This is a genomic window from Rhodococcus sp. MPR-R1B (assembly GCF_058793255.1).
In genome coordinates, this window is record NZ_JBXAFO010000015.1 from 112,294 (window position 1) to 165,148 (window position 52,855).

Sequence of the window (52,855 nt, forward strand, 5' to 3'; positions counted from 1 at the left end):
ACCCAGCGAGGCTGACACAATGGGCCTCGTGATCGAAGCCGAAACCTGTTCCGCACTGTCTGCTGTCGATGAGCCGCTGGCAGGCAGCGCTGCCGTCGTGCAGGGCTGGGTATGCCTCGAATTCAATGCCGCGTGGGGTCGTGACGTGTTGGACGGTACGGCCTTGGGGGAGGAGCTTGCCGCCGAGCTGAGCCGCCGAGCCGATGCAGCGAACGTACGAATCATGTTCGTTCGGCGACCCGGGCGCACCGATCCGATGACTGATGGACACACCGTCCTGCTTGCGCGCTCCGATCCGAGCGACTCATGGTGTGAAAGGTTGCACATCGATTCGCCGATGGAATTACTCGACGTCGATTTCTTCTTGTTGGATGGGCCGCCACCAGGACTGGGCGAGCAAGTGACCGAGCCAGTCGTATTGGTTTGCGCACACGGCAAGCGCGACCAGTGCTGCGCTGTATTCGGCAGGCCGATCGCCGCAGCGCTGATGTCGTCCTTCGGACCCCAGGTGTGGGAGTGTTCGCATACCGGCGGGCACCGATTCGCGCCGTCGATGATCCTGTTGCCTAGCGGCAATACGTACGGCCGTCTGTCGGCAAGTGAGAGTGTCACGGCCGTGGAGGTGGCTTCCCGAGATCAGGTCCATTTGCCAGGCCTGCGTGGACGGAGTTGTTGGTCTCCTGCGGGGCAGGCTTCGGAAATTGCTGTGCGACAGCAAATAACCTGCGGAATCGACGACTTGGCTGTCATCGAGCAGGCGAGTGACGGGACATGCGTCGTCGCACATGTGGACGGCCGGCAATGGGCCGTGGAGACTGCAGTCTCCGAACTCGCGCCGCGTCCACCGAGTTGCGGCGCGGCGCCCAAGCCGGTCAGGCCGGTTGTCGTCACGTCGATTCGAGACCTGTGATTTCATCGTCGGTTTTCTACGATCAGTCTCGATGAACTCGGGTGTGGGTCATCGCTACTGCAACAGGAGCGCAATGACTGCGGGCGGTAATTGACGTTGTCCGAGGAGGTTTACGCGTTGGCATCCGTCGAGTTCGACTGCCATCCGCGTGCCGCCCGATCCGTCGGGACGAAGTACGTCGATCGAAGCGATGTGATGGGCGACGAGATCGCATGGGCCTGCAGGTGGCGCGGTGGATGCAACCTCCATCAGATCAGTACTCTGCTGGCGTGACAAGCGGATTCGGGACTCGGGCAGCGGCGGTTCGGTGGAATAGCGGCACACCAGTAGTCTGCCGACGTCGGAAATCGGTGTAGCCAAAGCTGTTTCCGTCAGTGGGCGCGCGTGAGTGTCTTCGTGTTCTGCCATGCGACTCATGTCAGCTTCAGTGGTCGTCGCGAACGGTTGTCCGGTCGACTCCGCGCAGGTTCCGGCGTCATCGGAGGAGATGCCGTCGACCGGATGCTGCGCGCGGCTGATCTCATGTAGTTGGCTCAGGGCTGCGTGTGGTTTCTCTTGCAGTCCACAGGGCGCGGTCGGCCAGGTAGGGCGTATGGCTGCTCCTGCTTCGTCTACCAGCCACAAACCGGCTGGCGGGACGAGACGGTACGCGCAGTCGGCCCGGACGTTGGCAGGAAATCGACGAGACTGTTCGCGGAATGCATCGTCCACCGCGTGGATGTCCCCCTCGAGGCGTACGGAGTCGATGGTCAACCCACCGTCGGACGTTTCTCCGCGTTCGCATCGAACAACGGCAACGGGGCTGAAATCAGGAGGCGGGTAACCACTTCCCTCGGGGCGAAGTGCGATGCTGCTGTCGCGTGCCTCGGGGGCTACGAGCGCGGCGGTGATATCAGGGGCGAGGCAGTCTGCCCGATCGACCGCCGTCGCGACCGGTGGAGTGAAAGATTCATAGTCTCGAACGCCGGTCCAAACCAACGCAACGGCGACGACACTGACGACGACGATAAAGACCCCAGCTGTGAATCGTCCACTCATACATCGACACTATGTGCTTTTGCGATGGATTGAGGCGAAGTCTCGACCATTGCGGGTGCGACGTAGCATCGCTGCTATGACAGTCGATTTGGTTGCGCCTGACGAGGCCTTGTGGGTGTCCTGGTTGGAGTCGCGTGACGAGTGGGGTGGACCGCAGGCGGATCAGCCCGGTTCGGCGTTGGGAGTTGCGCAACGTCTGGATCTGGACCTTGCATCACGCGATGGATTCGGGCAGTGGGTTCAGGAGTTGTTGGCGCAGCCCGAGGCGTTGCCGGGGCCCGACATTGTCCCGGCAACCAACTGGTGGATCGTGCGAGACGGCAGGTATCTCGGTGCTATCCAGTTGCGACACAGCTTGAATGAGTTCTTGGCTGATCTTGGTGGTCATATCGGCTACGGGATTCGGCCGTCGGAACGGCGGAAAGGGATAGCGTCGGCTGCTCTGCGGGAAGTGCTCACGTATGCCGGCGACCCGGTGGGGCTCAGTGGCGTCCTGATTACGTGCGACGAGACCAACGCGGGTTCGCGTAGGGCAATCGAAGCGTGCGGGGGACTTCTCGATAGCGTGCGCCCAGCTGATCAGTTGTCGCGCAACCTCGGCCATTCGGGAGACACGCTTCGCTACTGGGCGGCCACGTGCCGGTCAAGCGCCAGTTGACCGTTTTTGACCGTCAACGGGAAGTCGCGGTCGCAGGGTAGGCGACACGGGACGCGATGCTTTCGCTGAGGTCGTGGATTTCTGCGGCGAGGACGTCTCGGCTCTTCGTGTCCGACTCGTGAACGAAGGTTGTCGATCCCAGTGTGGCACCGCAATATTCGATGATTCCGCGTTCGATCTGTGTCCGGAAGGCCTCGTACACGCCGTGTCGGTCGAAACTCTCGGCGTCGTCACCTGCGACTGGAATCAGGTGGACGGTGAGTCGGTCCAGTTTCTTCACGAATTCGCTTCCCGGGGTGAATTCGTACGCCCATCCGCTGACGAAGACTCGATCGATCCAACCTTTGAGTAGTGCGGGCATCGACCACCAGTACATCGGAAACACGAGAATCAGATCGTCTGCACGATCGATTCGGTCCTGCTCGGCTACAACGTCGGCCGGGGGAGTCCCTTTGCCGCGGAACAGGTTCACATCGGCTTCGGCGAATCGGGGATCGAAACTCTCGGCATGTAGGTCCGCGAAGTCGACGTCGCCGCCCAGGTCGCGGATCGCGTCGGCGGTAGAACGGGCGACATGCTGGGTAAGTGACTGGGGATCGGGGTGGGAGACTACGACGAGTGTGGTCATGAGCGTCCTTCGGTAGATGGTGCGCTTATGTACTAAGAGTAGGTTACTATTGGTATATAACGCAAGGAGGTGTCCGATGGCACGTACGAGACTGTCGCGAGCCGGCAGGTACGAACAACTCGTGGAGGTGTCGTGGGCATTGGTGCGAGAGGAGGGTGCGGACGCGCTGACCCTTGGTCGGTTGGCTGAACGTGCCGGCGTTGCAAAGCCAGTTGTATACAGCCATTTCGCCTCTCGCGCCGCGTTGTTGGCAGCGCTCTTCAAGGAATTCGACGATCGTCAGACGGTGATGCTCGAGGAGTATCTCGATGCCGCGGATGAGTCTCTGAACGGACGCGCGAATGCCATCGCCGACTCCTACGTCGGATGTTCGCTGGCGCAGGGGCGTGAACTGACGGGTGTGCTTGCAGCGCTTGAGGGTTCGCCCGAGCTGGAGCGGGTCAAGCGTGAATCGGAACACGCCTATTCCGAACGATGTCGGGAGGTGCTGACTCCCTTTGGTGCGGGCGGAGGACTTGCGCAACCTTCGATGACCGCAATATTCGGTGCTGCAGAGGCACTCTCGCATGCGGCGGTAGCGGGAGCGCTCTCGCCCGACGATGCTCGAAGCGAACTTGCCGCACTGATAGTCGCGGTGGTCGGCCGGACCTGAGGTCACCGGTTATCTTGGTGCCCATCCAATTCGACGCGCTCACGCATGGATTCGGATATCGCTGTCAGAGTTCTGACGAACGCGTCGATCGCGGGAGCAAGTGGAGGTTTGCCGTAGGTTGCGACGGAGACAGTGCGTCGCTCGCCGGGAATGCGGTGTGCGCGGATACTCGGGTTCTGATGTGCCTGGAGGGCGAGGGCCGGAAGGGTGCTTACCCCGCTTCCGGAGGCGACCAGGGCTTGGACGGCGACGTAGTCGTCGGTCTCGAACTCGATCCGCGGAATGAATCCAGCTCGATTGCAAGCGGTGAGGAGGTGGGCTCGGCAGCTCGGGCAACCGGCAATCCAGGTCTCACCGGCGTAGTCCGTGATCTCGTTGGCGGCATCTGCATTCCGCGTAGAGGTGATCAGGTACAACGGATCTTCCAGCAAAGTCGTCTGCGCGACATGCTTGAGCCCGACTTCAGGGGTGTCCTCGTGCGCGAAGACAACAGCTACGTCGACATCGTTGTTACGAAGCAGTGCAAGTGCTTTGGGTGGTTCTGCATCAACGAGGCTGATGGACACATCGGGGTACTGGGACGTGAACGCTGCCATCGCCTGCGGAATCAAACTCGCCAGGGCTGACGGGAATGCGGCCAGTCGTACCCGCCCGGCCCTCAGTCCTGCGTACGTCTGGACTTCGGCTACCGCTGCGTCGACGTGGCCGAGGATCTCGGTGGCTCGCCGAACCAGCACTGCGCCGGCGTCCGTCAGGCGCAGTCCACGACCCGCTCTCTGGAACAGTGGAACCCCGACTTCCGATTCGAGCTGTCGAAGGTGGTGACTGATGGAGGGCTGCGCGTAACCGAGAGAATCGGCGGCGGCTGTCACCGACCCTTCCTGTGCAACAGCGACCAGGACCCTCAGCCGAATTAGATCGAGCATGCCAAAATCATAGAAGATTTCGATGCTTTGGACGAAAACACGTATTGGATCTATGAATCGGTGTTTGGCAGGGTGAATCACATGGCACCGGCATCTGATCTCACGGCATCAAACCAGCTACATCCACCCGTATGGGCAGACATCGAGCGTGCCAGTCAGGTCGTCCGTCGGCATCTACCGGTCACGCCCCTGATATCGCACCCGACCTTGGGTGCGGGCTCGTGCAGCCAATTGTTCGTCAAACACGAGAACGTGCACCCCACGGGTGCGTTCAAGGTTCGCGGCGGACTGAACCTGGTGGCAGGACTGGATGAGGCGACGCGGGCGCGGGGGATTGTCGGCTACTCGACCGGAAACCATGCTCAATCCTTGGCGTATGCCGCGGCGGGTGCGGGCGTGCGGTGTGTGATCGTCATGCCGGTTGGGGCGAATCCAGTCAAGGCTCACGCTGTCCGCATGCTCGGAGCCGAGCTCATCGAGCACGGTGTGAACTTCGACGAAGCACGTGCTCACGCCGATTTCATCAGCGAACGTGACGGCCTGCGTCTCGTGAGCGCCGCCAATGAGCCGGCAATCCTCGCCGGTGTTGCAACGGCCTACGTCGAACTCCTCGAACAACAACCTGATCTGGACGCGGTGGTGGTCCCAGTCGGTGGCGGCAGCGGTGCGGCGGCGGCGTGTCTCGTCGCCAGTGCGCTTGCACCGCACCTCGAGGTGTTCGCAGTGCAGTCTGAGGCCGCACGAGCCGCACATGACTCGTGGAGTTCCGGCACGTGCGTCGAGCGCCCGAACACCACCCGTGTCGAGGGGCTTGCGACCGGTGCCGGGTTCGCACTGACACAACGTGTTTTGCGTGAACGGCTAGGAGGCTTCCTGCTCGTCACGGATGACGACATCACCCTCGCGCAGCGGGCGTTGCTCTACGACGCTCACACTTTGAGCGAAGGTGCTGGTGCGGCCGCACTTGCTGCGGTCTATTCGCATCCGAACACCTTCGCTGACAAGCGCGTTGCTGTTGTCTGCACGGGCGCCAATGCCTCCGAGAGTGAGATCCGCAGGGTCGTCGGCTAATTCATCTCGTACTCGGAACAATGTGCAGTGTCAGCGAACTGACGGAAAGCCGAAGTACGGTGTTCCAATGACTTCACCCCGAGACAAGTCACCTATCACTCGCAATGTTCCCGCACTCATGCTGGTAGTCGGGGTCATTGGATTGATCGCAAGTTTCGGAGTGACCTCACGTTGGGGGTTCCCAGCGTCCGCATCGGAGCTTTGTAGATCAAGTTCGTATGGAAGCGGATTGCTCGAAGAAGCAGGATGGGCTTGGATCCCGTTTCCCGTAGCCTCTTGCAAGGCAGTGGATTTCGATTCTTCCGCAGTTTACTTCGCCCTCGGATGGGAAAACTCGATCACTGCCGCAGTATCGATCGCATTTATCGCCATGGCTCTGAAACTCACGTGGGGTGCAGGAGTTCAGTGATGCTCATATGCCCGGCCTTGGGTTCGTTCGGAAGGCTGACCGGCACAAGCCCCATGCTTTCCCGACGCTCGTTGACCGAAAAGACGTACTGGGCAAATTCAGGCTTGACGTGCACGTCCGGAAACTGTGCCCGAAGTTTGCCCACGATCTGATAGCCCTCGTCGTACCAGTCGAAAACGTTGATCCCTGGATTCCACCGCGGTCGTATCGCGAAGCCGTCGATCTCGGTCACAAAGAACTTTTGGAAGCGATCAGTCCACGCCAGTATCTTCTCTCCGAGTTCGTCGTCGATCCCCATTTGGCTCGGGAGAACGTATGCCTGCGGGAACCGTTGCGGCGGGATGACAATCAATTCCTTCGACGGCCACAGCGAACTGGGATGACCATGGTCTGGATAGATTCTGATGACTAGCATTGCAGACTCGTTCCGCTGGCCGAAACGCTCCGAGGCGAAGTCACACCACCGGTCACCAGTGCGTACCCGGCACGAGTCGGGCGGCACGACGGCCGAGTTTGCGGATGCGCGAGCGCGAGTGGTGCTGTCGCGCCGGTGTTGCCGGAGCGTCTGCCGGAGTTTCCTTGTCTACCTGACCCTTTGCCGCCGGAGAATCGGGGAAGGCCTGGTACATCTGGTTGAGAATTCGGTCCTTGGTGTGCGGTGCGAACAGGGTTCCCAGATCACCCAGGGTTCCCAGTGGTACGTCGATGCGTTTGGGGCGGTCGATCAGCGCGCGGATCACCATTGCCGCAGCCTTTTCCGGGCTGGTGATCGGGCCGTTGTTGTATTCGCCGGTCGGAGCGATCATCGGTGTTTCGACCAGCGGCATGTGGATGGTCGTGAAAGTGATTCCGTCCGCCAGGGTTTCAGAGGCGGCTACGTCCGAGAAACCGTCGAGGGCGGCCTTGCTCGCCACGTAGGCCGAGAATCTAGGCGTTGCCGCCTGGACTCCCGCGCTGCTGATGTTCACGATGTGGCCGAAGCGGCGAGAACGCATGGTCGGTAACAAGGCGAGCACCAATCGCACAGCGCCGAAGTAGTTCACGGCCATCGTTCGTTCGTAGTCGTGGAAACGATCAGTGGAGTGGTAAATGCCGCGCCGGATGGATCGGCCGGCGTTGTTTACCAACATGTCTACGTGATCGTGTTCTGTCAGAATGCTTTTGATCGTGTGCTGGACCGACTCGTCGTCGGTGATGTCGCAGGGGTAACCGAACGCCTTGCCTCCGGCTGATCGAATCTCCTGTACTGCGGCATCGAGTTCGTCGGTGCGGCGTGCGATCAGGAGAACGGTGGCGCCCTTCTGAGCGGCGGCAATGGCCGATGCCTTGCCGATTCCGGAAGAGCCTCCGGTGATCAGAACGATCCGACCCACGAGTGGTCCTTCGGGACTGTTACGTCGTGCGCGATTGGGATCGAGGTTTGCGCGCCAGTACTTCCACAACACAGTGGAGTACGACCCGAACTCGGGGACCGCCAGTCCCGATCCGGCCAGGGCGGCAACGGTTCTCTCCGAGGTGAAGGTCGGCGCCATCGTCATGTTGTCGAGCAATGCTGCAGGCATGCCGATGCGATCGAGGAAGACCTTCCGTGCCGATTCTGCCGAGTCCATCGGCAAGGGCGAGACAAAGGGTTTGGCGATCACGCCCGGAAGGCTGAGTGCGGGCCGGGGTGCTCCGGCGGCCTTGGCGAGTCCGGCATAGATTTCGCGTACCGGTTGAGGTTTCGGATTCACGAGATGGAATGCTTCGCCGTCGTGGCCGGGCGCGTGCATCAATTCGACGAGGGCGGCGGCTACGTAATCGACGGGCACCATATTGGTTGCGCCGAGGTTGGGGATCGGGACGGGGAGTGCTGCAGGTAGTTTCGCGAGTAGCGCCAGTCCTGGAAACAAGTAGTACGGACCGTCGATCTTGTCCATCTCCCCGGTGACGGAGTTGCCGACCACGGCAGACGGCCGATAAACACGCCAGGTGAGGCCTTCTCGTTCTCGAACGAGCTTCTCGGCCTCGAACTTGGTTCGGTGGTAGGGCGTCGGAAAGCCTTGGCCGCAATCGAAATCGGTCTCGCTGAACGTGCCCGGATAGTCGCCTGCGACTGCGACCGATGACACGTGATGAAGGGTGGCTCCCAGTTTCGCAGCAAGTTCGACCACGGCGCGTGTGCCCTCGACATTCGTCGAAGCCTGCTCGTCTCCGGCGGTGATGTCGTAGATCGCGCCGAGGTGAAGGACGTGGTCGGCAGGTGGGGGAGAATCGATGCCCAGCCCAGGCTCGGTCAGATCTCCAATGAGCGGATGCACGCGATCGCCGCCGGGAATTGCCGACACCTGTTCTTCGAGTTTGGCGACAGAACCGGCTCTGACCAGCACATGGATCTGAGCAGTTTGATCACGCTCGAGCAGGAGTGGCAGTGCAGCTCGTCCGAGAAATCCAGTACCGCCAGTGACGATGTATGTGGCCATAGTCGGTAACTTACTCCAAAGTAAGATCAGCGGCTAGAGGGAAACGAACATCAATGCGTCATGACCCCGTCCTCGGCGTCGAAGTCGATGCCCGCGGAGATGATTCCGGAGAACAAGAACGCGACGGCAAGCGCAAGAGCGGGGATTGCAAGGATCCATTCGAAAATTGTCATGCTCCAAGTCTGACGAAATCAGCTTCGGAGAACATCGCCCTGCGGAGCGATTTAGACGATCGGGCAGTCATCCTCGAGGACGACTGCCCGATCAGGGAAATCCACTAGGTCTGTTGCTGAAGAGTTTCGGGCGCAGTGGGGTGCGCGCTCGTCCTTGCGTCGCGTGACGTGATTTCGGATGAGATGTGGGCGGCCGTTGTTCCGAGGGTGTGAAGGCCATGCGCCGTCCGCCAGTAGACCGGCGCACCATCGTCGAGGCGATGGAGTGGCCAGGCCGGCAAACCCTAGGCCGGTTCAGCGCCCGACAAGTCCTCGACCGCATACGGGGTCGTTCCTTCGAACAGAACACCGATCCCGAAAGGATCGGCCATCTCGAGCCTTGACTCAGCGAACCGCAGCAGCCAGGTTCCGTCAGCCCAGATCACCGCCTCAGGTTCGCCGAACAGTGACTCCGTGGCGTCCAACTCCACGAGTTCGGAGTGGCGGAGGCCGAACTGTGGCCCACGCAGCTGTTGACGCAGGTAATCGGCGGCGACTTCGGCAAACTCACCGAACCGGGCCATCACGGTCGCAGCGAGCTCACACACCGCAGACTCCGGCACGGTGGCCGGCTCGATAACCAGACTCACCGGCCTGGAGTCACCGACCCCCTGGACATCGATGATCGATGTCCAGCACGCCAACGAATCGTCCGAGTCGACACGCGAAAACACTGCTGAGCCGACCACAACACTCTCAGGTAAGTCATCCACGACCCCTAGTCGAACACGGCTCTCCGCAGGATCCCAGGCACTCTTCAGCGACATGATCCAGTCGCGATCAGTGGCCGATGCCGACCTTCGCGTGAACCTTTTTCATCCACACAGGAGCCCACCAGTTCGCTTCGCCCATCAACTTCACGAGCGAGGGCACGAGCAACATGCGGATGATGGTCGCGTCGACGATCAGCGCGACGATCATGCCGACGCCCAGGAACTTCATCACTGACAGCCCTGACATTGCGAAGGCCCCCGTCACCACTATCAGGAGTAAGGCGGCAGCCGTCACGATGCGGCCGGTGCGCTCGGTTCCGAACTTGACCGCTTCCTCTGTCGTCGCTCCCGCGTTCTTGGCCTCGACCATCCGTGACATCAGGAAAACCTCGTAGTCCGTGGACAATCCGAAGACCACCGCCAGGATGAGCACGACAAACGTAGCCTCCAGCGGAGTTTGACTGACCCCGAGGAGTTCGACGCCGTGTCCGTCCTGGAAGACGAAGGTGAGGACACCGAAGGTGGTCGCGAGACTCAGGGCTGCCATCAGCACCGCCTTGATCGGCAGCACCACCGAACCGAACGCGAGGAACAACAGGATCAGGGTGGATCCGACCATGATGAGGATCATCACCGGTAGCCAGTGCAGGACGGCGTTGTTGCCGTCGTCGACCATGGCTTGACCGCCGCCGACAAGCAGCACCGTTCCGTCGGGAGCGGAGATCGCACGCAGATCTGTCACTGCGGCGCTCTGTGATTGGGGTGTAGAGCCCTCGCTGTAGAGAGCCTGAACCGCGACGAGTTGATTGGTGCTCGCGACGACGGTCGCCTGACCGATGCCCTCGACTCGACCGGCGGACTCGGCGATCGCTGCACCTTCGGCCGGGGTGAGAGTGTTCCCGTCCTCGGCCTGAAGGATCATCGTTGCGCCGTTTCCGGTTTGCGGGAAGTCGTTGACCAACGTGTCCATTGCGACGCGAGCGGGGTCGTTGTCCGGTAGTGCGGTGTACGAGAGTTCTCCCAGCCGGGCGCCGAGCAGCGGCGAGGCCATCACGAGCAGCACAGCCACGATCGTCACCGAGACTGCGACCGGACGCTTCATCACCCACGTGACGACGCGGCCCCAGAACTTGCGCGAGCGTTCCTCGCCGCGTTGCGCCGCATCCTTGCGCCACGTCAGGGCGTTGATGCGATGCCCCAGAATGGCAAGCAGCGCAGGCACAGCGGTCAGCGACAGGACGGCCGCGCTCAATACTGCGGCGATCGCGCCGAAGCCCAGAGACCGGATGACGGCCTGGGGGAATACGAGCATGCCGCTGAACGCACAGATCAGCAGTAGACCCGAGAACATGACGGTGCGACCCGCCGTCAGAACTGTCCGCTGAGCAGCCGCTCCCGGGTCCGAGCCCGAATTCAGTTCTTCACGGAACCGACCGACCACGAACAGTCCGTAGTCGATGGCAAGTCCCAACCCGAGAAGAGAAGCGACGTTGATCGAGAACGAGGACACATCGGTGATCAGCGTGAGGATTCGCAGAACGGCCAAAGCGCTCAGGACACTGAGTACACCCACGAACACGGGCACGGCAGCGGCGACGATGCCGCCGAAGATAAAGACCAACAGCACCAGAGTGATCGGAATGGCGATGGCTTCGGCGACCACCAGGTCCTTCTCGAGCTTGGTGTTGAATGCGACGCCGACGACGGTGTTACCCGCGAATTGTGCCTCGGCACCTTCGACTTCGAGCTTCGGCAGGAGATCGGCGAAAGTGGCGGGCGTGACGCCCGAGTCCGGTGCCAACGTGATCGCAACGGCCGCCATGGATCCGTCGTTCGAGAGCAGGCTGGCCTTCGCTGCGGCGTCTGTTCCCCAATACGATTTCACCGAAGCGGTCGGCACTTCGGTTTTGAATTGGTCGACGGCGGCTGTCACTGCCGGCCCGATGTCGTCCAGAGTCTTGCCGTCCGTGGGCGAGTAGATCGCGATGATGTCCGGGGTCTGCGGTCCGAGATTGTCTTCGATGATGTCGGCGACCTTCGCGGAGTCGCTGCCCGGATCGATGAAGCCGCCCTGGCTGAGCTTGCCGAACACTCCGAGTCCCCACACCCCACTGATGAGAACTATCAGAACCGCGAGGCTCAGTACCCACCATTTCCGGGCGACGACGGTTTGGGCCCAGCGTGTCATGTATCAACTCCGGTGTGTGGGGGCGTCTGGCCAGATCGACTGTAGTGGGCGTTTGGTCTTGAATCGGAAACGTCATGCATACTGCTCGAAGCACTTGCAAGCCACGCGTGTGGGGGAAGCCGGTCCGAATCCGGCGCTGACCCGCAACGGTAGGTCGATTCTCGGTAGTCACCGAGTGTCGGCAAGCCCGATTACCCGCCGCGCGGTGTGCGACATCCATTCGTCGTGGTCTACGAAAAGGAAGTCCAGCAGGAGCTCTGGCCGAGGATCAGCGTGCGGGCGGAGTTGTCTGTCGGATTCTCATTCGTGGCTCAGAGCCCTTACGAGGTCCCCGTGTCACTTCAGTTCTCCCCGTCCCGCGCCGCCGCTGTTCTCATCGCGGTCGCCTTGGTTTCGGCAGGTTGTTCCAAAGGTCAGGAATCAGAGTCGGCGTCTGCTGCGGAATCCTTCGCACAGCCGGTATCCGTGACCAACTGCGATCGCGAGATGACCTTCGATTCGCCGCCGCAGCGCATCGTGTCTTTGAACGGACACGTCACCGAAGCCCTCATCGAGATCGGCGCGGGTGATCGGATTGTCGGGCGGGCGTACAGCGACAACCCGCCAACTGCCGAGACCGCCGATGTATTCAACAAGATTCCCAGCCTTTCCGATACGTTCCCCAGCATGGAGCAGGTCCTCGACGTCGATCCGGACTTCGTGGTCGGAGGAATGACCAGTGCCTTCAACGAGAAGCAAGGCCGTTCCCGAGACGCTTTCGGCGAGCGCGGAATCAACACCTTCCTCTTCTCGGAATACTGTGGCACCGGTTTCCCCGACATCGGATTGCTCGAGAACGACTACACGCAACTCGGTCGAGTCCTGGGCGTCGAAGATTCCGCCCGCGAGGTCGCAGAGCAGATCAGCGATGGTCTCGATTCCGTCCGCGCTTCGGTCGGAGACGCGGCGCCGGTACCGACCTTCTTCTACGACAGCGGTGACCAGGTTCCGACGACCATCGGCGGAGTCGGCGTCGGTCAATTGGTCGCGGAATACTCCGGCGTCTCGAACATCTTCGCCGAAGGGACAAAGCCCTACATCGACGCATCGTGGGAAGCTGTTGCCGAGCGTGCACCCCAGGCAATCGTGGTCATCGACTACGGCGACAAGACAGCCGAGCAGAAGATCGACTTCCTCCGTGCCCAGCCGTTGATGGCGACCACCCCTGCTGTGCAGCAGAACCGGTTCGTCGTGGTTCCTCTCGCTGACCTGTTCGAGAGTTCACGGTTGGTGCGTTCGGCACAGACCATCGCAACAGCCTTCCATCCAGGCGCTGACGCGGCGAAGTGACCCGCACGCGTTACGGGTACGGCGCCCTGCTTGTCGGCTTGGCGGTCGCCTTGGCGATCGTCCTGGGGTTGGCCGTCTCCTTGGGATCGGTTCGCATTCCCGTCGGTGACGTCTGGGCGATAGTCGGAGCCCGTTTGGCGCCAGGGACTTTCGAGACGTGGTGGACCGCGGCGCGGGAGTCGATCGTGATCGACTCCCGCCTGCCACGTGCACTCACTGCCGCGGTAGTGGGTGCTTCGTTGGCCATGGCAGGTGCAGTTGCTCAAGCTGTCACCCGTAATCCGCTTGCCGATCCGTATCTGCTCGGAGTCTCGTCGGGCGCGGGATTCATGGTGGTGCTCGTGTCGGTGCTGGGTTTCGGCGCCGGCCTCCTCGGGGTTTTCACGATTCCGGTCGCAGCATTCGCCGGGGCGATGATCCCGTTGTTTCTCGCACTGCTGATCGGCGGCCGGTATCCGCAGCCGACCGCGATCATTTTGGTGGGTGTCGCGCTCGCCCAGATATTCTCGGCGCTCATCACCTTTTGCATCCTGGTATTGGCCGATGATCGGCACGTGACGTCGGTGATGCACTGGATTGCCGGCGGATTCGGTGATGCACGATGGTCGACGCTGATCTTCCCGACGATCGCACTCGCCGTCGTCGGCACAGCCCTTCTGTTCAGTTCGCGATGGATGGACGTTTTGCAGACCGGTGACGACGGGGCCGCTGCACTCGGTATGAACGTCCGACGGTTCCGTGTCTTGTCCTTGCTCGCGGTCTCCGTACTCGCGGGCGCAGCAGTCAGCGTTGCCGGTGGAATCGGTTTCATCGGTCTGCTGATCCCGCATCTGGCCGGCTTCATCGTCGGCACCAGAGCAATTCGACTGCTCCCTGCTGCAGCCCTGCTGGGCGCCGTCGCGATGGTTGCCGCGGATACCGCTGCGCGCTCGGTGGCACAATCCACTGAAGTTCCGGTCGGAGTGATCACGGCCCTCGTGGGTGCACCGATCTTCGTCTGGATGCTCTACCGGCAGTATCGGAGGCTCGAACAGTGACACAGGCCAGAACAGTGACACAGGCCAGAACAGTGACACAGACCAGAACAGTGACACTCCCGAAAGACTCCGAAACTGCGCCCCTGCTCGAACTCGTCGAGACCCGGGCGCGGCTCGGAAATCGCGAAGTGTTGCGCGGCATCACTTTCGCAGTCAAGTCCGGTGAAATATTGGGCTTGGTCGGGCCGAACGGCAGTGGCAAGACGACGGCGCTGCGCTGCTGCTACAACGCTTTGACGCCGACAGGTGGCGCAGTTCTGATCGATCAAGTCGACTCGACGACGCTCTCGCGTAAGGACATCGCCCGAACTGTCTCGGCAAGTGTTCAAGAACCCACTGTCTCGGCAGGACTGTCGGTTCGTGAATCGATCGCGCTCGGACGAACTCCGCACCGCAGCTGGTTGGACCGAAGCACGGAGCGCGATACCGCCATCGTGGACCGGTGCATCGAGCAGGTCGGTTTGGTCGAGCTTGCCGGACGAGACGTATCGACCCTGTCGGGTGGTGAGCGGCAACGTGTCTCGATAGCTCGCGCATTGGCTCAGGAGCCCAAGGTTCTGTTGTTGGACGAGCCGACCAATCATCTCGATCTTCGTCACCAGTTGATCGTGATGGAACTGCTTACCGAACTTGCGTCGGCGGGGCTCGCAGTTGTGGTCACGATGCACGATCTACGGTTGGCAGTCGAGTACTGCGACAACCTTGCCGTGCTCACCGAAGGTGAACTCCGCGCGTGTGGGTCTACGGTCGAGGTGTTGGACGAGCCGTTGTTGGCCGAGGTTTTCGGCATCAGGGCGCGAGTCGAACGCGGAGTACGTCCGCGGATGGAGATATTGGGGCTGGCATGACGGAATCGGTGGCCGGGATCTACGCCCGTATGGCAGTAGCTGTGCCGTTCTTCGACAACCTGAGCGCGTATCCGGATACGGTGCCCGCGGTGTTGATGACCGACCCCCAGTGGTTGGCAGCACGTGTCGCCGATACGGCAGAGCGATGGGGGAGTGCGGACAGTCGAGTGAACGGCACGTTGTGGTGGTACTCGGCCAGCTCGACGCTGACCGGCATTCCGATCGGAACCGGGATGGTCACCGGGTTCGCGGCCGATCCATCGTTGGACGGTGGGCGGATCTTCTTGCGTGACAACGGCTATCTGGGCGGGTTTGCTGCCGGATCGGTCATTCCGATCTCGCGGAGTGTGGCGGAGTTGGGCCACGCGATGTTCCGCTCACTCAGTCCCGTGATCGAGGTACTCGCCGAGGTGTCCGGCGTTCGGCAGCAGGCGCTGTGGGCGATCGCGACGGACTCCATCGCCAATCGCAGCCTCGACGCCGCCGGTAGCGCGAGGGAACGCGGAAGTGCATTTGCTGCCGGCCTGATCGATGTTCTCCGCGGTGAGAACCCGGGCATTCCGGTTCCGCGTTTCGTCGATGTCGGCCGCAATGAAAGTGTTGTGCGCGTTTCTAATCCGTTGACACCGGTGGCATCCGGGCGACGCAGATTCACGCAGCGCGCGTCGTGCTGCCTGATTTACGAGGTGCCCGGTGAAGGTAAGTGCACCAGTTGCCCGAAGCGCGCACCCGAAGATCGGGTGCGCGCCTTGGCTGCTCTGGTGTGACTGGACCCAGGCTTTTACCGGGTCGGGTGTTGTCAGGTCAGTGAGCTGCGACCTTGGAACGGTCGAGTCCCAGCGCGTCGGTCATCGTGAAGAACAGGTCGGTCTGGTCCGTGAGACCGCTGACGTTGGCCGCATGCGGGCCGAAAGCTGCTACGCGCAACTGAGTTCCGGTGTGTCCTTCGGACTCGACGGCCGGATCCTCGGACGTTCCGTAGCTGATCGTCATCTCCGAGCCGTCCTTGGTGGTCAGCTTGTGGGTCAGGCCGGGGTAGACGATTTCCTGGGCGCGCTCGACCGGGATGTTCTGGTCCTTGGCGATGGTGGCGATGTCGTCGGCGCTGACATTGGTGACGATCTGGCTGGTGTGAGCGTGGTCGGCTGTGACGATGACCAGGGTTTCTCCGTCGGTCTTCGCAAATTCGAGTGCCTTCTGCACAGCTTCGTCGAGGTCGACGGTTTCACCGATCTGACCGCATGCGTTGGCTGCGTGATCCTGCTTGTCGATCGAGGCACCTTCGACCTGGAGGAAGAATCCGTTGTCGTTGACCTTCAGTAGGTCGATGGCCTTCTGAGTCATGTCCGCGAGCTTCGGTACGTCGGAGGTTCGCTTGGGGTTGTCGACGCAGGTTTCGGCGGGCTGCAGGTAACCGTCGCGGGTGGCGACGGATCCTTCCCAGCGGACGGGCATGTTGCCGTCGGCGAACAAGCCGAGCACGGGTGCATCCTGATCGGCCTTGCCGACCTCGTTCATCTCGGCGGCGTTCTTCACCAGCTGGTAGCCACGGGCGGCGGCCTGCTCATTGAGTGTCTTGCCCTGCCAGTCACCGGCTTTCGCAGTCTCGGCGAAGGACTTGGCGCCGCCGGCAAAGGTGACGTCGGCGCGGGTGTCGAGGAGTTGTTCGCTGATCGATCCCTTGCCGCCGTTCTCGAGGGCGTTCTCCGGGCAGGACTTGGACGTCGCCTCCGGTCCGTAGCACTTGCGGCCACTGACGTGCGCGACCTGCACTGCGGGGGTGGCGTCCTGCACCTCGGCGGTGGAGACGTTGCCGGTGGCCTTGCCGTTCGCCTTGGCGATCTCGAGGACGGTCGACTGGGCCTGCCCCTTGATGTCGACCGAAATCGCGCCGTTGTAGGTCTTGGTGCCGGTGGACCATGCCGATCCGCTGGCTGCGGAGTCGGTGACGTAGTCGGGCTTGCCGTCCTTGGTCAGTGCGTAGTGCGTGTACTGGCCGGTGATCGGCAGGGCGTCGAGGCCGGGGAAGCTGCCCGCAGCGCCTTCGGCGTAGTTGCGTGCGGCGGTGATCTCCGAGTCGCCCATGCCGTCCCCGATCAGGAGGATGACGTTCTTCGCGCCGGAGGCATTGACGGCGTCGCGCACTGCGGCCGACTGATCACCGTCGATGCGACGAGCGCCACCGTTCGAGGACAGTTCGCCGGTCGCGGCGCGATCGACGGTCGCGCCGTTCGAGCCGGTGGCCTCGTCGGCGCTGCTGCTGCAGCCGGCAGCGGCCAGAACGGCGACGGCGCCGGCGACGGCCGTCAACCTACGTGTGTTGCGCGAGAACGACATACGAGTAGTACTCCTGGAAACAGTATGGATGGAGATTATGAACGCCGCTAATGATCTGGGGCGAAAGTGAACGGAGTGCAGACATGCGTACATCTGAATGTGACGAGACGGTGAGGGTTGAGATTCGCTCTGTTGACTGTGGGTGAGTGACCTGTCAGACTGAATCTGCATCGAACATCAGTTCGATGCATGTGGTGCGTCTTCCCTTTCGGCATCCTCGAGCAGTCGGTCGTCCCTGACGGCCGACTCGATCAGGTGCGAGGTCAGTGTGGGTTGGGGAAATGGGCCGCCGACGTGGTCCGAGATGGAACGGGTGCTTTCCGGACGACCCGGCCGTGTGGAACATGAGGATTTGTTTCCGGGCGATGGAAGCGACAGCCCCGCCTGGTCAAGAAAGCGCGGCGAGTACCACGCGGGCGAGCTCACCCGTGGTGTCGGTGTAGTTCCTTACGCAGAACTGCACGCTCACTCGGCCTTCAGTTTCCTCGACGGTGCATCACCGCCGGAAGAGCTGGTCGAGGAAGCAGTGCGTCTCGGGCTCGAAGCTATCGCCGTCACCGATCACGACGGCTTCTACGGCGTGGTGAGGTTTGCGGAAGCCGCACGTGAATGGGGAATGCGCACCGTGTTCGGGGCCGAGTTGTCTCTGGAATCGGTACCCAGAACCGGCACGGCAGATCCCGGTGGAACGCACCTCCTGGTACTTGCCCGTGGGCAGGAAGGGTATCGCCGGCTCTCGCGGGAGATCGCCGCCGCGCATCTGGCGGGCGGCGAGAAGGGCAAACTGCAGTACGACTACGACGTGCTGACCGAAGCGGCCGGTGGCCACTGGCAGATCCTGACCGGGTGCCGGAAAGGTCATGTGCGGCAAGCCTTGACGTCGGGTGGTCGCGAAGCAGCGGCGGATGCCTTGGGGGATCTGGTCGAGCGTTTCGGGGCGGAGCGAGTGTCGGTGGAACTCACTCATCATGGGTTGGCGGAGGACGACGAGCGCAATGCCGTTCTGGCCGAATTGGCGAGAGAGCATGGACTACGTACGGTGGCGACCACCGCCGCGCACTTCGCCGCTCCTCCGCGTCGACGCCTCGCCATGGCAATGGCGGCTGTACGGTCGCGTCAAAGCTTGGACGAGGCAGCAGGATGGTTGGCCCCTACCGGCGGAGCGCACCTGCGGTCCGGCGCGGAGATGGCGGCACTGTTCTCGCTCTATCCCGAGGCTGTCAGTGGTGCCGCCGATCTTGGTCGTGAGTGCGCTTTCGATCTCAAGCTCATCGCGCCCAAATTGCCACCGTTCGACGTGCCAGCCGGGCATACCGAGGCGTCGTGGTTGCGTGAGCTCACCATGGTGGGGGCGCTGGAACGCTACGGACCGCCGGAAGGTGCACCGAAGGCATACAAACAGCTCGAACATGAACTTGCCATCATCGAGGGATTGAACTTTCCCGGATATTTCCTGGTGGTGCATGACATCGTGTCGTTCTGCAAGAACAACGACATCCTCTGTCAGGGAAGAGGTTCCGCTGCGAACTCGGCGGTGTGTTACGCGATCGGCATCACCAATGTCGATCCGGTTCGCAACAAACTGCTGTTCGAGAGGTTTCTTGCGCCCGAACGTGACGGCCCGCCGGATATCGACGTGGACATCGAGTCGGATCGCCGGGAAGAGGCGATCCAGCACGTGTACGCGAAGTACGGGCGTACGTATGCCGCGCAGGTAGCCAATGTCATCACCTATCGAGGAAAGTCGTCGGTGCGGGACATGGCTCGGGCGCTGGGCTTTTCGCAGGGCCAGCAAGATGCGTGGAGTAAGCAGGTCGGCCGGTGGGGTGGTATCGACAAGAATGCGGATACCGATATTCCGCGTCCGGTACTCGAACTGGCGGCGCAGATCGAAGGCTATCCGCGGCACCTCGGTATCCACTCGGGCGGCATGGTCATCTGCGATCGTCCCATCGCCGACGTCTGCCCGGTGGAGTGGGCGCGGATGGCCAATCGCAGTGTCCTGCAATGGGACAAGGACGATTGCGCTGCCGCTGGGCTGGTCAAGTTCGATCTGCTCGGCCTCGGCATGCTCTCAGCTTTGCACTACATGATGGATCTGGTGGCCGAACACAAAGGCATCACAGTCGATTTGGCGCAACTCGATCTGTCGGAAACAGCGGTGTACGAGATGTTGCAGCGGGCAGATTCGGTGGGTGTGTTCCAAGTGGAATCACGTGCGCAGATGGCGACACTGCCGCGTCTGAAGCCTCGAAACTTCTACGACCTGGTAGTCGAGGTCGCGCTCATCCGTCCGGGGCCGATCCAAGGCGGATCAGTGCATCCGTACATTCGTCGGCGCAACAAACTCGAACCTGTGTCCTACGACCATCCGTCGCTCGAGAAGGCACTCGAACGCACGTTGGGGGTTCCGCTGTTCCAGGAACAGTTGATGCAGATGGCCGTCGACGTTGCGGGCTTCACGCCGTCCGAGGCCGATCAATTGCGTCGGGCAATGGGATCGAAACGCTCCACCGAGAAGATGGAACAACTGCGCGCGAGGTTCTATCAGGGCATGCGAGACCTACACGGCATCGGTGACGAGGTTGCCGACCGGATCTACGAGAAGCTGTATGCATTCGCTAATTTCGGTTTCCCGGAAAGCCATTCACAGAGTTTTGCCGCGCTGGTCTTCTACTCCTCGTGGTTCAAACTTCATCATCCCGCTGCGTTCTGCGCCGGACTTCTGCGCGCGCAGCCCATGGGTTTCTACTCGCCGCAGTCCTTGGTTGCCGATGCGCGCCGGCACGGAGTGCAGGTACACGGTGCAGACATCAATGTCAGCCTCGCGCATGCCACCGTCGAGGCAGGTGGATTCGAGGTTCGGCTGGGGCTGGGGGAAGTGCGCAACATCGGCGATGCACTCGCCGAGAAAATTGTCGAACAGCGCGACCTCGGTGGACCGTTCACGTCGTTTCTCGATCTGACCGGGCGGGTGGAACTGACTACCGCACAAGCTGAATCGCTGGCGACCGCCGGTGCGCTAGCCAGCTTCGGTATCTCGCGTAGAGAAGCGCTGTGGGCAGCGGGCGCTGCGGCGGGGGAGCGCCCCGACCGCTTGCCCGGTATCGGTGCGTCGGTCACAGCTCCCACCCTGCCCGGCATGAGCGACGTCGAATTGGCGGCGGCGGATGTCTGGGCGACAGGAGTATCTCCCGACACGTACCCGACACAATTCCTCCGCCCACAGCTCGACGCGCTCGGCGTGGTGCCGGCGTCGAGACTTCTCGACATCCCGGACGGTGACCGTGTGCTGGTGGGGGGAGCAGTCACACACCGGCAGCGTCCGGCCACAGCTGCGGGCGTCACGTTCATCAACCTCGAGGACGAAACCGGCATGGTCAACGTCGTGTGTTCGGTGGGGTTGTGGGCAAAGTACCGAAAATTGGCAAATACGGCGCCGGCGTTGCTTATTCGAGGGAAGGTGCAGAATGCAGAAGGCGCTGTCACCGTCGTGGCAGACCGGATGCAGCTGATGGATCTGCGAGTAACGGCCAAATCGCGAGACTTCCGTTAACGCCTGATTCTGGCCACCGTGTTAGTGCCGAGAGACAGTTTTGTGCCGAGAGGACAAATGTGGAGCTCAACTCTGACCTCCGAGCATATGGTGCGGGTCACATTTGCTCCCTAGGGTTGTCGCTTGAGCGCGATCGATTCACCACACGCAGCCGCGGTCAGTTGCCTTGCGCGTGAATATCGTCGCCTTCCAAACGCGCTGAACCAAAAGCACTTCGAGTCGAAGAGGAACTTCATGAGCACAGCGATTCTCGTCGCACACGTACACCCCGCCGATCCGTCTTCGGAGGATGCGTTCAACCGTTGGTACGACGACGTGCATATTCCGCAGGTCGTCGAACGAGTGCCCGGAGTTGTCTCCGCCTCCAGATTCTTCCTGGCGGATGTGCAGTTGCTGCCCGAGGATGCATTGCCCGCGCGCCGCTACCTGAGCATCTATCAACTCGACACGGAAGATCTCGCGGGCACCGCGCAGGCGTTGGGAAGTGCTTTGGGCGACGGAACTCTCGACATGTCCGAGGCCATCGCGACCACCGGCGACACCGGACCCGAATTGCTTTTCTACGTCCCGACCGAGAATTGAAGGGGAACGCTGACATGTCCGATCTTCTCGCGAACAAAGTTGCAATTGTCACCGGCGCAGGTGCCGGAATCGGCGCCGCCATTGCCCGGGCGTTCGGGGCGGAGGGCGCGAGGGTCGTGGTCTCCGACATCAACGGTGGCGGAGCACAGGCAGTGGCGGACTCGATCGACGGAGCTATCGCTGTCACAACTGATGTCACCGACGAACAGCAGGTCAAGGATCTCGTCGCCAGAGCGGTCGAAGAGTTCGGCGGACTGAACGTCGTAGTACCCAACGCCGGTATCGCCACCACGACCCCGCTGATCGAGACCTCGTTCGAGGACTGGCGGAAAGTGATGTCGGTCAACCTCGATGGAGTGTTCTTGACAGTGCGTCATTCGCTGCCCGCTCTCGTCGCATCCGGTGGCGGTTCGATCGTGAACATCTCGTCGATCTCGTCGACCACCGGCTCGCCTTTGATCGGCAGCTATGCCGCAGCCAAAGCAGCAGTTCGCAATCTCACCGAAACCCTGTCAGCCGAACTTCGCTTCCACGGAATCCGCGCGAATGCATTGCTGCCCGGATTCATCGATACCGACCTGGTCAAGAGTCACCAGCAGGATTTCGAGAATGCCCTCGGCCTCGAGTCCGGGGGATTCGACGACTTGATGGTCACGAAGCAGACGCGCTATGGCCGGACCGAGGAAGTTGCCGCCGCCGCAGTGTTCTTTGCGAGCGACCAGTCGTCGTGGTGCAACGGCAGCAGCCTGGTTCTCGACGGAGGGTTCACCGCTTCTCTCCTCTGAGCAGCAGAACCCTTTTCGAACGTCACCCGATCACCATTCGTGCGAGGATCCACACCATGACCAACCGCGCCGTGTACGTACTCCCGCCTGGAGGATTGAACAACCTCGAATCGAGGACGATCGAGACTCCGGGCCCGGGTGCGGGTGAGGTGACGATCGCGATCCACGCTAATTCGCTCAACCACCATGACTACCTCGTGGCGACCGGAGAGATAGCGACCGACGGTCCGCGGATCCTGTTGTCCGATGCTGCCGGGGAGGTCGTTGCGGTCGGAGACGGCGTAACGCAGTTCAGCGTCGGAGATCGCGTGATGAGCACCTATTTGCCGCATTGGCGGAGCGGCACACCGGATTTCGACGGATTCGGAAATTCGCCGGGTGACGGTGTCGACGGGTTCGCCCGCGACACCGTCACCGTGCCGGTATCTGCTGTGACAGTGATGCCGCGAAACTACACCTACGAGGAAGCCGCTACCTTGCCCACCGCAGGTTTGTCAGCGTGGCGCGCACTATTTGCCGGAGTCCCGATCATCCCAGGGTCGTCGGTGTTGATCCCTGGGACCAGCACGGTAGCGTTGTTTGCCGTCCAGCTGGCCAAAGCTGTTGGAGCCCAGGTGATCGCAACCTCGTCGGCACCCGACAAGATGGCTCGATTGGCCGAACTCGGTGCCGATCACGTGGTCAACTACCGCGAGCGCCCGGACTGGGGATCGGAGGCGATGCGGCTCAGCGGCGGAATCGACCTCGTCCTCGACGTCGGCGGGCCGTCCACCCTCGGCCAATCTCTGGCGGCAGTCCGACCAGGCGGGCGAATCTGCGCGCTTGGCATCATGAACGGCCCCTCGTCGTCGATCGACCTGACTTCGCTACTGACCAAACAGGTCACCATCGAAGGTGTTCTGGTGGGCAGTCGTGCACATCAGGAGGAGATGGTCGCCGGGCTGGAGAGCCTGGCGCTTCGTCCCGTCATAGATTCTTCCTACAGCCTCGACCGCCTCGCTGACGCTTTCGAGCAGCAGAAATCCGGGCAGGCCTACGGCAAGATCGTCATCACAAACCCTTGATCGCTTGCCGGTCCCAACGGGGATCGGTGAGGATTTCCGCCGAGTCGCCGACAAATGCACGTGCGGCAGTCTGGTCGCCGCTCAGGGTGAATCTCAGCCACGCGGTGAGGTAGCCCCGGAATCCTTCGCCATCTGCGGCCCAATTGTGGCCGACGCCAAGCAGTCTGCCGCGGACCGCCGGTCCGGCGGTTTTGTCGAAGTACTCAGCTTGCGGATCGGCGGTGGAGACCGGGTCGTCGGCGCCGGTCATGAAGAACGTCGGTCCGGTCAACTGGGCCACGTCGATCACGTCGACAGTTCGCGAGGCCCACCACGGGTCCGGCAAATCGAGCACCGCTGTGGCGGTGATCAGATTCGCCGACTGAGTTGCAGCGTTGATCGCGCCGCCTGCCCCCTGGGAGTGGCCGACCGAGGCAATGTTTTCGGTGTCTATCCTCTGGTGAAAAATGCTGTCAGCGTTGGTGTTCTGATCGACGACGTACTGGGCGGCACCCAGAATCTCGGTACCGTCGCCGGTCACGCTGCTGTCGGCCACCACCACGACAAAACCCCAAGAAGCGAGATGTTGCAGGAGCGCTTCGTACTCCTCGTAAGTCGCGTAGCTGCCGTTGCCGAAGGTGATGACGGGATGCCGATTGCCATCAGACGACAAGTCGGCTGGGTAGAACAGTTGGTACCCGGGAACTGAATCGGCAGCCACTTCATGCACACCCTTGGCTGCATACAGATCGCTGATCGATTCCGACGCGATGGATTCGGTGGTCGCGACTTCGGGAGTTGTCGGAACCCCCGCGGTGGCATGAGTGACGGCACCGGAGAGTGCCAGCACACACGATGCAGTCACGACGGCGAACGAGTACTTGGTTCGAGAAGGCATGGGCACAAGTATGTCTTGTACGGTCGCGGTCGGTCAGGCCGAGACGGGTGTGTGCCGTTCTTCGCCGATTCGATCTCGGATGAGGAAGACGGCGATCACCCCGAAGACGACCAAGAGGACCGTCAGTAGAGAGGTGATGGCGGCGGCGCCGCTCACTTCCGTGGTCACCGAAGTGTCCAGCCCGCCGGTCGAGAGAATTGTGGTGGGGTCGGTGAGGCCGTGTAACACGATTGCGGCCCAGATCGTGCCCGTCACACGCATTGTCAGGTACATGCACATACCGAAACCGAAGGTGTAGACCACGGTGACAAGGACGGTCGACGGCTTCATCCCGGCGATCAGGTTGACCGTGTGCATGAGTGCAAACACCAGTGAAGACACGACGGCGACAAAGCGCTCGCGGTGGCCGGCGTCGCGCAGCATCTTCACTGCCAGGCCACGGGTGGCCAATTCCTCGGTCAGGCCGACGCACGCACCGAGCACCAGCAGGGCGATTACCTCGCCGGTGGTCCAGGCGCTCCAATCGGTTCCCGCCAGATGCGCAACAATGGCGGCGACCACGATGATCGGACCGATCCACATCCAACCGCGCCCACGAATGGGTTGTGGGCCGAAGACGCCGCGCAGCCAGCCGACCTTTGTCGTGAAAACCAGCAGGGCGATCCCGCCGATCGCGATGGGCAATGCGACGCCGAGGAGGATGCTGGAGGCGCTTGCCACGACATTGTCCGTGTCGATCTGGTCTGCAAAAACCCTGGAGGTAACCTGCCCGACAGCAAGATAGAACGCCAGGTAGACGACGATCAGCAGGAGCACTTTCCACACGGTGGGGCGACTCCAAAAACCGGACTTTTCGGGAACCGTATTGGTCATTGTCAGATCGTAAAGGGAGCTGCACGAAAACGCGCGGGTACCGTCTATTCGGACAGCAGCGAACACGAAGGCAGGCGCAGAAGAAATGTTGGAAGTCGATTTGAATGCACTGGACACGGCTTTGGCAGCGGGTGAGCCGTTGATCGACGTCCGTGAGGCCGACGAGTTCGCTCAGGTCCGAGTTCCCGGTGCGACGCTCATTCCGCTCAGCGAATTCGTCTCTCGCGTGGGTGAAATTCCGGACGCGGAAACGGTGTACATCATCTGCGCCGTCGGTGGTCGGAGCTTGCAAGCCGCTGAGTATCTGCAGGCTCGCGGCATCAATGCCGTTTCGGTGGCCGGTGGAACGATGGCGTGGTACCAGTCGGGGCGCCAGGTCGAGACCGGCGAATAGCGCGTAACTGTTGGGGCAGCTCCCGTTTACGGAGCTGCCCCAACACGTCACTTCCGCCAGAACAGGTGGTGCGTCACGCCGCTCGGGCTCGGCACAACGTCGAGGTTGAAGCGGTCGAGTAACTCGTCAGGTGTCTCCCACAGTCGTAGACCGGATCCGAATTCGATCGGGGAGACAGCGATGTGCATCGTGTCGACCAGATCGGCGTCGAGGAATTCACGGATAGTGCTGACTCCGCCGCCGAGTCGAACGTCCTTGCCCTGCGCTGCCTCACGTGCCTGCGCGAGGGCCGTCGCGGGGTCGGCGTCGACGAAGTGGAATGTCGTGTCCGATAGCGTGAACGACGGCCGCACGTGGTGGGTCAAGACAAAAACCGGGGTGTGGAACGGTGGCTCGTCGCCCCACCAGCCCTGCCACTCGAGATTCTCCCAAGGGCCGCGGTACGGTGAGAATTTGTTGCGGCCCATGATTTCGGCGCCGATGTTATTGGAGAAGTCCCGCGTGAAATAGTCGTCGAGGCCTCGGCTGCCGCCGGGATCGGTGCGATTGGGCCAGCTGGCCGTAGCTCCTGCCCACGCAAACATTTCACCGTGGTCCAGGCCGAACGGGCTCTCGAAGCTCTGGTCCGGACCGCAGGCTATTCCGTCACTCGAAACGCCGAAATTCTGCACTCGCAATAACTGACTCACCGTGTACTCCTGCTCTCGACAATGGTCTACGTGAGTACAGACCGTACGGCGAGCCAAAACTCATCGGTGCGAATTCATGCAGCCGCCGGTAGAACTCCACTGCGGATCGACCGGACGGTCCTGACCGCGACGGTTGCCCAGATGGGGATCAGTACGGTCAGCAGGGCAAGTGCGATTCCCAGGATCAGGGTGGAATCGGTGGCGACTCCGAAGGCATTCGCTCCGACGGCACATGCTCCGATGGGGAAGGTGAAGCTCCACCAGCCGAGCGAGAAGTCCAAGCCGCGGCGCAGTGCGTGGATGGTGACGACGGTGACGGTGACAAACGCGATCACGCCGATGATTCCGACGACGGTTCCGTAGGCGATCCCGAATTCGTGCAGGGTGTCGGCATGCTCGGGGCTGAGTGCATGCCGTGAGGCGGCGGCCAACAGGTTGGATGCCGCGATCGACTGTCCGATCACGCCCAACGGAATCCACAGTGAGGGAATGGCATTGAACGGGATCACGTCGACGCCGGCCGAACGGTTGCGTGCGAACTGCCTGGCGACGGCTACCAGAATGCCGATGGCGGCGGTCAGCGCCAGAGCGAACAGGATGTAGCAGAAAACCAGTACCGCGATGCGTGGAGCGCCTTCGGGCATGTGGGTGCTGACCGCTGCGCCGGTGGTGGACGAGACCATCGGAGGTACGACGGGCATGAGCCAGAACGGCATTGCCGTCGCCATCCCGGCATCTCGAACGAGTCGAATCATCATCACGACGTAGGTGACCAGGCCGAGTGCCGTGCCGAGTGTCCACAGTGTCAGCGACACGGTGATCGCCACGTCGTGGCCGAGGAAGTCCGGGCCGGTGATGCCGGTTGCGGATCCCACGGTCAGCAGTGCCATTGCGACGGCGCCGTAGAAGGGGAACATCGCGGGGCTGTGCAGGTAGGCGAGGGCCTGACATCGATGTTGTGACCAATGGGTGGCAAATGCTCCGATCAAGGCGCACAGTACGAGAACCGCCAGAACCCAGAAGATCTCGGAGACCAGTTTCAAGCCCTCGATCTCCGGTTCGAGCGAAGCGGCGGCCACCGACACGATTCCCGTTCCCATCGCTGCCGCGAACCAGTTCGGAGTGATGTGGGCGAAGGTGGAACTCGTTGTGGTGGTCATGTATTTCACTGTCGTCTCATCCGGTCCGTACCGGTAGACCGGTTGTTCTTGAATGCCCACAAACTCGCCTTGTGGGTCTAATCTTGGGACTATGTCGTTGTCTCCTCGGGTGCCGGAACTCAGTGCCCTCGACGTCCTCCTTTCCGTAGGGCGTCTGGGCAGCATGGGTGCTGCCGGCCGGGAGCACGGACTCAGTCAGCAGGCGGTCAGCGCCCGGGTGCGTTCGGTCGAACGCCAACTCGGAATCAAGGTGTTCGATCGAGCGGCGACCGGTGTTCGTCCCACCGCCGAGGGCGGTCTGATTCTCGAGTGGGCAAGTCACATCCTCGTCAGTGCCGAGGAAATGGCATCGGGAGTTGCCGCACTTCGCGGTGAACGTGATGCTGCCGTCACGGTTGCCGCCAGCATGACCATCGCCGAGTATCTGGTTCCCGGATGGACGGTCGCGATGCGGCACAAGTTCCCCAACGTCGTGGCGTCGGTGAGCTTGCACAATTCCTCGGACGTCTCTGCTCAAGTTCAGGCCGGCCAGGCCGATATCGGATTTGTCGAAGGGCCGGATGTGCCGTCGGCGCTTGCGTCGTGCGAAGTAGCGCGTGATCACCTCGTCGTGGTTGTGCCGCCGGGACACGACTGGGCGAATGGTGTGCCCGTTCCGGTCGAGGAACTCGCACGCACACCGCTGATTCAGCGCGAGTCAGGGTCCGGTACGCGCCTGACGCTCGAGAATGCTGTTCCCGATTGTGTGCCGCCGCTGCTCGAGCTCACCTCGTGTACCGCTGTCAAGGCTGCGGTGGTGGCAGGCAACGCCCCGGCTGTTCTGTCGTCGCTGGCAGTTGCCGCCGACCTGACGGACGGCCGACTGGTCGCGGTCAACGTCGACGGCTTGCGGATGCCGCGTCGACTCCAAGCCGTCTGGGATCCCGATCGCGGATTGCGCGGTGCGGCAAGAGATTTCCTCGACATAGCGCTCGGATCCAACACCGCTGTTCATTCACGCTGACGGCTACGGCCGCTATCGGACGGTGTCGATCCCCGCGAGGATGAGCTCGATGCCTGCCAGAAACTGTTCTCGGTCGTCGTGGTCGCGCAACTGCGCCGTCACCTGATTGAGGAACGGGTACTTCGCAGAGTCGAGTTCTTCCCATCGCGTGGCGACGCCCGCGAGGAAAGCGGACCGATCTGTCTCACGGGGGAGCAGACGGGCGCCCGCGGCGTACTGTCCGGCGAGACCGAGCACGTAGTTCAGGAGCGCGGACGCGCAGTCGAACTGTGCCGATTCGGGAACGCCGAGCGCCTGGAGTTGCTCGCCGAGACTTTCGAAGATCTGCATCACCGCTGATTGCCATGGCTCGCGAGAGAGTTGGGTGCCGACCCACGGGTGCGCGTCGATCGCGTCGAACACGCCGAGGGTGATGGTCCGGATCGCCTCCCGTGGGGCTGCGCCTTCGGTTGCACCGGTTGTCACGCGGGCGATGACGTCGTCGGTCGCCGCGGCGAGCAGTTCGCTCTTGTTGGCAACGTGCCAGTAAATCGCCCCGCTACCTGTTGCCAGGCGTGCGGAGAGTGCGCGAAATGTCAGCGCGGCTTCGCCCTCGTCGTCGAGGATCTCGATCGCAGCCTCGACGATTCGCTCCTTCGAGAGCGCATCCGTACGTCGTTCGGTCCGCTGATTCCTGGTCGCCATGCGAACCATCTTGACATATCTGGAACGCCGTTCCAAGATGTCATTGGAACGGCGTTCCAATTGAAGCCTGAAAGGAAACAAACATGAGCAACTCGATAACGATCATCGGGGCGGGCCTCGGCGGTCTGACCCTCGCACGTGTCCTTCACGTTCATGGAATTCGGTCGAAGATCTACGAGGCGGAACTGTCGGCAGAAGCTCGCACGCAGGGCGGTCAACTCGACATCCACGAACACAACGGTCAGGCCGCGCTCGACGCCGCCGGCCTTACCGACGAGTTCCGCGCGATCATCCACGCGGGCGGCGCCGCGTCGCGCGTACTCGATCAACACGCCGCCGTGCTCCTCGACGAACCCGACGACGGCACGGGAACACGTCCCGAGGTGCTGCGCGGCGACCTCCGTCGAATCCTGATTGATTCCCTTCCGGACTACACGATCGAATGGGGACGCAAAGTCGACACTGTGCGCTCGCTCGGAGATGATCGCCACGAGTTGACCTTCGTCGACGGTTCGACAGTGACCACTGACCTTCTCGTCGGTGCAGACGGTGCCTGGTCGAAGATCCGGCCGCTGCTCTCCGATGCGAAGCCGGAATACGTCGGCACCACGTTCGTCGAGACCTACCTCTACGACGTCGACGAGAAGCATTCGGCTGCAGCCGAAGCCGTCGGGGACGGGGCGATGTACGCGCCCGCACCAGGAAAAGCGATCGCCGCGCATCGAGAGGCGGGAGACATCGTGCACACCTACGTTCAGCTGAACCGTCCGGCGGAGTGGTTTGCCGGTATCGATTTCACCGACGCCGCCGCTGCGACAGCGCGGGTCGCGGCCGAGTTCGACTGTTGGGCACCGGAACTCACGGCGCTGATCACCGATGGCGAAACCGCTCCGATTCCGCGCGCGATCCATGCACTTCCCGACGAGCACCGATGGGATCGAGGGCCTGGGGTGACGCTCCTCGGTGACGCGGCGCACCTGATGGCCCCGTCCGGTGAGGGTGCGAACTTGGCCATGTTCGACGGCGCCGAACTGGGAAAGGCGATCGCCGCGCACCCCGACGACATCGAAGGGGCACTCGCCGAGTACGAAGAAGCGATGTTCGTGCGCAGCGCATCCGAGGCCGCGGACTCGCACGTGATCCTTGATCTCTGCCTCGGTGAAGGCGCACCGTATTCACTGGTCGATTTCTTCACCGGCGCTGCTTCCATATCCGGATAATGGGCGAATGCCTGTTGATTCCACTCCTTGGTCTGCCGCGATTGCGCACGTGAGCGGTCTCTCGAAGGGCGGCCCGTTGGATCGAAATCACCGGGTGACGTTGCACTTTCATCCGGACCTCCCGTCTGAACGTGGTCTGACACTGGCCTCGATCGCACGTCAAGGCACCTTTGTGACCCAGTTCGAGTCTCGAACGAGCAACGGCGGACTGACGGCGCATCACGGCGGCGATCGTTGGCGTTGGGAGAGTCGGATATTCGGCGGAGCTTACGACGAGCGAGAGCCCTCGGAACGGCCGAAGTACGGATCGTTGAACTTCTCCGCCGATCCCTACGGGGCATCCCCTCGGTTCGGCTCGTCCTACTTCCGGCTTGCCGAGCACACGCTCGACCGCACCACTTTCTGCTTTCCCGACAGCGTCTTCGAGCCTGATCATTTCGGAACGGCCGAAGCGATGAGCTTGGTCGGCGCCGCACGGGCTGCCGAGCTCGACGATCCGCTCGACCACTACATCGAGGCGCACGTTCACGGCGTCGTCGACATCGGGACGGACGTCGAGGCGCTCGTTCTGGATCCGAGTTACCGGGGCACACGGATCGAAGAGATCGCCCACTCGCTCACGTGCCCGGTGCTGTGGCACGAGGGATACGCGGTCGATGTCGACGAGATAGCCGAACATCCCGAATACCGGGGAGCGGCCGTGATCGACCTTGCCCGAGAAATTGCGCACGGCAGGCGGCTGACGCCTGCCGTCCTGGGGCTCGCACGGGGTGCATCCTTCGATCCGCAGGACGTCAAGAAGGTTTGGCACTACATCGCTCGATTCGGCGGCAGAGCGTAGAACTGGGCATTCGCGTACAGCTGCACGTCGACGACCGCTGGTCCCAGGACCGCACATCGGTCCGAAGGTCGCGGTGAGGAAAGAGTGATTGATACGCAACATCGGGCATGAACTCCCGAAACAACTGCATCCGAAGATAGAAGTCGACCTTGATCCTCGGTCGAAGGGATGCATGAATCGATGGGCGCTCAACTCACCACCACCAGTGTCGACACACTCTGCGCATACTGCGGGGTGGGCTGTGGTCTTGTCCTCGACATCATCACCGATCCCGAGACGGGGCGTCGGAAGGCTGCGAAGTCTTCCGGTCTGAAGACACATCCCACCAACTTCGGGCGTCTGTGCACCAAAGGCACCACGACCGCAGACATGCTCGCCGGCCCGGGGCGCATGGAATCTGCATATCGCCGTCCGCGCCGAGGTGATGCGATCGAAGCGGCGGACATGGCCGCAGTCATCACTGACACCGCCCAGCGCCTGCGGGCAATAGTCGACGAGCACGGTCCCGACGCGTTTGCGTTGTACGTGTCCGGGCAGATGTCACTCGAAGCTCAGTACCTGTCGAACAAACTGGCCAAGGGCTTCATCGGGACCAATCAGATCGAATCGAATTCCCGTTTGTGCATGGCGAGTGCCGGCACCGGCTACAAGCAGTCACTCGGGGCCGACGGACCGCCCGGTTCCTATCAGGACTTCGAACACGCCGACGTGTTCTTCGTGACCGGCGCGAACATGGCGGACTGCCATCCGATCCTCTTTCTGCGGATGCAGGAGCGGATCAAGGCAGGCGCGAAGTTGATCGTCGTCGATCCTCGACGCACCGCCACCGCCGACAAGGCGAACTTGTTCCTGCAGATCGCTCCCGGCACCGATCTCGCGCTACTCAACGGACTACTCCACCTGCTCGTCGTGAACGGCCACACAGATCCGGACTTCATCGCCGACTTCACCGAAGGCTGGGAGGTGATGCCCAGTTTCCTCGCGGAGTACACCCCGGAGAAGGTCAGTGAGATCACCGGTATCCCCGAGGCCGACATCCGCACTGCAGCGCAGTGGATCGGTGAGGCCGCCAACTGGATGAGCTGTTGGACAATGGGTCTGAACCAGAGCACCCACGGCACGTGGAACACCAACGCCATCTGCAACCTTCACCTTGCGACCGGTGCGATCTGCAAGCCCGGCAGCGGTCCGTTCTCGTTGACCGGTCAGCCGAACGCCATGGGTGGGCGCGAAATGGGCTACATGGGGCCAGGTTTGCCAGGTCAGCGCGCCGTGATGGTCGACGCCGATCGCGACTTCGTCGAGGAGCGATGGGGGATCCCGCAGGGCTCGCTGCGCACCGACATCGGCGGTGGCACCATCGACATGTTCTCCCGAATGGCGGCGGGCGACATCAAAGCGTGCTGGATCATCTGCACCAATCCCGTTGCAACGGTAGCCAACCGCAAGACCGTCATCGACGGCTTGGAGAAGGCCGACCTCGTCATCACCCAGGATGCTTTCCTGGGCACCGAGACCAACGAATACGCCGATGTTCTGCTGCCTGCTTCGCTGTGGACAGAGTCCGACGGAGTGATGATCAATTCCGAACGCAACCTGACGCTCTTTCAGCAGGCACTGGATCCGGTCGGGCAGGCGCTGCCTGATTGGCAGATCATCGCCCGGATCGCCTGCGAGATGGGGTACGCCGAAGCGTTCACCTACACCTGTGCCGAAGAGGTGTTCGAAGAGATCAAGCAGTTCTGGAATCCGAAGACCGGCTACGACTTACGCGGCGTCACCTACGAGCGCCTCCGCAAGACATCGATCCAGTGGCCATGCCCGCCAGACAGTGATCAGGACCGTCATCCCATCCGATACGTCAATGACGGTGTCAGTCAAAGGCTCCTGATCCGCGAGGACGGCAGCACTCCGCGGCTCGCATTTCCCACCGCCACTGGCCGTGCGATGTTCTTCGCACGGCCGCACATGCTTCCCGCCGAAATGCCCGACGACGACTACCCCTTCCTGCTCAACACCGGTCGTCTCGCGCACCAGTGGCACACCATGACCAAGACCGGCAAGGTGGCCAAGTTGAACAAGCTCAACCCAGGTCCCTTCGTCGAGATCCATCCCGACGACGCCGCCAGGCTCGGCATCGTCGACCAGGATGCGATCGAGGTTGCCTCACGTCGCGGTCGCGCTGTGCTTCCGGCTGTTGTCACCGACCGAGTGCGTCCGGGGAACTGCTTTGCCCCATTTCACTGGAACGACGCCTTCGGTGAATATCTGTCCATCAACGCCGTCACCAACGACGCCATCGACCCTGCCTCGCAGCAACCGGAGTTCAAAGCCTGCGCTGTCACTATGACGAAGGTCGCCGTGAACACACCTGAAACAGTGCTCGCCGAGGCGGCGCTGCTGGCTCCCGCGCCAGCTGATCGGGCGTTGTCGCGAACCGATGTCCTCGCGGGCGTCCTCGGTCAAACTGGAACACCTGCAGTGGTATTCGATGCGCTCCAGCAGAGCTACCTGGCCGGCCTTCTCGCTGCGTTGCGTGCGGACGCCGATCGCACTGCCGGGGTACCTACCTTGCCGTCGACGGCACCCTTCGATGCCGAAAAGCGGATGTGGGTCGACGGTGTTCTGGCCGGCCTGTACTCGCGGATCTCACTTCCTGACACCGACGGGCCTGCGTTGTCATCGAGTCCGAGTATTGGATCCGAGCGCGCGCCGATCGTGGTGCTCTGGGCATCGCAGACCGGAAACGCGGAAGAATTCGCTGCTGAGTGCGCCACTCGTCTCGGGGGAATCGGCTTGCCCGTCGTGATGCACGCGATGGACGAATTCCCGGCCGCCGACCTGGCAGCTACCAGAGAGGTCCTGCTGATCACCAGTACCTCCGGTGACGGCGAATCCCCGGACAACGGCAGCGGTTTCTGGGATGCGTTGTCTGCTGACACGGCGCCCCGCATGTCCGAGACACGTTATGCAGTAATCGCTTTCGGTGACTCGAACTATGCCGACTTCTGTGGACACGGACGAAAGCTCGACGCCCGCCTTGCCGAACTGGGAGCCAGTCGTATCGTCGATCGCGCCGACTGCGAGCCCGATTTCGAGGACACCGCTGCTGGATGGCTGGAGGCGGTCACGGCTGAGCTTCGGAGCTCGGTGGCCGGCGAGACGACCGACGTCCTCGTTGCAAAGAAGAATTCTGGGACAACCGTTGCAGCCGCGCCGATTTCACCGGCGATGTCGCCGCCGCTGCGATACAACAAGAAGGCGCCACTGACCACAGCCTTGACGCGCAATGTCGTGCTCAACCGTCCGGGTTCTTCCAAAGACGTGCGGCAGTTGGGCTTTCACCTTCCAGGTGACACGGTCAGTTACGAAGCCGGCGACGCTCTCGGAGTCTGGCCCCGAAACAGCTCTCCGTTCGTCGACGAGTGGCTCACCCTTACTGGCCTCGACGGTGACGAGACCGTCGAACTGGGGCTGTACGGGGAAATGACGCTGCGTACCGCGCTCACCGAGCGCCTGGAGATCACTCGAATCTCGACCGACATGATTCGATTCGTGCATCAACGAACCCGCGATTCGGACCTGGCCGAGTTGTTGAAGCCGGAGAATGTCTCCACGTTCAAAGACTGGTCGTGGGGACGACAGTCCGTCGACATTCTCGCGCAGTCGCCCGTTCGTGCCTCGACCGACGAATGGCTCTCGCTGCTCAAACCGATTCAGCCGCGGCTGTATTCGATATCTTCCAGTCCGAAGGAGAACCCACGCGAAGTGCAGTTGACGGTGTCCGCGGTGCGATACAACGTTGCGGGTGTCCCACGGCGTGGAGTGTGCTCGACTTACCTCGCCGACCACGCTCACGATGACGACATCGGTATCTACGTGCAGAAGTCGACCCACTTCCGGCCACCTTCCGATCCCGAGACCCCGATGATCATGGTCGGTCCGGGGACTGGCATTGCACCGTTCCGTGCCTTCCTGCATGAGCGGCGGGCATTGGGGCACACGGGCCCGAACTGGCTGTTCTTCGGAGAACAGCACGCCGCGACCGACTTCTACTACCGCGAAGAAATCGAAGAATTGCGGAAAGACGGATTCCTCACCGAACTCGACCTCGCGTTTTCCCGGGATCAAGCCGACAAGGTCTACGTGCAGGACCGGATGCGTGAGCGGGGTGCGCTGCTGTGGGAGTGGTTGCAGAAAGGAGCGCACTTCTACGTCTGCGGCGATGCCAACCGGATGGCCAAGGACGTCGACAGTGCCCTCAACGGGGTGGTCGCTCAACACGGAAAACTGGCTCCTCGCAGTGCCGAGGCATACGTGAAGGCTCTTTCGGCGGAGAAGCGCTATGTCCGGGACGTCTACTGACGTCGATCAGACAGCGCCCTTGAACCCGTGCTGACGCCAGGCCTCGTACGTCACGAGGGCGGCAGCGTTGGACAGGTTGAGGGACCGGCGTCCGGGCAGCATCGGGATACGCAGGCGCTCGGTGACGTGTTCGTCCGCCAATACTTCTTCGGACAGTCCGGTGGGTTCGGGTCCGAACAGCAGGACGTCGCCGGGTTGGTAGGCGATATCGGCATACGACGTGGTCGCGTGCGCGGTGAAGGCGAATACGCGAGCGGGGGTGACGGCTTCCCAGGCAGCGGTCAGGTTTTCGTGGACCGTGACAGTCGCCAGGTCGTGGTAGTCCAAGCCTGCGCGCTTGAGCTTCGGCTCCGACAAGTCGAACCCGAGAGGGCCGACCAGGTGGAGTTCGCAACCGGTGCCCGCGACCATGCGGATCGCGTTTCCGGTGTTGGGTGGGATGCGGGGCTCGTGGAACATCACTCGGAACACTCGAGGAACTGTACCGGGCGACGTATCGGTGCCCACGTCCGTGAGAAGACCGGTCGGGAAGTGTGGGCGAATTGGTAACAAACCGGCCAGTCCGTGCGAATCTATTTCCGGCACTCTTCGCAGAACGGACATTTTGATGAACCCTCCCGCCGGTTGGAACCCCGACCCCTTCGACCCCACGATCGACCGTTACTGGGACGGTCAGCAGTGGACCGCGCAGACACGGCCCAAGGGCGTCGACGCACCCACTCAGGCTTTCGGCACTCCCACGCAGGTCTTCGGCGCACCCGGATCGGCGGTGCCGGACACTAACGCCGAGGAAGGCAAGACGCGGCGTAAGTGGCCGTGGATCGCCGGCGCGGCAGTCGTGGGGCTGGTTGCCATCGCCGCGGCGACGGGAGCGGGCAAGTCGGAAGAATCGACGACGCCTGCTGCGACCTCTTCGACGACAGCTGCAGCGACGACAACCAAGAGCACGGTCCCGTCGACGACGAAGACCACGACTTCGTCCCTCTTGCCGACGACGACAACGATCGTGCCGCCACCGACGACAACCACCGTGGCAATAGTGCCGCTGGTTCCGCAGGTCCCGGAGACCACGACTACGCCGTATGTTCCGCCCGCTCCGGCGTACACACCGCCGAAGACAACGGAACCGGCGTACGTTCCGCCGCCGGCCAAGGTGCCTGACGCGGGGGTGTATTACGCCAACTGTGCAGCCGTGCGAGCGGCCGGTGCTGCCCCGATCTACCGCGGCGATCCCGGCTATTCGTCCAAGCTTGATCGTGACGGTGACGGCGTGGCCTGCGAGACCTAGGCGATCGAACCGGTGTCGGTGCGGCGGGGCAGTATGGACGGCATGCTCCCCGAAGAATCCGACGATGTCGTCGGCGAAGATTATTCAGACGCGCGGCTGGCCGGGCAGAAGTGGCGTCAGCGCACTTTCACCAATTGCAATTTCCGAGATGCCGATCTCACGGGACTCACGACGGAGTCGGTGGTGTTCACGGACTGTGATTTCACCGGCACCGATCTGGGGGAGTCCGTGCACACGGGAACTGCGTTTCGCTCGTGCAATTTTGCTCGGACCAGCCTGTGGCACAGCACGTTCCGAAACTGCAGTCTGCTCGGGTCGACGTTCGACGGTTGCCGCATCCGGCCGTTGACGCTCGACGAAGTCGACTTCTCGTTGACCTCACTCGGTGGGGCGGACCTGAGGAAGATCGACTTCACCTCATGCCGATTCCGTGAAGCGAACCTGGTTCGGGCCGACATGCGGGGCGCGGTGCTGGCGTCGGCGGATCTGTCCGGTGCTCGTACGGGTGGACTCAAACTCGAAGGTGCAGATCTGCGCGGTGCGCGGATCGATCCGAGCCTGTGGACGTCCGCGTCCGTCGGAAACGCGCAGATCGAGTTGATGCAGGCGGTGGCGTACGCGTCGGCGCACGGTCTTGTCGTCGACATGAAGTAGCAGCGCCTAGCTCTCCAAGCGCTCCTCGAGGCGCACCGTCACCAGCTCGCCGGTCTCCTTGCCGATGGCTTTGCGAAGATCGGCTTTGACCGGCAGCTTGTGGTTACCGTCTCCCAACGCCATGAACGAACTCTGGAACGGATGTCCGTCGATCGTCCCGCGTACCTTGACCAGGCCGCGGGTGCCGAAGAACTCGGCGGACTCCGGCCAGATCACATAAGTCCACCCACCCTTGGCGTCACTCTTCTGCAAGGTGGCCGTGAATTCCTTGTCCAGCAACATGATGACTGTCCCTTCGGGTCGTACCTTGTGATCAGCGGATGAATTCCCGTGCGAGCAGATCCATCAGCAGTCCGTCCTTCCACACACCATGGCGATCTCGCGAATACTCGCGCATCACCCCGACGTCTTTGAACCCCACCGATCGGTAGCAAGCGATGGCGACGGAGTTGTCGACTTCCGGGTCGATGACCAGACGGTGGAATGCGAGGTCGTCGATCAGGTGGGCACACAGCACCCGAATCGATTCGCGACCGAACCCTTGGCTGTGAAAGTCGGGATCGAGGAACAAGTCGAGCCCGGCGTGGCGGAAGTCGGGATTGTCCTCCGCCTCATACCACTGGATGAAGCCGATCAGGTGGTCGCCGTAGAAGATGCTGTAGCGCGTGGTGCCGGCCTCCGGCGCTGCAGGCCAGTCGTCGTCGGGATTTTGCCACCAGTGCACGACGTCCGGGTGCAGGTGAATTGCCCGCAGACGGGCGTGATGATCGGGCGCGACGGGGGAGAGGAGCACCCTCGGGCCGCGTAGTTCCGGAGCCGTTGTCACTCATCGACCCTAACCTGGAACAATGGTCGCCGTGACTGCAACGATCCTCGACGGCAAAGCTACCCGCGACGAAATCTTCGAAGACCTGAAGGTGCGGGTGAGCGCTCTGAAGGCAGAGGGCATCACACCCGGCTTGGGCACCATCCTGGTGGGCGACGACCCGGGATCCGCGGCTTACGTGCGCGGCAAGCACAACGACTGCGCCAAGGTCGGTATCAATTCTTTGCGACGCGACCTGCCTGCCGACATCACGCAGGAACAGCTCAACGCGACGATCGACGAGCTCAATGCCAATCCCGAGTGCACCGGCTACATCGTGCAGTTGCCGCTCCCCAAGCGCCTCGACGAGAACGCGGCCCTCGAGCGTATCGACCCCGACAAGGATGCCGACGGCTTGCATCCGGTCAACCTCGGTCGACTGGTGTTGGGCAAGGAAGCCCCGCTGCCGTGCACCCCACGTGGAATCCTCCACCTTCTGCGTCGCTACGAGGTCCCGATTGCCGGTGCACACGTGGTGGTTGTCGGACGCGGCGTCACGGTCGGTCGTCCGATCGGATTGCTGCTGACGCGTCGTAGCGAGAACGCGACGGTCACGCTCTGCCACACCGGTACCCGCGATCTCGCGGCCGAGGTTCGCCGCGCCGACATCATCGTCGCTGCCGCCGGCGTTCCCGGCCTCATCACCGCAGACATGGTCAAGCCCGGAGCAGCGGTCCTCGACGTCGGCGTCAGTCGCACCGACGACGGCCTGCGCGGCGACGTGGCAGCCGACGTGAACGAGGTCGCCGGCTTCGTCTCACCCAATCCCGGTGGTGTCGGACCGCTGACCCGCGCGTTCCTGATCACCAACGTGGTCGAGCGCGCCGAGCGGGTTCTGGCCGGAGTCTGAGTCCGATGTCCTCACTGGTCGGCCTCGCGAAGAAGAATCTGCCCATGCTCGCGGTCCTCGCCGTGATCGCGGCGGCCGTGGTTCTCGTGCTGGCCGACCGGTGGCGTCGCGGCGCCCTCGTCTTCGGTGTTGCCGTCATCATCGGAGCTGCCGCTCGGTGGTTCGTTCCCGAGAATCGTGTGGGGTTGCTCGCGGTGCGCGGAAGGGTCTTCGACACTGCGGCGATGGGTGTGATGGGTGTGTTGATCGCGACGCTCGCCCTGACCATCGATCCGCTCGGCACCGACTGAGAAGATCAGTCCCCGTAGAACGAGCGAATGTCGATATCACTCACGGGGATCCACTCCGGTGAATCTGTGGATGTCGACTTCTTTCCGGCCTTGACCGGTGCACTTCGCAGCGTCACCGCAAGTGCAGGTTCCTCGTCGATTCGCCCGGCCAGGGCGTAGATCGCGGCGAGATGGTGAACGCACGGCGAGCGTCGACCTGAGCAGTCGCAGCTGGCAGTGCACTCCGAAAGATCAACGGCTACTGCGATATTTCGAGCCTGCAGTTCGGTGACGATGCTGTCCGGCAGTTCGCCGGTGGAGACGGATCTGTTGGCCTTTCCCGCCGAACGGAGAAGGCTCTTCACTGCGGCGATTTCGGATTTGGTCCAGAGCGGGACAGAAATTGTCACCGACGAGGTTTTTGCTTTGGTGCTCACCTCCGCGACGACGGTCCCCGATGAGACCACGGTGAACTCCACGGAACCGTTGCGTGCGAGGGTACGAGCCGTCGGCAGGGACGGGTTCGGACCGGATGCCGCGGTCCGCTCCACCGTGCGCAGCCATGCTCGACCCCAAGCGGTGACACCGAATTCGTTGGCCATCAGATGATCACCGCGCCGTCGAGTTCGAGGAGTTCACGCAGTTCGGTGTCGGGTAGATCGGCCAGGGCGGCCTCGACGTTCCCGGAAACAGCATCGGCCACAGCTCGTTTGGACTCGTGCATCGCTGCGATGTGATCCTCGACGGTACCGCCCGTCACCAAGGTGTGGACGTTGACGGTGCGCTTCTGGCCGATGCGGTGTGCCCGGTCGGTTGCTTGGTCCTCGACGGCTGGGTTCCACCACCGGTCGTAGTGCACGACGTGACTTGCTCGCGTGAGGTTGAGGCCGAAGCCGGCGGCGCGCAAGCTCAGAATCAGAACCGGTGGTGAATCCGTGTCGTTCTGGAATGCGTCGACCATCGCGTCGCGCTTGTCGGTGTTCAGGCCGCCGTGAAGGAAGGGGATTGCGCCGATTCCCAACTCGGAGCCCAGGTGCCGTGAGAGCATCTCGCCCATCGTCCGGTACTGCGTGAATATCAGCGCGCGATCGCCGTCGTCGACGATCTCGGCGATCATTTCCGTTGCGCGGTCGAGCTTTCCGGATCTTCCGTAGAGGTCATCCGTATCGCCGGTGACCTGCGCCGGATGATTGCATACCTGCTTGAGGGTGGTCAGCAGCGCGAGGATATTGCCGCGCCGGGCAATTCCCGTACCCAAACCGGTGTCGAAAGCATCTGCAACTGCAGACCGATAGATGCGCGCCTGTTCCGACGTCAGAGTGCACGAGACGGTGGAAAATTGCTTGGGCGGAAGATCCTTGGCCACTGTGTCTTTGGTTCTGCGCAGAATGAACGGATCGATGACCGCGGCAAGCCTGGTCGCCGCGGTGGCCGATCGACCGGATTCGATCGGTACGGCAAAGCGTTGACGAAACCGTGCGCGAGTTCCGAGGACTTCGGGATTGGCGACGCGAAAGAGCGACCACAATTCTTCGAGACGGTTCTCCACCGGCGTGCCGGTCATCGCTACCTTGACGTCGGCCGACAACTGCATTGCGGCTTTCGCTGCCAGCGAAGAGGGGTTCTTGATCTGCTGTGCCTCGTCGAAGACCACTGAACTCCAATGGATCGGGGCCAATTGTGCTGCGTCGGAACGCAAGACGCTGTAGCTGGTCAGCACCGTGGCGCCGGCAGGAACACGAGTGGGAAGTGTGCGAGCAGTCCCGTGATGAACGTGCAGTGGCAGATGCGGAGCGAATCGCTCGATCTCGCGGCGCCAGTTTCCTATCACCGAGGTGGGACACACAACCAGGTGCGGACCGTCGTCGGCGCGGATCGCGATCATCGAAATCGCTTGCAGTGTCTTGCCCAAACCCATCTCGTCGGCGAGGATTCCACCGCCCGAACCCGCCAGTGCAGTCAGCCAGGCAACTCCGTGCACTTGATACGGGCGCAATGTCGCCTGAATCTTTGCTCGGCGAAGACTCTCCACGGCTGCGCGCGCTTCCGTGAACAATTGCACCGTCGACCGGGCGCTTCTGATTCTCGTGTCGTCGCGCTCGATCGCGGCATGCGCTGCAGTCGGAATGTCATGTGCGCCGGTGTCGATGACGCGCTTCCATGCGAGCAACGACGGTCCGAGGTCGTCGCGACGTGCATCGAGGGTGTGCAAGGCGTCGATCGCGGTGGCGAGGTCGAGCAGTTGCGCTTCGACATCGGTCGCTGTGATCGACTCGTCGACCGGGATCGCCAGCCGGCAGATGCCCGGCGATCCCGTCGGCATCCCCAGCGCCGACAGACGCGCTGCCGGATCTGTGTCACCCCAGAACGCGAAGGACATGTGCTCGGGAATGTACGTAGCCTGCAGGCGCGTCGAGCATGGCTGATTCACGTTCGCCGATGCTAGCCGCGCCGGCTCAGGGACGCCAATGAAAATGTCGGGAAAACCTGCAGATCAGCTGTGGTTTTCCCGACATTGACGGATCCTGAAATTGTGCTTCTGTGCCGGATCAGCGGGCCGTGCGTGCGAACTCCATCGTTCGGCGAAGCAGTCCGGCGACAGCGTCCGCCTCCGTCAGGAAGCCGTCATGGCCGTCTCTGGACTTGAGTATCTCGAGGCCAGTGCACGTCGAAATGCCGTCCGCGATCTCCTCCTGCAAACGAAGGGGATACAGCCGATCCGAGTCCACGCCGCCCACGACGACCGGCGCCGTGATCGATGCCAACGCCGCTGCAACGCCGCCGCGTCCACGACCGATGTCGTGCCGGTTCATGGCCTCGGTCAGGAGGACGTACGTGCTCGGGTCGAAGCGGTCGACCAGCTTGTCTGCCTGATGTTCCAGGTAACTCTGGACGGCGTATCGTCCACCGTTCCAAGGATTTTCGTCGTTCTGAGCGGAGTTCTCGAAGCGCGCATCCAGTTCGGACTCGGTGCGGTACGTCAGGTGCGCGATGCGACGGGCGATGCCGAGTCCGGCGCGAGGTACCCGCCCCGTTCCGTGGTAGTCACCGCCCTGCCAATCCGGATCGGAGACGATGGCAGCGATCTGCGTCGTCTGGGTGCCGATCTGATCTGCGGTGGCCCGTGAACCGGTTGCGAGAACCAACGCGGAGCGAATGCTGTCCGGGTAGGTAACTGCCCATTCGAGGGTGCGCATGCCGCCCATGGATCCGCCGACTACCGAGGCCAACTGGTCTATCCCGAGGAGATCGACGAGCTTCTTCTCCGCCGCGATCTGATCCCGGATGGAGATCTCCGGGAACCTGCTGCCCCACGGCTTGCCGTCGTCGGCCAGCGAACTGGGACCGGTCGTGCCGCGACAACCACCGAGGACATTGGTTGCGATGACGCACCATTCGCCGGTGTCGATCGGTTCGCCGGCGCCGACCATCCCGTTCCACCAACCGGGGGAGGGCTGATTTGCGGAGATCGGTCCGGTGACGTGTGAGTCTCCGGTCAGTGCGTGCTCGACGAGTACGACGTTGTCGCGGTTCGGGGACAGCTCACCCCACCGCTGAACGGCGAGCGAAACCGAGGGGAGTACCGCGCCGCTCTCGAGTTCCAGGGCGCCGATGTCGACGAACCCCACCTGGCCGTCGGGCGGGGGAAGGAGGTCGATCCTGGGCTCCAATTCGTTCACGGTCACGAGTTTGCCACCGCAGCCAGGCCGACGGTGATATCGGCGATGATGTCGTCGATTCCTTCGATACCGACCGCGAGGCGAACGAGTCCGGGTGTGACACCGGAGGCGAGCTGCTCTTCGGGGGTGAGCTGCGAGTGTGTCGTCGAGGCGGGGTGGATGACGAGTGAGCGAACGTCGCCGATGTTGGCGACGTGGCTGTGCAGCGTCAGAGCGTTGACGAACGTCTTGCCCGCATCGATACCTCCGGGCAGCTCGAAGGTGACGATGGCGCCGGTTCCCTTGGGCGTCAGCTGCTTTCCGCGTTCGAACCATGGCGAGGAGGGGAGTCCCGCGTAGGAAACGGAGGCCACCTCGCCGTGGCCGTCGAGGAATTCGGCGACCTTCTGTGCATTGGACACGTGACGCTCGATGCGCAGGCTCAAGGTTTCGATGCCCTGCGCGATGAGGAACGCGTTGAACGGCGCCACGGCGGAGCCGAGATCGCGCAGCAGTTGGACGCGCGCCTTGAGTGCAAACGCCGGCGCGCCGAGGTCTGCGAAGGTGACGCCGTGGTAGCTGGGATCAGGCGTCGTGAAGTTCGTGTGGCGACCCTGCGTCCAATCGAAGGTGCCGCCGTCGACGATCACGCCGGCGATCGCGGTGCCGTGTCCGCCAAGGTATTTGGTGGCCGAGTGAACGACGATGTCGGCGCCGTGTTCGAGTGGGCGGAGCAGGTACGGCGTCGCGACTGTGTTGTCCACGATCAACGGAAGACCGTTCTCGTGGGCCAGCGACGAGATGCCGGGGAGGTCGAGGATGTGGTTCTTGGGATTGGCGATCGTCTCGCCGTAGAACGCCTTCGTGTTCGGGCGAATGGCTTCGCGCCACTGCTCGAGATCGTCGGGATCCTCGACGAAGGTGACTTCGATGCCCAGCTTGCGAAGGGTGTAATGCAAGAGGTTGTACGTGCCGCCGTACAGGTACGGGCTCGAGACGATGTGGTCGCCGGCTTCGGCAATGTTGAGGATCGCGATGGTTTCGGCAGCCTGACCCGAGGAGAGGAGGAGTGCGGCGACTCCGCCTTCGAGGGCGGCGATGCGCTGCTCGACGGCGTCCTGTGTGGGATTCATGATCCGCGTGTAGATGTTGCCAGGCTCGGCGAGGCCGAACAGTGCCGCAGCGTGATCGGTGCTGTCGAAAACGTAGCTGGTGGTCTGGTAGATCGGCAGAGCGCGCGCATTGGTGGCGGTGTCCGCTGTCTGCCCGGCGTGCACCTGCTTGGTCTCGAACGACCAGTTCGCGGTCGGATCAGAAGTTGCTGCGCCGTCGGCTGTGTTGTCGGTCATGATTTGTTCACTCCAGTGGTCTGACGGATAGATGTCGGACGGGGGCGAAGGATCGCCGCCCCGTGCTGGGGTCTATCTACAAGTGCGACACATACTGAGTTACCTCCGTGGGGCTCGGCCCGGTCTGGGGTCCGTCCCTGTCGGACCCGCGCTTGTCACCCGAATTGCGGTGGAACTGCGTGAGCAGATCCACGTCGGGAAACCTGGTCATCACCCGGGGCACCCCACCGCGGTTGGAGGGTTGCCGTCCAGCGAGCCGGGGCTTGACGCTGGCACTCATGACCAAGTCGGATTCTACCGGGAAGTGAGCGCAGTCCTGACGCGGGGCGAATTGTGAGCCGCAACCGCACGCGAGACAGAGCGACGCAGCCCACTAGCAGGCAAAAGTTACTCGCGAGTAGAGACCGATGGGTGGACCTGCCGGTTGCGGCCTCACGGGTTAGCAGTACGCTTGTCTTGTTTGGGACTCATCTCCCGAGATCAGTCCACACCGTCTAGGTTTGATAATCGAACCGTTCGCGGACCCACTCACAAAGTGTGACCGCAACCGTGTAACCAGGGAAACTTCCTAGGAGGACGCGAAGCACCCATGTCCAAAATCAAGGTTGAGGGCACCGTCGTCGAACTCGACGGCGATGAGATGACGCGCATTATCTGGCAGTTCATCAAAGACAAGTTGATCCATCCGTATCTCGATGTGAACCTCGAGTACTACGACCTCGGTATCGAGTACCGCGACGAGACCGACGACCAGGTCACCATCGACGCAGCGCACGCGATCCAGAAGCACGGCGTCGGCGTCAAATGCGCCACGATTACGCCGGACGAGGCACGTGTCGAGGAATTCGGTCTCAAGAAGATGTGGCGTTCCCCGAACGGAACGATCCGCAACATTCTCGGCGGCACGATCTTCCGCGCACCGATCATCATCTCCAACGTTCCGCGACTCGTTCCGGGCTGGACCAAGCCGATCATCATCGGCCGTCACGCATTCGGCGACCAGTACCGCGCCACAGACTTCAAGGTCCCCGGCCCCGGCAAGGTGATGATCACCTACACGCCTGAGGACGGCAGCGCACCGATCGAGCACGAACTGGTCAACTTCCCCGAAGAGGGCGGCGTCGTCCAGGGGCAGTACAACTTCACCACGTCCATCCGTGACTTCGCTCGCGCGTCGCTCACCTACGGACTGCAGCAGAACTACCCGGTGTACCTGTCCACCAAGAACACCATTCTCAAGGCGTACGACGGTGCCTTCAAGGACATCTTCCAGCACGTCTACGAGACCGAGTTCAAGGCTGAGTTCGATGCCGCAGGTCTGACCTACGAGCACCGCCTCATCGACGACATGGTCGCTTCCGCACTCAAGTGGGAGGGTGGATACGTCTGGGCATGCAAGAACTACGACGGCGACGTCCAGTCCGACACCGTGGCCCAGGGCTTCGGCTCGCTCGGCCTCATGACGTCGGTTCTGCTGACACCGGACGGAAGGACCTGTGAGGCAGAGGCTGCTCACGGCACCGTGACGCGTCACTACCGTCAGCACCAGCAGGGCAAGCCCACCTCGACCAACCCGATCGCGTCCATCTTCGCGTGGACCCGCGGACTCGAGCATCGTGGCAAGCTCGACAGCACCCCTGAGGTCATCGGCTTCGCGCAGGCGCTCGAAGACGTTGTCATCAAGACCGTCGAAAGCGGCCAGATGACCAAGGACCTCTCGATGCTGGTCGGCGGCGATCAGGGCTACCTGACCACCGAGGAGTTCCTCGGTGCACTCGACGTGAACCTGCAGAAGGCCATGGCCGCGAAGTAGATTCACTGTTTCACCTTCTGATGGGACGTCCGGGAAACCGGGCGTCCCATTTGTGTTCGCGGTCTCACGTGAGTGAACTCACCCGCTCTCACTTGGAAGTTCAACCAGGTGTGAGACCACAATTGATCAGTGACTTCGTCTACCCTCTCTCGTTCTGACACCTCGACACCCGGGGTTCGTTCCGCCAGAGGTCCAGCGATGCTCGCTCTTGCCCTCGGCGGTTTCGGTATCGGCACAACCGAGTTCGTCGCCATGGGATTGCTCCCGGAAATGGCATCCGGGCTCGGCGTCTCGGAACCCATCGCGGGTCACGTGATCTCGGCGTACGCGCTCGGGGTTGTCGTCGGTGCTCCGCTGATCGCTGCACTCACCGCACGGGTACCGCGCCGCACCCTGTTGATCGCACTCATGGTCGCATTCACCGTCGGCAATGCCGCTTCGGTCTTTGCGCCCTCGTACACGACGCTGATGATGGCTCGATTCGTCGCTGGATTGCCGCACGGCGCGTACTTCGGAGTCGCCGCACTGGTCGCCGCTCATTTGGCCGAACCAGGCAAACGCGCGAAGGCCGTGGCGATGGTGATGATGGGTCTGTCCGTGGCCAATGTGATCGGGGTGCCGGTCGCGGCCTGGATCGGCCAGGCACTCGGCTGGCGCAGCGCCTTCGCCTTGGTGGCTGTGATCGGAGTGGCAACGGTTGCTTCGCTGTTCGTCTGGATTCCGCGGTTGGACGGTATGCCGGTGACGAATCCGATCACCGAACTCGGGGCACTGGGCCGCGTTCAGGTGTGGATGACCCTGATCGTGGGAATGGTCGGATTCGGCGGGATGTTCGCCGTCTACACCTACATCAGTACGACGCTCACCGACGTGTCCGGTCTCGGTGCTTCGTTCATTCCTCTGGCGCTCATGCTGTACGGACTGGGCATGGTGGCCGGCAACTTCGTCGGTGGATACCTCGCGGATCGCGCACTGATGAAGGGTTTGTTCCTGTCGATGGGATCCCTCGTGGTGATCCTCGCGGTCTTCGTGATCGCTGTGCGCAATCCGTACACGGCGCTTGTCTTCGTCTTCCTCATCGGGCTTGCCGGGTCCTCGATGGTTCCTGGCCTTCAAACACGGTTGATGGATGTCGCCGAGGATGCTCAGACCTTGGCGGCGTCTCTCAATCACGCCGCGCTGAACATCGCCAATGCCTTCGGAGCGTGGATCGGCGGCGTCGTCATCGCTGCCGGTTACGGGTATACCGCACCGGCAGCGGTTGGGTCGTTGCTTGCCGTCGCGGGTCTCGTCGTGCTGGCGGTTGCGGTGATTCTGCAGCGTAGGGCCGTGCGCTGACCTGGGCGCCCATCCGCGTCGGTGGAATCGGCTACGGTGCTTGCCGTGCCACAAACTGCTGACTCCCACATTCTTGCGCCCCACACCATCACGTCCGTGAACGTTAACGGCGTTCGAGCAGCTGCCCGCAAGGGCATGCTCGACTGGCTGGAGAAGACGTCGGCGGATTTCATCTGCCTTCAGGAAACGCGTGCGTCGGACGATCAGCTTCGCGAGACTCTCGAACCAGCGCTCGGCAACGGATGGTTCCTCGTCTCCGCCGAGCCGTCCGCGAAGGGACGCAACGGAGTCGCTGTGCTTTCACGCACGGAACCTGACGCGGTGCGGATCGGTCACGGCGACGACGAGTTTCTCGACGCCGGTCGATACATCGAAGCCGACTTCGCGGATCTGACCGTCGCGAGCCTGTACCTGCCCTCCGGTGAGGCGCTCACGCCGAAGCAGGAGGAGAAGGAGCGGTTCATGGCGTCCTTCGCAGTTCACCTCGCTACCACCGCTGCGGCGGCCGAGGCTGCCGATCGTCACGTGGTGGTCAGCGGCGATTGGAACATCGCGCACACCGAACTCGACCTCAAGAACTGGAAGACCAACAAGAAGTCTTCGGGATTCCTCCCCGAGGAGCGCGCCTGGATGGATCTGCTGTTCGCCGAAGATTCCGCGTGGGTCGATGTCTTCCGCACCCTCCATCCGGGTGTCGACGGTCCGTACTCGTGGTGGTCGTACCGCGGCAAGGCATTCGACAACGATTCGGGTTGGCGTATCGACTACCAGGTTGCCACCCGCGGATACGCCGAGCGGGCCAAGGTTGCGCTCGTGGAACGCGCTGAGTCCTACGACCTCCGTTGGTCGGATCACGCACCTGTCACTGTCTCGTACCGGTAGGGACGCGCATGTCTGAAGGTCTGAAAATGCCGAGCGCAAAGACGCGCAACGCCATCATCACCGTCGTGGTGGCGGTGGTTGCGCTCGTACTGGCGGTCACCCTTTCTTCACGTGACTCCGACAGTTCGGCGTCGTCGGGTACGAAGTCCTCGAGCGTTCAGTCCTCGAGTGTTCAAGCCAAGCCCGGCGCCACCACCAAGGCTGCGCCGTCGAGTTCCGCGTCCTCGAATTCCGCTGCCAAGCCAACGCAGCAGACAAGCACCGATGCGCCGGCGCGAGTGCTCGCCACGCTGGTCGAGATCGACGCCGGGAGGTGGCCGGATTCCGCCAATGCGCCGGGCACCAAGGGCGGCATCACCTTCCGCAACAGCGAAGGGCGTCTGCCCGCTGTCGGTGCCGGTGGCGGACGTGTCGTCTATCAGGAATGGGACGTCAACGCGAAGAAAAACGGCCAAGGTCGTGATGCCGAGCGAATCGTCACCGGTAACGACGGTTCGGCGTGGTACACCCTCGATCACTACGACACGTTTGTGAGGATTCGCTGATGTCGGACTCGTCTACGGTCAGCGTGGCGCAGTGGCTGGATCCGTCTTCGGATGTGGCTTCGGTGAGCCTGCAGAGCGACCCGGCCGTTGCGGATGATCTTGCACGTGAACTTCGTGGCGAGAATTTTGTCGTTCGGGTGGTTCGCGGAGAGAACATGCGAACAACGGCGCAGGTCTTCGACGAGTTCGCGGCAGCCTTCCAGTTTCCGTCCCACTTCGGGCGCAACAAAGACGCTTTCGACGATGTCATGCGCGATCTCGACGGCGTACTCGGACTTGGCGCCGGATATGTAGTTGTGATCCGAGGTGCGGGTTCTCTACTGTCCGAGCAACAGGATCAGTTGGAGTGGTTCCGCGAAACGATGGACTTCTACACCGAAGAATGGGAACCCGTCGTTTTCCGGACCGTCTACCAGTTCGGTGCGGAGGACCTCACCGCCCACGGTGAAGACCTCGTCGAACTCGACTACCCGGGCACCACGCCACTGCACTGATTTCCACTCGTGAAAAGATCGGAACCATGTCGACCCCTGCAGAACAGAAGCCCACCGCAAAGCCTCGCGTGCTTTCCGGAATCCAGCCGACGTCGGATTCTTTCCACCTCGGCAACTACCTGGGTGCGCTGCAGCAGTGGGTTCCGTTGCAGGACGATTTCGACGCTTTCTACTTCATTCCGGATCTTCATGCCATCACGGTGACGCAGGACCCGAAGGAATTGCGTCGTCGCACCAAGGTTGCGGTGGCTCAGCTCCTTGCGGTGGGGATCGATCCGGATCGGGCGACGCTGTTCGTACAGAGTCAGGTTCCCGAGCACGCACAGTTGGCGTGGGTCCTGAACTGCATCACCGGTTTCGGTGAAGCCAGCCGTATGACGCAGTTCAAGGACAAGTCCGCCAAGCAAGGCAGCGACAACGCCAGTGTCGGTTTGTTCACGTATCCGGTTCTGATGGCCGCGGACATCCTTCTGTACCGCCCGCAGCGAGTTCCGGTGGGTGAGGATCAGCGTCAGCACCTCGAACTCGCACGCGATCTGGCCGGCCGGTTCAACACCCGCTACGGCAAGGCGTTCGTTGTTCCCGAGCCGCAGATCATCAAGGGCACGGCAAAGATCTACGACCTGCAGGATCCGACCGCGAAGATGAGCAAGTCCGCCGCCAGTGCGGCCGGACTGATCAATCTGCTCGACGATCCGAAGGTGTCGGCAAAGAAGATCAAGTCGGCCGTCACCGACAACGAGCGCGAGATTCGTTTCGACCCGCAGGCCAAGCCGGGCGTCAGCAACCTGCTCACCATTCAGTCGGCTCTCTCGGGAGTGCCGATCGAGACTCTGGTGGCCGGTTACGAGGGCAAGGGGTACGGCGACCTCAAGACCGATACCGCTGACGTGCTGACCGAGTTCGTCACCCCACTCAAGGCGAAGGTCGACGGTTACCTTGCCGACGAGGCAGAGCTGGATCGCATCATCGCGGCTGGAGCGCACCGCGCCCGTGAGGTGTCTTCACGCACTCTCGCCGCTGTCTATGACAAGGTCGGATTCCTGGCACCGAAGGGCTGACTTACGCGAATTCGGACTCACGACGCCTGACCGAACATGAGGGGGACGGCAATGGCTGACACGGACGACGACGCACCGAGCTTTCTCGAGAAGCAACGAGCAGCGCGACCCTGGCTCGATCATCTGGTTCGCGCCGCAGGACGTTTCCAAGAGCAAAAGGGCGATTACTACGCTGCGGGAATCACGTACTTCAGTGTTCTCGCATTGATTCCGATCATGATGGTCGCGTTTGCAGTGGCCGGTTTCGTATTGGCCGGGCATCCCGAGTACCTGGAGTCGATTCAGGAGCAGATCACCAAGAGCATTCCGGGCAGCTTGGGTGACACCATCAACACGCTGATCGATTCGGCTATCGACTCGCGCGCGAGCGTCGGAATCTTCGGTCTCCTGGGTGCCGCGTACGCGGGTCTCGGTTGGATGGCAAATGTTCGCGACGCGCTGACGGCGATGTGGGAGAGCAAGCGCGAGCCGAAGGGTTTCGTTCGTACCAAACTCGGTGACGCAGGGGCCCTCATCGGTCTGGCTCTCGCCATGGTCGTCTCACTGGGAATGTCGGCGCTGAGCAGCGGGCCGGTTGCGACTCAGATCGTGAAATGGCTCAACCTCGAGAACATCACCGGTGTCGGCGTGGGGCTCAGAGTCGTTTCACTGTTGCTCTCACTCCTGGCGACGTGGGCGGTGTTCCTGTGGGTGATTGCCCGGCTACCGCGCGAGCCTGTCACGCTGCGCAGCGCCGCGCAGGCAGCGCTTATCGCCGCGGTCGTGTTCGAAATCTTCAAGCAGGTAGGTGCGATCTACCTCGCGGCCGTCACCAGTGGCCCGGCGGGCGTGGCATTCGGCCCGATCATCGGTTTGCTCGTGTTCGTGTTCACTGCGTCGAGGATGCTGCTGTTCTGCACGGCGTGGGCGGCGACGACAAAGGAAAGTATGGCTCTCGCCTTCGTTCCGCCGCCGGATCCGGCCGTGATCTCGCCGCGAATCGTTGTCAGTGACGGAGCTTCACCGTCTCGCGTGGCTGCGTTGATCGCCACGGGTGCGGTTGCCGGCCTGGGTCTTTCGGGCTTCATGCGCCGTCGGCCGCGCTAGCGCCTTCGACGGTTCAGGGCAACGGCTCCCGCCACCAGCGCGATCACCACAACTCCGCCGACAGCACCGATGAGGATGCGGTCAGTGGTGTCCGACTCGGTGTCGGTAGCGGTGGGTGCTGCCGAAATCGAGCCTGGTGCAGCGGCAGACGGTGTGCGAGTGACATCGGGCGTGGCATCGTCGGTCGATCGGTCCGTCAACGAGCCGACGGTTGTGCTCGCGGGGAGGGCATATCCGTAGTCGAGTAGACGGGCAGCCTGCTCCCACGGACGGATCGGCTTGGCTTCGCCGCCCATCAATGTCACCAGTAGTTTCCGGCCGTTGCGCTCCGCAGCACCGACGTACGTGTGGCGGGCGTCGTCGGTGAAGCCGGTCTTGCCGCCCAATGCGCCGTCGTAGTTGTAGAGCAACTGATTGTCGTTCGCGAGAGTGAATCCGGGGCGGTCCTGATCGTCAGGAATCGTCGGATCTTTGGGGAAGCCGGGAAACTCGACGGTTTCGGTATGGATCAGTCCGGCAAACGTCGGATTCTGGAGGGCTGTATGGAAGATTACGGCCAGGTCGTACGGTGAGCTGCTCATCCCTGGGCCGTCGAGTCCGGATGGAGTTGCCGTGCGGGTGTCGAGGGCGCCGAGTTCGGCCGCGAGCGCGTTCATTTTCGACACGGCTGCAGCGTCACCGCCGAGTTGGCGGGCAAGAGCGTGCGCGGCATCGTTTCCCGACGCCATGACCAGACCCTGCATCAGTTGCCGGTTGGTGTACTTGCCGCCCTTGCCGATGCCGACAGCGCTACCTTCAGCGTCCGCGTCTTCGGCAGTTGCGGTGATTTCGGTGTCGAGATCGAGTTCGTCGAGCGCGACGAGAGCCAACAGCATCTTGATGGTGCTGGCCGGTCGGTAGCGACCGTGCGGATCTTTCGCGGCGAGGACCTCACCGGTTTCGGCGTCCGCGAGTACCCATCCGGATGCCGCGATGTCGGCCGGGAGCGGGGGAGCGCCGTCAGGAAGTACGACGCCACACTCGCCGAGCTTGTCTCCACCGACAGGGCTTTCCGGAATCGGGACAGCAGTCGGGGCCGTGGATCCGGGCGCGGGTGCTTCGGAGAGATCGATCGCCGGCGCCGGGCTACTCGTGAACGGGCAGCTGTCGGTGTTGGGTGTTGTGAACGGTGCCTCGGTGGTGGTGGTGGGC

General features: G+C 62.4%; 50 protein-coding genes and 2 riboswitches. Of the genes, 28 read left to right on the forward strand and 22 right to left on the reverse strand.

The annotated features are described in order from the left end of the window. Window positions 1-19: 19 nt before the first annotated feature. A complete protein-coding gene (locus AC1Q61_RS20860; protein WP_003940919.1) occupies window positions 20-910 on the forward strand; it encodes a ferredoxin family protein in 891 nt (296 codons plus the stop codon). Between the two features lie 54 nt (window positions 911-964). Here the strand turns inward: AC1Q61_RS20860 and AC1Q61_RS20865 are convergent, their stop codons facing one another. Further along, the gene (locus tag AC1Q61_RS20865) at window positions 965-1,948 is read right to left on the reverse strand and encodes a hypothetical protein (RefSeq protein WP_042923451.1); all 984 of its coding nucleotides are present in this window, start codon (window positions 1,946-1,948) and stop codon (window positions 965-967) included. A 76-nt stretch (window positions 1,949-2,024) separates the two neighbouring features. Here AC1Q61_RS20865 and AC1Q61_RS20870 point away from each other — a divergent pair, with 76 nt between their 5' ends. Beyond that, on the forward strand, window positions 2,025-2,606 hold the full coding sequence (locus tag AC1Q61_RS20870) for a GNAT family N-acetyltransferase (RefSeq protein WP_042923454.1): 582 nt from the start codon (window positions 2,025-2,027) through the stop codon (window positions 2,604-2,606). A gap of 13 nt (window positions 2,607-2,619) precedes the next feature. Here AC1Q61_RS20870 and AC1Q61_RS20875 read toward each other — a convergent pair whose 3' ends face one another. Beyond that, on the reverse strand, window positions 2,620-3,234 hold the full coding sequence (locus AC1Q61_RS20875; protein ID WP_042923456.1) for an NAD(P)H-dependent oxidoreductase: 615 nt from the start codon (window positions 3,232-3,234) through the stop codon (window positions 2,620-2,622). A gap of 76 nt (window positions 3,235-3,310) precedes the next feature. Here AC1Q61_RS20875 and AC1Q61_RS20880 point away from each other — a divergent pair, with 76 nt between their 5' ends. After that, window positions 3,311-3,886: a TetR/AcrR family transcriptional regulator gene (locus AC1Q61_RS20880; RefSeq protein ID WP_042449699.1), complete on the forward strand. Its 576-nt coding sequence runs from the start codon at window positions 3,311-3,313 to the stop codon at window positions 3,884-3,886. A gap of 2 nt (window positions 3,887-3,888) precedes the next feature. Here AC1Q61_RS20880 and AC1Q61_RS20885 read toward each other — a convergent pair whose 3' ends face one another. Further along, complete coding sequence (locus tag AC1Q61_RS20885) at window positions 3,889-4,812, reverse strand: LysR family transcriptional regulator (RefSeq protein WP_007727464.1); 924 nt, start codon at window positions 4,810-4,812, stop codon at window positions 3,889-3,891. An 81-nt stretch (window positions 4,813-4,893) separates the two neighbouring features. Here AC1Q61_RS20885 and AC1Q61_RS20890 point away from each other — a divergent pair, with 81 nt between their 5' ends. After that, complete coding sequence (locus AC1Q61_RS20890) at window positions 4,894-5,883, forward strand: threonine ammonia-lyase (RefSeq protein ID WP_083291749.1); 990 nt, start codon at window positions 4,894-4,896, stop codon at window positions 5,881-5,883. Window positions 5,884-6,266: 383 nt separating this feature from the next. On the opposite strand, the gene AC1Q61_RS20895 is transcribed toward AC1Q61_RS20890, so the two are convergent. From AC1Q61_RS20895 to AC1Q61_RS20915, 5 genes are all read right to left on the reverse strand, one after another. Beyond that, window positions 6,267-6,707, reverse strand: coding sequence for a hypothetical protein (locus AC1Q61_RS20895; protein ID WP_252194339.1), 441 nt, complete (start codon window positions 6,705-6,707; stop codon window positions 6,267-6,269). Window positions 6,708-6,759: 52 nt separating this feature from the next. Next, window positions 6,760-8,754: an SDR family oxidoreductase gene (locus tag AC1Q61_RS20900; protein WP_042923462.1), complete on the reverse strand. Its 1,995-nt coding sequence runs from the start codon at window positions 8,752-8,754 to the stop codon at window positions 6,760-6,762. A 50-nt stretch (window positions 8,755-8,804) separates the two neighbouring features. Continuing rightward, window positions 8,805-8,927 carry a hypothetical protein gene (locus AC1Q61_RS20905; protein ID WP_003940840.1) on the reverse strand — a complete coding sequence of 41 codons (123 nt, stop codon included), beginning with the start codon at window positions 8,925-8,927 and terminating at the stop codon, window positions 8,805-8,807. 284 nt (window positions 8,928-9,211) lie between these two features. Then, complete coding sequence (locus AC1Q61_RS20910; RefSeq protein WP_231915037.1) at window positions 9,212-9,679, reverse strand: hypothetical protein; 468 nt, start codon at window positions 9,677-9,679, stop codon at window positions 9,212-9,214. A 67-nt stretch (window positions 9,680-9,746) separates the two neighbouring features. Further along, window positions 9,747-11,867, reverse strand: a complete 2,121-nt coding sequence (locus tag AC1Q61_RS20915; RefSeq protein WP_007727439.1) for an MMPL family transporter — start codon at window positions 11,865-11,867, stop codon at window positions 9,747-9,749. A 71-nt stretch (window positions 11,868-11,938) separates the two neighbouring features. Continuing rightward, window positions 11,939-12,084, forward strand: a riboswitch (cobalamin riboswitch). Between the two features lie 116 nt (window positions 12,085-12,200). Here AC1Q61_RS20915 and AC1Q61_RS20920 point away from each other — a divergent pair. The 4 genes from AC1Q61_RS20920 to AC1Q61_RS20935 are packed head-to-tail and all read left to right on the forward strand — an operon-like array spanning window position 12,201 to window position 15,848. Beyond that, window positions 12,201-13,196, forward strand: coding sequence for an ABC transporter substrate-binding protein (locus AC1Q61_RS20920; protein ID WP_054188177.1), 996 nt, complete (start codon window positions 12,201-12,203; stop codon window positions 13,194-13,196). After that, the gene (locus tag AC1Q61_RS20925) at window positions 13,193-14,233 is read left to right on the forward strand and encodes a FecCD family ABC transporter permease (protein ID WP_054188140.1); all 1,041 of its coding nucleotides are present in this window, start codon (window positions 13,193-13,195) and stop codon (window positions 14,231-14,233) included. The genes AC1Q61_RS20920 and AC1Q61_RS20925 overlap by 4 nt, the downstream gene beginning before the upstream one ends. Window positions 14,234-14,283: 50 nt before the next feature. Then, window positions 14,284-15,081 (forward strand): ABC transporter ATP-binding protein, encoded by a 798-nt coding sequence (locus tag AC1Q61_RS20930; RefSeq protein ID WP_083197714.1) that lies wholly within the window; start codon window positions 14,284-14,286, stop codon window positions 15,079-15,081. Beyond that, window positions 15,078-15,848, forward strand: a complete 771-nt coding sequence (locus tag AC1Q61_RS20935) for a (2Fe-2S)-binding protein (RefSeq protein WP_030535100.1) — start codon at window positions 15,078-15,080, stop codon at window positions 15,846-15,848. The genes AC1Q61_RS20930 and AC1Q61_RS20935 overlap by 4 nt, the downstream gene beginning before the upstream one ends. Before the next feature lie 37 nt (window positions 15,849-15,885). Here AC1Q61_RS20935 and phoA read toward each other — a convergent pair whose 3' ends face one another. Continuing rightward, a complete protein-coding gene (gene phoA, locus AC1Q61_RS20940; RefSeq protein WP_030535099.1) occupies window positions 15,886-17,418 on the reverse strand; it encodes an alkaline phosphatase in 1,533 nt (510 codons plus the stop codon). Between the two features lie 268 nt (window positions 17,419-17,686). Here phoA and AC1Q61_RS20945 point away from each other — a divergent pair, with 268 nt between their 5' ends. The 4 genes from AC1Q61_RS20945 to AC1Q61_RS20960 all read left to right on the forward strand — a co-directional run bounded on the left by AC1Q61_RS20945 (window position 17,687) and on the right by AC1Q61_RS20960 (window position 23,405). After that, entirely contained in the window at window positions 17,687-20,974 is a 3,288-nt protein-coding gene (locus AC1Q61_RS20945) for an error-prone DNA polymerase (protein ID WP_492650997.1), read from the forward strand. 234 nt (window positions 20,975-21,208) lie between these two features. After that, entirely contained in the window at window positions 21,209-21,556 is a 348-nt protein-coding gene (locus AC1Q61_RS20950; RefSeq protein ID WP_007727425.1) for a hypothetical protein, read from the forward strand. A 14-nt stretch (window positions 21,557-21,570) separates the two neighbouring features. After that, window positions 21,571-22,341, forward strand: a complete 771-nt coding sequence (locus tag AC1Q61_RS20955) for a glucose 1-dehydrogenase (RefSeq protein WP_030535097.1) — start codon at window positions 21,571-21,573, stop codon at window positions 22,339-22,341. 56 nt (window positions 22,342-22,397) lie between these two features. After that, window positions 22,398-23,405, forward strand: a complete 1,008-nt coding sequence (locus AC1Q61_RS20960) for a zinc-dependent alcohol dehydrogenase family protein (RefSeq protein WP_042923467.1) — start codon at window positions 22,398-22,400, stop codon at window positions 23,403-23,405. On the opposite strand, the gene AC1Q61_RS20965 is transcribed toward AC1Q61_RS20960, so the two are convergent. Beyond that, the gene (locus AC1Q61_RS20965) at window positions 23,392-24,282 is read right to left on the reverse strand and encodes a poly(ethylene terephthalate) hydrolase family protein (protein ID WP_042923470.1); all 891 of its coding nucleotides are present in this window, start codon (window positions 24,280-24,282) and stop codon (window positions 23,392-23,394) included. The two genes, AC1Q61_RS20960 and AC1Q61_RS20965, sit on opposite strands and share 14 nt — an antisense overlap. A 33-nt stretch (window positions 24,283-24,315) precedes the next feature. Further along, on the reverse strand, window positions 24,316-25,155 hold the full coding sequence (locus AC1Q61_RS20970) for a CPBP family intramembrane glutamic endopeptidase (RefSeq protein WP_003941033.1): 840 nt from the start codon (window positions 25,153-25,155) through the stop codon (window positions 24,316-24,318). Window positions 25,156-25,240: 85 nt separating this feature from the next. Between AC1Q61_RS20970 and AC1Q61_RS20975 the strand changes: the two genes are divergently transcribed. After that, window positions 25,241-25,549: a rhodanese-like domain-containing protein gene (locus AC1Q61_RS20975; RefSeq protein WP_003940684.1), complete on the forward strand. Its 309-nt coding sequence runs from the start codon at window positions 25,241-25,243 to the stop codon at window positions 25,547-25,549. A 47-nt stretch (window positions 25,550-25,596) separates the two neighbouring features. Here AC1Q61_RS20975 and AC1Q61_RS20980 read toward each other — a convergent pair whose 3' ends face one another. Both AC1Q61_RS20980 and AC1Q61_RS20985 read right to left on the reverse strand, forming a co-directional pair. Then, entirely contained in the window at window positions 25,597-26,238 is a 642-nt protein-coding gene (locus tag AC1Q61_RS20980; protein WP_003940771.1) for a dihydrofolate reductase family protein, read from the reverse strand. Window positions 26,239-26,312: 74 nt separating this feature from the next. Then, window positions 26,313-27,398, reverse strand: a complete 1,086-nt coding sequence (locus AC1Q61_RS20985) for a TDT family transporter (protein WP_232319070.1) — start codon at window positions 27,396-27,398, stop codon at window positions 26,313-26,315. A 91-nt stretch (window positions 27,399-27,489) separates the two neighbouring features. On the opposite strand from AC1Q61_RS20985, the gene AC1Q61_RS20990 reads away from it, so the two are divergent. Beyond that, window positions 27,490-28,401, forward strand: coding sequence for a LysR family transcriptional regulator (locus AC1Q61_RS20990; protein WP_030535095.1), 912 nt, complete (start codon window positions 27,490-27,492; stop codon window positions 28,399-28,401). 12 nt (window positions 28,402-28,413) lie between these two features. On the opposite strand, the gene AC1Q61_RS20995 is transcribed toward AC1Q61_RS20990, so the two are convergent. After that, window positions 28,414-29,094, reverse strand: a complete 681-nt coding sequence (locus AC1Q61_RS20995; RefSeq protein ID WP_007727412.1) for a TetR/AcrR family transcriptional regulator — start codon at window positions 29,092-29,094, stop codon at window positions 28,414-28,416. Between the two features lie 74 nt (window positions 29,095-29,168). On the opposite strand from AC1Q61_RS20995, the gene AC1Q61_RS21000 reads away from it, so the two are divergent. The 3 genes from AC1Q61_RS21000 (at window position 29,169) to AC1Q61_RS21010 (ending at window position 35,511) form a co-directional block, all read left to right on the forward strand. After that, window positions 29,169-30,305 carry an FAD-dependent oxidoreductase gene (locus tag AC1Q61_RS21000; protein WP_042923478.1) on the forward strand — a complete coding sequence of 379 codons (1,137 nt, stop codon included), beginning with the start codon at window positions 29,169-29,171 and terminating at the stop codon, window positions 30,303-30,305. A gap of 7 nt (window positions 30,306-30,312) precedes the next feature. Continuing rightward, window positions 30,313-31,146, forward strand: coding sequence for a DUF3626 domain-containing protein (locus AC1Q61_RS21005; protein ID WP_054188142.1), 834 nt, complete (start codon window positions 30,313-30,315; stop codon window positions 31,144-31,146). A gap of 180 nt (window positions 31,147-31,326) precedes the next feature. Further along, window positions 31,327-35,511 (forward strand): bifunctional nitrate reductase/sulfite reductase flavoprotein subunit alpha, encoded by a 4,185-nt coding sequence (locus tag AC1Q61_RS21010; protein ID WP_042923540.1) that lies wholly within the window; start codon window positions 31,327-31,329, stop codon window positions 35,509-35,511. A 6-nt stretch (window positions 35,512-35,517) separates the two neighbouring features. On the opposite strand, the gene AC1Q61_RS21015 is transcribed toward AC1Q61_RS21010, so the two are convergent. After that, window positions 35,518-35,982 carry a tRNA (cytidine(34)-2'-O)-methyltransferase gene (locus tag AC1Q61_RS21015; RefSeq protein ID WP_007727408.1) on the reverse strand — a complete coding sequence of 155 codons (465 nt, stop codon included), beginning with the start codon at window positions 35,980-35,982 and terminating at the stop codon, window positions 35,518-35,520. A 136-nt stretch (window positions 35,983-36,118) separates the two neighbouring features. On the opposite strand from AC1Q61_RS21015, the gene AC1Q61_RS21020 reads away from it, so the two are divergent. Together AC1Q61_RS21020 and AC1Q61_RS21025 are read left to right on the forward strand one after the other, a co-directional pair. Continuing rightward, complete coding sequence (locus AC1Q61_RS21020; RefSeq protein WP_042923481.1) at window positions 36,119-36,799, forward strand: excalibur calcium-binding domain-containing protein; 681 nt, start codon at window positions 36,119-36,121, stop codon at window positions 36,797-36,799. A gap of 33 nt (window positions 36,800-36,832) precedes the next feature. Beyond that, window positions 36,833-37,453, forward strand: coding sequence for a pentapeptide repeat-containing protein (locus AC1Q61_RS21025; RefSeq protein ID WP_003940770.1), 621 nt, complete (start codon window positions 36,833-36,835; stop codon window positions 37,451-37,453). 6 nt (window positions 37,454-37,459) lie between these two features. Here AC1Q61_RS21025 and AC1Q61_RS21030 read toward each other — a convergent pair whose 3' ends face one another. Next, on the reverse strand, window positions 37,460-37,735 hold the full coding sequence (locus tag AC1Q61_RS21030) for a DUF1905 domain-containing protein (RefSeq protein ID WP_007727403.1): 276 nt from the start codon (window positions 37,733-37,735) through the stop codon (window positions 37,460-37,462). Window positions 37,736-37,766: 31 nt separating this feature from the next. Then, window positions 37,767-38,246 carry a GNAT family N-acetyltransferase gene (locus AC1Q61_RS21035; RefSeq protein WP_054825577.1) on the reverse strand — a complete coding sequence of 160 codons (480 nt, stop codon included), beginning with the start codon at window positions 38,244-38,246 and terminating at the stop codon, window positions 37,767-37,769. Between the two features lie 64 nt (window positions 38,247-38,310). On the opposite strand from AC1Q61_RS21035, the gene AC1Q61_RS21040 reads away from it, so the two are divergent. Both AC1Q61_RS21040 and AC1Q61_RS21045 read left to right on the forward strand, forming a co-directional pair. Beyond that, window positions 38,311-39,168, forward strand: coding sequence for a bifunctional methylenetetrahydrofolate dehydrogenase/methenyltetrahydrofolate cyclohydrolase (locus tag AC1Q61_RS21040; protein WP_256063582.1), 858 nt, complete (start codon window positions 38,311-38,313; stop codon window positions 39,166-39,168). Window positions 39,169-39,173: 5 nt separating this feature from the next. After that, entirely contained in the window at window positions 39,174-39,458 is a 285-nt protein-coding gene (locus tag AC1Q61_RS21045; protein ID WP_003940740.1) for a DUF3017 domain-containing protein, read from the forward strand. 5 nt (window positions 39,459-39,463) lie between these two features. Here the strand turns inward: AC1Q61_RS21045 and AC1Q61_RS21050 are convergent, their stop codons facing one another. The 4 genes from AC1Q61_RS21050 to AC1Q61_RS21065 all read right to left on the reverse strand — a co-directional run bounded on the left by AC1Q61_RS21050 (window position 39,464) and on the right by AC1Q61_RS21065 (window position 44,445). Beyond that, entirely contained in the window at window positions 39,464-40,039 is a 576-nt protein-coding gene (locus tag AC1Q61_RS21050; RefSeq protein WP_438473133.1) for an SWIM zinc finger family protein, read from the reverse strand. After that, window positions 40,039-41,817 (reverse strand): DEAD/DEAH box helicase, encoded by a 1,779-nt coding sequence (locus AC1Q61_RS21055; RefSeq protein WP_492651028.1) that lies wholly within the window; start codon window positions 41,815-41,817, stop codon window positions 40,039-40,041. Before AC1Q61_RS21055 ends, AC1Q61_RS21050 begins: the two co-directional genes overlap by 1 nt. Before the next feature lie 169 nt (window positions 41,818-41,986). After that, a complete protein-coding gene (metX, locus tag AC1Q61_RS21060; RefSeq protein WP_020969125.1) occupies window positions 41,987-43,123 on the reverse strand; it encodes a homoserine O-acetyltransferase MetX in 1,137 nt (378 codons plus the stop codon). Then, on the reverse strand, window positions 43,120-44,445 hold the full coding sequence (locus tag AC1Q61_RS21065; protein WP_080909702.1) for a bifunctional o-acetylhomoserine/o-acetylserine sulfhydrylase: 1,326 nt from the start codon (window positions 44,443-44,445) through the stop codon (window positions 43,120-43,122). Before AC1Q61_RS21065 ends, metX begins: the two co-directional genes overlap by 4 nt. A 143-nt stretch (window positions 44,446-44,588) precedes the next feature. Then, window positions 44,589-44,729: riboswitch (SAM riboswitch) on the reverse strand. Between the two features lie 305 nt (window positions 44,730-45,034). Between AC1Q61_RS21065 and AC1Q61_RS21070 the strand changes: the two genes are divergently transcribed. The 7 genes from AC1Q61_RS21070 (at window position 45,035) to yhjD (ending at window position 51,664) form a co-directional block, all read left to right on the forward strand. Continuing rightward, entirely contained in the window at window positions 45,035-46,258 is a 1,224-nt protein-coding gene (locus tag AC1Q61_RS21070) for an NADP-dependent isocitrate dehydrogenase (RefSeq protein WP_019747659.1), read from the forward strand. Window positions 46,259-46,387: 129 nt separating this feature from the next. After that, window positions 46,388-47,596 (forward strand): MFS transporter, encoded by a 1,209-nt coding sequence (locus AC1Q61_RS21075; RefSeq protein ID WP_021332495.1) that lies wholly within the window; start codon window positions 46,388-46,390, stop codon window positions 47,594-47,596. A gap of 36 nt (window positions 47,597-47,632) precedes the next feature. Further along, entirely contained in the window at window positions 47,633-48,478 is an 846-nt protein-coding gene (locus AC1Q61_RS21080) for an exodeoxyribonuclease III (RefSeq protein WP_080726638.1), read from the forward strand. A gap of 26 nt (window positions 48,479-48,504) precedes the next feature. Continuing rightward, complete coding sequence (locus AC1Q61_RS21085; protein WP_492650998.1) at window positions 48,505-49,023, forward strand: guanyl-specific ribonuclease; 519 nt, start codon at window positions 48,505-48,507, stop codon at window positions 49,021-49,023. Then, complete coding sequence (locus AC1Q61_RS21090) at window positions 49,023-49,517, forward strand: barstar family protein (RefSeq protein WP_397509978.1); 495 nt, start codon at window positions 49,023-49,025, stop codon at window positions 49,515-49,517. Before AC1Q61_RS21085 ends, AC1Q61_RS21090 begins: the two co-directional genes overlap by 1 nt. Before the next feature lie 26 nt (window positions 49,518-49,543). Beyond that, window positions 49,544-50,578, forward strand: coding sequence for a tryptophan--tRNA ligase (gene trpS / locus AC1Q61_RS21095; RefSeq protein ID WP_003941025.1), 1,035 nt, complete (start codon window positions 49,544-49,546; stop codon window positions 50,576-50,578). A 51-nt stretch (window positions 50,579-50,629) separates the two neighbouring features. Then, complete coding sequence (yhjD, locus tag AC1Q61_RS21100; protein WP_020969131.1) at window positions 50,630-51,664, forward strand: inner membrane protein YhjD; 1,035 nt, start codon at window positions 50,630-50,632, stop codon at window positions 51,662-51,664. Here the strand turns inward: yhjD and AC1Q61_RS21105 are convergent. Further along, on the reverse strand, window positions 51,661-52,855 hold a 1,195-nt coding region (locus tag AC1Q61_RS21105), incomplete at its 5' end, for a D-alanyl-D-alanine carboxypeptidase family protein (RefSeq protein WP_492654900.1). The genes yhjD and AC1Q61_RS21105 overlap by 4 nt on opposite strands.

Coding starts and splice junctions, on each gene's coding strand:
- AC1Q61_RS20960 (WP_042923467.1), top strand. CDS start 22,398: ATGACCAACCGCGCCGTGTACGTACTCCCGCCTGGAGGATTGAACAAC.
- AC1Q61_RS20985 (WP_232319070.1), bottom strand. CDS start 27,398: ATGACCACCACAACGAGTTCCACCTTCGCCCACATCACTCCGAACTGG.
- AC1Q61_RS20905 (WP_003940840.1), bottom strand. CDS start 8,927: ATGACAATTTTCGAATGGATCCTTGCAATCCCCGCTCTTGCGCTTGCC.
- AC1Q61_RS21045 (WP_003940740.1), top strand. CDS start 39,174: ATGTCCTCACTGGTCGGCCTCGCGAAGAAGAATCTGCCCATGCTCGCG.
- trpS (WP_003941025.1), top strand. CDS start 49,544: ATGTCGACCCCTGCAGAACAGAAGCCCACCGCAAAGCCTCGCGTGCTT.
- AC1Q61_RS20955 (WP_030535097.1), top strand. CDS start 21,571: ATGTCCGATCTTCTCGCGAACAAAGTTGCAATTGTCACCGGCGCAGGT.
- AC1Q61_RS20875 (WP_042923456.1), bottom strand. CDS start 3,234: ATGACCACACTCGTCGTAGTCTCCCACCCCGATCCCCAGTCACTTACC.
- AC1Q61_RS20950 (WP_007727425.1), top strand. CDS start 21,209: ATGAGCACAGCGATTCTCGTCGCACACGTACACCCCGCCGATCCGTCT.
- AC1Q61_RS21005 (WP_054188142.1), top strand. CDS start 30,313: ATGCCTGTTGATTCCACTCCTTGGTCTGCCGCGATTGCGCACGTGAGC.
- phoA (WP_030535099.1), bottom strand. CDS start 17,418: ATGTCGTTCTCGCGCAACACACGTAGGTTGACGGCCGTCGCCGGCGCC.
- AC1Q61_RS21090 (WP_397509978.1), top strand. CDS start 49,023: ATGTCGGACTCGTCTACGGTCAGCGTGGCGCAGTGGCTGGATCCGTCT.
- AC1Q61_RS20995 (WP_007727412.1), bottom strand. CDS start 29,094: ATGGTTCGCATGGCGACCAGGAATCAGCGGACCGAACGACGTACGGAT.
- AC1Q61_RS20865 (WP_042923451.1), bottom strand. CDS start 1,948: ATGAGTGGACGATTCACAGCTGGGGTCTTTATCGTCGTCGTCAGTGTC.
- AC1Q61_RS21055 (WP_492651028.1), bottom strand. CDS start 41,817: ATGTCCTTCGCGTTCTGGGGTGACACAGATCCGGCAGCGCGTCTGTCG.
- AC1Q61_RS21085 (WP_492650998.1), top strand. CDS start 48,505: ATGCCGAGCGCAAAGACGCGCAACGCCATCATCACCGTCGTGGTGGCG.
- AC1Q61_RS21050 (WP_438473133.1), bottom strand. CDS start 40,039: ATGGCCAACGAATTCGGTGTCACCGCTTGGGGTCGAGCATGGCTGCGC.
- AC1Q61_RS20900 (WP_042923462.1), bottom strand. CDS start 8,754: ATGGCCACATACATCGTCACTGGCGGTACTGGATTTCTCGGACGAGCT.
- AC1Q61_RS21030 (WP_007727403.1), bottom strand. CDS start 37,735: ATGTTGCTGGACAAGGAATTCACGGCCACCTTGCAGAAGAGTGACGCC.
- AC1Q61_RS21010 (WP_042923540.1), top strand. CDS start 31,327: ATGGGCGCTCAACTCACCACCACCAGTGTCGACACACTCTGCGCATAC.
- AC1Q61_RS20970 (WP_003941033.1), bottom strand. CDS start 25,155: ATGACCAATACGGTTCCCGAAAAGTCCGGTTTTTGGAGTCGCCCCACC.
- AC1Q61_RS20975 (WP_003940684.1), top strand. CDS start 25,241: ATGTTGGAAGTCGATTTGAATGCACTGGACACGGCTTTGGCAGCGGGT.
- AC1Q61_RS21065 (WP_080909702.1), bottom strand. CDS start 44,445: ATGACCGACAACACAGCCGACGGCGCAGCAACTTCTGATCCGACCGCG.
- AC1Q61_RS21020 (WP_042923481.1), top strand. CDS start 36,119: ATGAACCCTCCCGCCGGTTGGAACCCCGACCCCTTCGACCCCACGATC.
- AC1Q61_RS20860 (WP_003940919.1), top strand. CDS start 20: ATGGGCCTCGTGATCGAAGCCGAAACCTGTTCCGCACTGTCTGCTGTC.
- yhjD (WP_020969131.1), top strand. CDS start 50,630: ATGGCTGACACGGACGACGACGCACCGAGCTTTCTCGAGAAGCAACGA.
- AC1Q61_RS20870 (WP_042923454.1), top strand. CDS start 2,025: ATGACAGTCGATTTGGTTGCGCCTGACGAGGCCTTGTGGGTGTCCTGG.
- AC1Q61_RS20880 (WP_042449699.1), top strand. CDS start 3,311: ATGGCACGTACGAGACTGTCGCGAGCCGGCAGGTACGAACAACTCGTG.
- AC1Q61_RS21000 (WP_042923478.1), top strand. CDS start 29,169: ATGAGCAACTCGATAACGATCATCGGGGCGGGCCTCGGCGGTCTGACC.
- AC1Q61_RS20965 (WP_042923470.1), bottom strand. CDS start 24,282: ATGCCTTCTCGAACCAAGTACTCGTTCGCCGTCGTGACTGCATCGTGT.
- AC1Q61_RS20895 (WP_252194339.1), bottom strand. CDS start 6,707: ATGCTAGTCATCAGAATCTATCCAGACCATGGTCATCCCAGTTCGCTG.
- AC1Q61_RS20935 (WP_030535100.1), top strand. CDS start 15,078: ATGACGGAATCGGTGGCCGGGATCTACGCCCGTATGGCAGTAGCTGTG.
- AC1Q61_RS20990 (WP_030535095.1), top strand. CDS start 27,490: ATGTCGTTGTCTCCTCGGGTGCCGGAACTCAGTGCCCTCGACGTCCTC.
- AC1Q61_RS20885 (WP_007727464.1), bottom strand. CDS start 4,812: ATGCTCGATCTAATTCGGCTGAGGGTCCTGGTCGCTGTTGCACAGGAA.
- AC1Q61_RS20890 (WP_083291749.1), top strand. CDS start 4,894: ATGGCACCGGCATCTGATCTCACGGCATCAAACCAGCTACATCCACCC.
- AC1Q61_RS21025 (WP_003940770.1), top strand. CDS start 36,833: ATGGACGGCATGCTCCCCGAAGAATCCGACGATGTCGTCGGCGAAGAT.
- AC1Q61_RS21070 (WP_019747659.1), top strand. CDS start 45,035: ATGTCCAAAATCAAGGTTGAGGGCACCGTCGTCGAACTCGACGGCGAT.
- AC1Q61_RS20915 (WP_007727439.1), bottom strand. CDS start 11,867: ATGACACGCTGGGCCCAAACCGTCGTCGCCCGGAAATGGTGGGTACTG.